We start from the raw sequence: 57,373 nt of genomic DNA, 5'->3' as shown, positions 1-57,373 counted from the left end.
AAAGCGTGGCCAAGATCCCCGACGGCGGAATGACGTACGAGCCGAAATGGGACGGCTTTCGGTCAATCATCTTCCGCGATGGCGACGAGGTGGAGATCGGCAGCCGGAACGAGAAGCCCATGACTCGCTACTTCCCCGAACTGGTGGACGCGTTCCGTGAGCAGCTGCCCGAGCGCTGCGTCGTGGACGGGGAGATCATCCTGGTGGGCGAAGGCGGCGACAGGCTCGACTTCGAGATGCTGCAGCAGCGCATCCATCCGGCGGCCAGCCGAGTCAAGCTCCTCTCGGTGCAGACTCCCGCCCGGTTCGTGGCCTTCGACCTGCTCGCCCTCGGCGACGACGATCTGACCTCGCGCCCCTTCGAGGAACGGCGGGCCGCGCTGGAGAAGGCGCTCTCCGCCGTCGTCAATCCCATCCATCTGACCCGGGCCACCACCGACCCGGTGGTGGCCGAGCGGTGGTTCGGAGAGTTCGAGGGGGCCGGGCTGGACGGCGTGGTGGCCAAGCCCTTGGACGGAAAGTATCAGCCGGACAAGCGGAGCATGTTCAAGATCAAGCACGAGCGCACTGCCGACTGCGTGGTCGCGGGCTACCGCGTGCATAAGAGCGGGCCGGGCCTGGTGGGCTCGCTGCTGCTGGGCCTGTACAACGACGGCGGAACCCTGGTGCACGTGGGCGTGGCCGGGGCGTTCAGCATGAAACGCCGCAAGGAACTGTTTGAGGAGCTGCAGCCGCTGATTGCCGATTCGGACGGCCATCCCTGGAACCGGGAACAGCACGAGGCCGGCGAGCGCACACCCCTGACCACGGAGGGCAGCCGCTGGAGCGGCGGCAAGGACCTGTCCTTCGTGCCGCTGCGCCCGGAAAGGGTGCTGGAGGTCAAATACGACCACATGGAGGGCGAGCGCTTCCGGCACACCGCGCAGTTTGTCCGCTGGCGGCCGGACCGCGATCCGGAGTCGTGCACCTACGGGCAACTGGACGAGCCGGTTTCCTACGACCTGAACGACGTGCTGTTGTAGCGCGCCGGGCCGGGACTCAGTCCCAGCGGCCCGCCGCCGTCGGCCAGGTACTCCGGCGACGAGCCGACGGCGGCCTGGTTTCTCAGCGCCAGCCGGCGGCCGGTGCCACGTGCTGCACGATGTTGCCCAGCATCTTCACGTTGTACTCCACGCCCAAGTAGTTCGGCACCGTCAGCAGCACCGTGTCCGCGGCCTGCACCGCTTGGTCCCGGGCCAACTCGGCGGCGATCTTGTCCGGATCCCCGATGTAGCTCCTGCCGAACCGCGAGCGCGTACCATCGAGCATGCCGACCTGGTCGTGCTGGTCGGCCTGGCCGCGGAGCCCGAAGTAGCGCTGGTCTTCGTCGTCGACAATCGGCATCACGCTGCGGCTGACCGACACCCGCGGAACATGCGCGTGGCCTGCCTTCTGCCACGCCTCGCGGAACAGGTGGATCTGCTCGGCCTGCAGCTGGTCGAAGGGCACGCCGGTGTCCTCGATCAGCAGGGTGGAGCTCATCAGGTTCATGCCCTGCTCCGCGGTCCACACGGCGGTGGCGCGGGAGCCCGCACCCCACCAGATCCGCTCCGGCAGCCCCGGGGACGTGGGCTCCACGGGAAGCATGCCGGCATGCCTGCCCTGGAGGTGGTTCGGGTCGGCGGGGACCATGCCCGCACCCGTGATGGCCCGGCGGAACACCGCGGTATGGCGCCGGGCCATGTCCGCATCGGTCTCGCCCTCGGCCGGCCGGTACCCGAAGGCCGCCGCACCGTTCAGCGCCGGCTCGGGTGACCCGCGGCTGATCCCCAGTTGCAGCCGCCCGCCGCTGATCAGGTCCGTGGCCGCCGCCTCTTCGGCCATGTAGAGCGGGTTTTCATAGCGCATGTCGATTACGCCGGTGCCGATCTCGATCCGGCTGGTCCTCGCGGCGATCGCTGCCAGCAGCGGAAACGGCGAGGATTGCTGGCGCGCGAAGTGGTGCACGCGGAAATACGCGCCGTCCACCCCAACTTCCTCGGCCGCAACGGCGAGCTCGATGCTCTGCAGCAGCCCTTCAGCGGCGGTGGGAACCGGCGAGCCGACGGCGGGGCTCCAATGGCCGAAGGACAGGAAACCGATGCGCTTCATATCCGCCACAACCCCGCCGTTGGCACTTCAATTCCCTAGCTCCCGTGCGGAACCACCACGGCTCGGCCGCTGAGCTCGCCGGCCTGCAGCTTGCGGTAGGCCTCCAGCGCATCGTCCATGCTGTAGCGCTCGATCTCGGGAACGATCTGTCCAGCCTTGTACATGTCCACCACTTCGTGCAGGTCCTCGATGGTGCCCCAGTAGGTGTTCGTGATGACGGACTCGTACGGGTTGGTGAAGAAGCTCCACTCCAGCGTGCCGCCGGCGATCCCCACCACCGTCAACCTGGACAGCCGGGCCATGGAAGCGGCGGCGGTCTTGACGGTCGGGCCCACGCCCACGAAGTCGAACGCGGCATCGACGCCCCGGCCGCCGGTGATGTCACGGATCCGCTCGGCCTGCCCCTCGCCGCCGGAAACGGTCACGGCGCCGGCCTCTTCGGCCTTGCGCATCGCTTCTTCCTTCATGTCGGTGGCGATGACGGTGGCGCCGGTCAGCGCCCTGAGGATCTGCACGGCGATCTGGCCCAGGCCGCCCAGCCCGATGACCAACGCGTACTTGCCGCCGCCGGCCAGGTGCGGCAGCGACTGCTTGATGGCGTGGTACGGAGTCAGCGCAGCGTCGGCCAGCGGCGCCGCGGCCACCGGATCGGCGTCGCCGAGCGGCACCAGGTTCCTGGCCGGCACGCTGACGTACTCGGCCATCCCGCCGTCGCGCCCCAGCCCCACACCGAGGTAGGGCATCTTGGCCGCGTTCTCGCAGTACGTGTCCTGGCCGCGCGAACACGCCTTGCAGTGCCCGCAACCAATCGGCCCGTACACCAGATAGGCATCGCCGACGTTGAAGCCTTCCACGCCCTCCCCGAGCTCTTCGACCCACCCGGAGTTTTCGTGGCCGAGCGTAAACGGCGGCGGCACCGCCCCCGGGCCGCCGGCCTCGAAGTCGTTGTAGATGGCGACATCGGAGTGGCAGGCTCCGGCGCCGGCGACCTTAAGCAGCACCTCCCCGGCCCGCGGCTTCGGCCGCTCCACGTCCTTGATGGTGGGAAAAGTCTTGAAGTCCTCGAACACTACAGCGCGCATGATTCACTCCTGCCGGTTGACTCTGCGATAGCTACACACGCCACCCTACGCACCGCGGAAAATGGTCAGCAAGCTGTCTATCGAGTTGTCACGTTTCACCAGTCTGTGTAGCGTAGGCCACGAGGCCACCTCGAGGGGCGCACCAGCGGCCCTGGCCCGATTCCAAAGGAGGCAACTGATGCAAACCGTGGAAGAAACCATTGATGTAGCCGTTCCGGTCCGCACAGCGTACGACCAGTGGACGCAGTTCGAATCCTTTCCGAACTTCATGTCCGGCGTTGAGTCCGTGACCCAGCTGACCGACACGACCAACCACTGGAAGACCAAGGTCGGCGGCGTGGAGCGCGAGTTCGACACCGAGATCGTGGAGCAGCAGCCGGACGAGCGCATCGCCTGGCGCAGCGTCGACGGCAAGTCCCACGCCGGCGTCGTCACGTTCAGCCGGCTGGGCGCCGACAGCACCAAGGTCTCGGTGCGCTTCGAGTGGGATCCCGAAACCTTCACCGAGAAGGTCGGCGCCGCCCTGAATATCGACGACAAGCAAGTGAAGTCGGACATGCGCAAGTTCAAGGAGTTCATCGAAACCCGCGGCGCCGAAACCGGCGCCTGGCGCGGAGAAGTGAACGACAGCGGCCCCATCGGCACGCAGCTCTAAACTTCCAAAACCACAAGCACGACGGCGGTGGGCCGGCTCTCGGAGCCGGCCCACCGCCGTCGTTTGCTCGCCCACCTGACAGCGCTGTCGCAGCAGCCGGCCCTTCCAAGCCAACAAATTTTTCCGGATTCTCCCCCATTTTCTGGTTATCCGGTTTACTCTAGGCCGCAGGGGATTAATTGAGTGGCGATGGGGGCCAATCATGCGGAAAAATCAGGAACGGCCGGAAGCCAATCCAGTAGCCGACATGGAGCGGATGGGACCTAAGCCCGTCCATGGGTCCGGGGACAGCACGGGGATGCCGAATCTGGCAGCGGCCCAGATACCCGGCCCCGGAACAGGGCACATTGTGGCCGGCGAGGATCGGCGTCTTCCGGATGATGCTGCCGATCCGCTGGAAAAGGAAGGCCACCTAAGCCGGCCGCGCCGCACCCGCGGCTGGCTTCCCTGGAGCCGTGGAACCGGCCGCCACCGCCTCGCTTGATCAGCGCTCGCACCACCATCAGCATCCGCGTCCAGCGAAGGAGCCCGCCATGGCCCGTCCCGTGCACTTTGAGATCCAGGCAGAAGACCTGGAACGAGCCAAAAACTTCTACGCGACCGTGTTCGGCTGGACGTTCGAGGACTATTCACAGGTCACCGGCACTCCCTACTACGGCGTCGTGACCGGCCCGGAGGACCAGCCCGGCATCAACGGCGGCCTCATGCAGCGCCCCGCCCCGACCCCGGACAGCGGCCAGGGCACCAACGCCTGGGTGGTCACCATGGAAGTGGACGACTACGACGCCACCGAACGGAAGATCCTGGCGGCCGGCGGCCAAACCGCCCTGCCGAAGTACGCACTGCCGGGAATGGCGTGGCAGGGCTACTACTTGGACACCGAAAACAACACCATCGGCATCCATCAGCCCGACGAACAGGCCGGGATGTCGTAACAACTTCAAGCGGCGGCGGACAGCCACCGTCCATCTCCGGCGGCGATCGTCTTAGGACAGCACGTCCTTGGTGGTGAAGCGGCCGTAGGCGAGGGCGCAGGAAACGGCGATGTAGGCGCCCTGCAGGACGGCGTTGGCTCCGAAGGCGTCCCAGGAGATGGGCTGGCGCAGCAGGTCGGCGAAGCTCAGCCAGTGGTGGGTGAACAGCCACGGGTGCAGCCACTCCAGCTGCGGCAGCGCGCCGACAATCTGGGTGACGACGGCCAGCACTGCCGTCGCCGCCATGGCGCCGACGGGGACCTCGGTGAGAGTGGAGATAAAGAGCCCGATGGCCGCCAGCCCGGCCAGCGACACGGCAACGTAGGCGGCCACCAGCAGCAGCCGAGCCAGAGACTCGCCGACGCCGATCGTGTCGCCGGACAGCAGGGTCACCGGTCCGACGCCGAAGAGCAGGCCGCCGATCAGCGCGCCGGTGACCGCGATGGCGAGCGCCGCCGCCATGCAGAAGGCCACGGCCGCACCGTATTTGACGGCCAGCAGCCGCAGCCGGCCGGCCGGGGCGCTGAGCAGGTAGCGCAGCGTGCCGTGGCCCGCCTCGCCGGCGATCGTGTCCCCGGAAACGACGCTGACGGTCAGCGGCAGGAACAACGGGATGGACACCACCAGCCCGGTCAGCGCCACGAACAACCCGTTGTCCGTGATCCGGTTGAGGAACGGTGGACCGCCGCCGGGCCCTCCCTCGTCCGCGGCGAACCGGACCACCACCGCGATGAGCGTCGGTACGGCGGCCAGGGCCAGCAGCATGGCCCACGTCCGGCCGCGTCGGAACAGCACGCTGAGCTCGGAACCGAAGAAGGCCCATCCGGCGGACTTCCCGTTTTCCCGTCCCTGGGCCGAAGCGGCCGCCGAGGCGCCGGGATTTTCCTCGTCGGCGGCCTCGACTTCCACGATTTCCGGCCCCGGCCGGCGGTCGCCACCCCTGCTCGGCCGCTGCTCACTGGACAACGTCGAATCCCTCCCCCGTCAGCTCCACGTACCGGTCCTCGAGGCTGCTTGCCTCCACGGCGAACCCGCGGATCCGGACGCCGTCCGCCACGAGGGCGGCGGCGATGTGCTCAGGCAACAGACCGCGTTGGTTCATCGGGGCGTTCACGTGTCCGTCGAGTGCGGTGCTCGGGACCTCGGGTTCCAGGCCCAATCGGCGCAGCACGCCGCGGGCGGCTTCGATGTCTGGGGTCTGGACGCTCACGTGGGTGAGCCCCGCCCGGCGCACCTCGTCCAAGGCCCCCTGCGCCACCAGCCGGCCGGCGCGCATGACGGCCGCGTGCGTGCAGATCTGCTCCACCTCGGAGAGCAGGTGGCTGGAGACGAATACCGTGGTGCCCTCCCCCGCCAGCGAACGGACCAGGCTGCGGACTTCGCGGGTGCCCTGCGGGTCGAGCCCGTTGGTGGGCTCGTCCAGCACCAGGAGCTGGCGAGGCATCATCAGGGCGTTGGCGATGCCCAGCCGCTGCTTCATGCCCAGCGAGTAGGCGCGCACCTTCTTGTCCGCGGCATGGGTCAGGCCGACCCGCTCCAGCGCTCTGTGGATCCTCGCCCGCCGAGTCTCTGACGGGGCATGGCGGTCCGCGGTGTCCAGCCGGTGCAGGTTCGCGGCGCCGGACAGGAAGGGGTAGAACGCCGGGCCTTCGAGCAGGGCTCCGACCCGCGGAAGCACGTCCCGCAAAGACCCGGGCATGTCCTGCCCGAAGATCCGGACGCTCCCGCTGGTTGCTGCGGCCAGCCCGAGCATCACCCGGATGGTGGTGGTTTTCCCCGAGCCGTTGGGGCCCAGGAAGCCGAAGACGGAGCCGTGCGGGACGGCCAGGTCCAGGGAGTCGACGGCGGTTTGCCGGCCGAAGCGTTTGGTCAGTCCGGAGGTCTCGATGACCAGCGCGGCAGGGTTGCCGCTGCCGCTCACCGGGCCTCCGCGGCTGCCTGCAACGACTCGAACGGGACCGACCCGGCCAGAACGCGGCCGTCGTCGGTCAGGTACACGTTGACCAGGGCGGTAGAGATCAGCCGGCCGCCGTCCACCGCTTCGGTGGCTTGGGCGAGCAACGGCGAGTCCTCCCAGCCCTCCGGAAGGGCTCCCGCGGGGGCTTCCGCCACGGTCTCCCAGCCGGTGCCGTGCAGGGTGACGTCATCCCTCAGCGCGGCACCGCCGCCGCCGTGCCGTCCATGGCGGCCGGACGGTGACTGCTCTCCGTGCCGCGGCACGGCCTTTTCGGTGACGCTGGCACCGGCCGGCGGGGTGAACTCGAACAGGCCCTGGTCCGGGGTCTCGAGGCTTAGCTTGCTGAAGCCCAGCTGGAACGCCGGATCCTGCTGTCCCCGCGCGTTGACCCGGAGGCTGAGTGGCAGGCCGGTCTCGGCGTCGACGGCGACCGTCACGGATCCCACCAGCGTGTCCGCGGTGTTCGGCTCCACCAGCAGCTGATAGGCGCTGCGGCCGGCGACCTCGGTGTCGGCGCCGACGGACACCTTCGTTTCCGGGCCGATCTTGGCCAGCAGGTGATCGGCGAGCTGTTCGGGGGTGTAGGCGCCGCCCGGATGGTGCGCACCGCCGTCGTGATTCTTTCCGCCGTCCGCACAGGAGGGCAGCGTGAGGTGGACCGCCTCGTTCTCCTTGGAGCTGTAGACCCAGGCCTCGGTGCCGTTACGGATCACGTCGCTCTCCGCAAAGCGGTCGAAGAGCTGCAGCCGGGCCTGGTCCGGCCCGTCCAGGTAGACGCGCGCGGTGCGGGAACCGGTCAGCAGTTCCAGCGCCTCGGCCACCTGTCCGCCCTCGTCCGCGGGCAGGTCCTCGGGGAGTTCCGGCAAGCCCAGCGCGGAGTCCTGTTCCAGCGTGCCGGAGAGTTCCCGGACGTCGCTGTCCGCCACGAATTCCAGCAGCTGCTGCGGGGTCTTGTCCGGCAGATCGGTTGCGGCGTTGGCCTGCAGGGAACCGGTGAGCACTCCGCCGGCAATGACTGCGGGCACGACGGCGGCGGGCAGCCAGCGCTTCCACGTCCGGTCCATGGCACATCACCTTTTCTGCTGCAGGACTCGCTTCCCAGCGTACGCTTCCCGCCTCGCCGGGTCACCAGTCACAGCAAAGCCGGCCGGATGCCGGTCTGAACACCGCCTCCCACACCGGCCCCGCGCCGGCCGGAGTTCCAGAGCGGCCGATAGTCGACACAGGCCCGTCGCGGAAGGCCGCTCTGGCACAGCTCGGCCGCCCTGGAGGACTGCGGCCGTCGCCGATGTCCAGCGACTGCTCCTGTTGCTCGGCACCGCGGTCCGACCGGCCGTGGCACCGGCCCCACACCGGCCCGCACACACGCCGGGGATCATGCTTGTCAGGCCCCTGTTGCCGTGTTGTAGTTGACTCACGCAATGACATGGACGCACCGCAGCGTCCCGGCGAACCCGGCTTGGCTGCGGCAATCCAGGCGCCGGTCCGCACCCAGGCCGGTAGCCGGAGGGGTGAGTGGCGATGGTTGTGCAACGGTTGTTGCCGACGGAGGAAGCGCAGGAACTGATCGAGCTGGTCCGCGACATGGCGGACCGCGAGCTGCTGCCGCAGGCGGCCGAGGCCGAGGCCGCCGAACGCTTCCCGCGCGAGGTTTTCCGGATGCTGGGGGAAACCGGGCTCCTCAGCCTGCCGTACCCGGAGGAGTTTGGCGGCGGCGGCCAGCCGGCCGAGGTCTACCTGCAGGTCCTGGAGGAACTCGGCGCGGCGTGGGGCAGCGTGGCGGTGGGCGTCAGCGTCCATGCCCTCTCCTGCTTCCCGCTGGTGCATTTCGGCAGCGATGCGCAGCGCAAGACCTGGCTGCCGGACATGCTCTCGGGCGACACGCTGGGTGCCTATTGCCTCTCCGAGTCGCACGCGGGCTCCAACCCGGCGGCGATGCGCACCCGCGCCGTCCGGAAGGGCGATGGCTACGTGATCCGCGGTGCGAAGGCCTGGACCACGCACGCCGGCGAGGCCGATTTCTACACTGTCATGGCCAGGACGTCCGACGATCCCCGGCACGGGATCTCCTGCTTCCTGGTTCCGGCCGACGCCGAAGGACTGAGCGCGGCGCCGCCCGAGCACAAGATGGGGCTGACGGCCTCGACCACGGCGACGATGAACTTCGACGACGTATACGTTCCGGCCAACCGCCTGATCGGCGAGGAAGGCCAGGGCCTGGCGATCGCCTTCGCCGCGCTGGACTCGGGCAGGCTGGGCATTGCGGCGGTGGCCGCCGGGCTGGCCCAGGCCGCGCTGGACCTAGCCGCCTCCTACGCCAACGAGCGCGAGGCCTTCGGCAAGCGGCTGATCGAGCACGAGGGGCTGGCCTTCCTGATCGCCGACATGGCGGTGGAGGTGGAAACCGCGCGCGCCATGTACCTGGCGGCGGCGCGGCTGAAGGACGCCGGCCTTCCCTACGGCCGGGAGGCCTCGATCGCCAAGCTGGTGGCCACCGACAACGCGATGAGCGTGACGACGAACGCCGTGCAGGTGCTGGGCGGGGCAGGCTACACCCGGGACTTCCCGGCCGAGCGGTATATGCGCGAGGCCAAGGTCATGCAGATCTTCGAGGGCACCAACCAGATTCAGCGGCTGCTCATCTCCCGCCACTTCATCCGCTGACTGAAACCGGCCGGACAAGACCCGCTGACGGCAGCAGTCCGCCCGGCTGTGTGCGGCACGCGCCGGACCATGCCGAACCGCCGGGGCGCGACGCGTCCGGCGCCAGGTCGAGCCGCCGGGGCGGTCCGCCCGGTCGGGGCGGAACGCGCCGGACCGTGCCGAACCGCGCGTCCGGCGCCCAACCCAGCCGGCACTGTCCGGCCGTTACCTTCGGTGCTTGGTCCGCGCGGTGGCCGGCGCGGTCCACGGGTCCTCCGGCCACGGGTGCTTCGGGTAGCGGCCGCGCATCTCGGCGCGGACCTGCGCGTAGGGACCGGACCAGAAAGACGCCAGGTCATCGGTGACGGCCAGCGGCCTGCCCGCGGGCGAGAGCAGGTGGAACAGCACGGGGACCCGACCGCCCACCAGCCGGGGCGTGTCCGCCCAACCGAAGCACTCCTGCAGTTTGACCGCCACTACCGGGCGCTCTCCCCCGTCCCGTTCCGGGTAGTCGATCCGCACCCGTGAGCCGCTGGGAACCTCCAGCCGCTCCGGCACGAGCTCATCGAACCTCGCCGCTTCCGGCCAGGGCAGCAGCCGGCGCAGCGGCTCGGCCAGGTCCACTGCGGCGGCCGGCTTCCCGCCGGCCAGTGCCTCCAGTTCCGGCGCCAGCCAATCGGCCAGCCGCCCCAGCAAGGCTGCGTCCGCGACGTCCGGCCAGGGCGCGCCCAGCTCGCGGTGCAGCAGGGCCAGCCGGCGGCGCAGCCCCTTGGCTGCCTCCGACCAGCCAAGGATGCCGAGCCCGCGCTCTCCCAGGGCCCGGGCTACCGCCTCCCGGCCCTCGTCCCGCGACGGCCTGACCGGTGCCGAGGAGAGCACGATGGCGCCAAGCCTGCGTTCCCGGCGGGCCGCGAGTTTGCCTGACTCGAAGCGAGCCTCCACCCGGTCGGTCATCAAATGCCGTGCCGCCGCTGCCGCCGTTTCGCCCGCCAACGGGGCGGCGGCGCGGATCACCGCCCCCGTGCCTGCCGCGTCGCGGCCCTGCGCGCGGGACACCTCGGCCACGGCCAGCCACTCGTGCCCGGCCAAGGCACTGCCGGACGGAAGCCCGGCCCGGGTTCCGGACGCCAGCAGGTAGGTTTGCCCGGGACCGGGCACGCGGCGGGCGACCCGTTCGGGGAAGGCCAGCGCCACCACGAAGCCGGCATGCTCCGCCGGGAGCACCTCACCGGTGGAAGGCACGACGGCGGTGGCCTCCTGCCGTGCGATGCCCTCCAGCCGCTGCGCCTCCTCCCGCCAGCGCCGGGCGGCGGGGTCGGCGCGGCCGGCCGAACGCAGCCGGGACAGCAGCACCGTGAGGTCGGCCCCGGGTGCCCGTTCCTCGCCGGAGACCAAGGCGACCACTTCGGCGGCCACCGGCCGGCCCACCACCGCCGCACCATCCAGCAGTGCCCGGCCCAGCCGGGGGTCGGCCGGAACCCGGGAGAGGACACGCCCCACATCGGTGGCCCGCCCGCCGTCGTCAATGGCGCCCAGCTCATGCAGGGTGCGGACGGCATCCGCCATGGCCGGCGCCGGCGGCGCGTCCGGAAGCCGCAGCCCCTCGCCACCCGGGGCACCCCAGCAGGCCAGCACCAGGGCGGCACCCGTGAGGTCGGCGACGGCGATCTCCGGGGTCGGATGGGTGGGCGCGGCGCCAAAGGTTTTCGGCTCGTAGCAGCGCACCACGGTGCCCGGCCCCTGGCGGGCTGCGCGGCCGGCGCGCTGGTCGGCGGAAGCGCGCGAGGCCGACACCGTCACCAAACCGGACATGCCGCGGGCGGCGTCCCGGCGGGGTTCGCGCGACAGCCCGGAGTCGACGACCAACCGCACGCCCGGCACGGTGAGCGAGGACTCGGCCAGCGAGGTGGAGACGATGATGCGCGGCGGCCCGCCGGGTTCCCGGCCGGAAACGGCGCGGTCCTGCGTGGCCGGATCCGCCTGCCCGTGCAACTCCAGCACCTCGGTGCCGGTGCCGCCACCGCCCGTGCCGCCGCGGACCCTGTCCCGGATCGCCGCGGCCACCTGCTGCACTTCCCAGGCTCCCGGCACGAAGACCAGGGCGTCCACCGAGGAGTCGGCCGCGAGCGCCTCGGCGTGCGCGGCCGCCGCGGTGAACGCGACGTGGTCCAGGAAACCGCGGGCCACTCCCCGCCCGTCCAGCCGCGGCACCGAGGCGGGAGCCCACCGCACGTCCAGGGGATGCAGCGCCGAAGGGCAGTCGACCACCGGGGCCGGCCCTTCGCCGTCGTCCGCGCCGATCAAGGCGGCGAAGCGCGGCGCGTCCAGGGTGGCCGACATCGCCACCAACGTGAGATCCCCGCGCAGCTGGCGGACCTCGCCGAGCATGCCGACCAGCAGGTCGGTCTCCAGGCCGCGCTCATGCACTTCATCCAAAATCACCGCGTCCGTCCCGTCCAGGCCGGGATCGGTGAGCAGCCTGCGCAGCAGGATTCCCGGCGTGACGAATTCGATCAGCGTCTGCGGGCCCGCCCGGCGTTCCCCGCGCACCGTATAGCCGACGCGTTCGCCCAGCCGGCTCCCATCCAGCGCGGCCAGGCGCCTGGCGGCGGAACGGGCGGCGACCCGGCGGGGCTGGGTGACCACGATGCGCGGACGGCCGCCAGCCGCTGCAGCGGCCACGAGGTTGGCGACCAGCGGCGGAACCAGGGTGGTCTTGCCCGTGCCCGGCGGGGCCTGCACGACGGCGGTGCCCGCCCGGGTGCCGGCGGTTGCGGGTTCCTCGTCCCCAGGGCTGCCCGTCAGGGCTGCGGCCAGGTGATCCAGTGACTCGGCGAAGACCAGGCCTTCGCCCATCGCGGCCAGGTCGAAAAGGACGTGGCGGTGCGCGGGTTCCTGCGGGATTGGCTGGCTCACCCTTCCATTGTGCCGGTGCCTGTCGTGCCCTCCGGCATCGCCGCCTCTCCCCGTCGGCAGGCGGCCGTCCCGCCGTCGTTGTTCGCGCTTCCAGACCCCGGCGAATCTCCCTTGGCAGCGCCGACGAACTGTGCCACGTTGGAGGTGGAATGGCGAACAATCCTTTTTGAAGGGACGTGGTTCAGACGCCGAAGACGACGAAGAGCGGCAAGCCGAAGCAGAGCGAATTGCCCAGCACGCTGCAGCGGTCGGGCAAGAAGGCCCAGGAGACGTTCGCGGAAGCCCATGATTCCGCCGCCGAAACGTACGGCGACGAGGAGCGTGCCCACCGCGTGGCCTACAGCGCGCTCAAGCACACGCACGAGAAGGTGGGCGACCACTGGGAACCGAAGGAAAAGAAGGGCCCCTCCGACCCGCAGGCCGAGGGCGGCGCCGGCACCTCCCGGGAAACCAAGGGCGGGGTGGACGCAAACGCCTCCAAGCAGCACCTCTACGATCTGGCCAAGAAGCTCGACGTCCCCGGCCGATCGAAAATGGACAAGTCGGAGCTCGTCGATGCGCTGCGCAAGGCCAACGACCGGGAGACCAGGAAGGCCCGGTAGCTGCCGAGGACCCCGCTTCTGCCGCCGGCATGCCGGCCGAGGTGATCACCGCCGCCGGACTCCGGGTGATGGGTGCGGGCGCCCGCCCCTGGCCCCCAAGGCACGGCTGCACCACGGGCTTGGCCGGAAACAACGGGGCTTCAGCCGCTCCTATTAGGCTGGGCACATGGACCTGGAGAGCGCGGCACGGGAGCTGTACGCGCTGCTGCCCGGCGAATTCACCGCCGCCCGCAACGCTCGGGCCAAGGAGGCAGCCCAGGACGGCCACAAGGAACTCGCCCGGCAAATCAAAGCGCTGGCAAAACCGTCGACCGCGGCCTGGCTGGTCAATCTCCTGAGCCGGCAGCGGAGCGCTGACATCGCGGGAATCGTGGAACTGGGCCACGCCATGAGCGAAGCCCAGGAACAGCTCGATCCGCAACTACTGCGCCGACTGGGTGACCAGCGCCGGGAACTGTTGGCCGCCGTGGCGGCGGAGGGCCGGAAGCTGGCCGATGAGCTCGGGCAAAAGGTGAGCGCCGCGGCGGTCGCCGAGGCGGAACAGACGCTGCATGCGGCGATGGCGGATGCCGGTGCGGCGGCGGCCGTAACCAGCGGCCTGCTGACCGAGTCGCTGTCGTCGAACGGGATCGACCCGGTGGACCTGGACGGCCGGGTGGCCCTGCCCGGGGCAGGCGCTCCCCCGGATGCTGGTGCCGAGCCGGTGCCACGCCTCCAGCCGAAGCGGTCCTCGCGGGACGAACTCGCCGAGCGCCGGGCCGCCAAGGCCGAACGGGCTGCCAAGCAGGAAGCCGAAGAGGCCGAGCGGCGGCGCCGGCAGGCGAGGGCGGCGCTGGACAAGGCGGAGCAGCGCAAGGAAGACGCCGAAGCATCGGAACAGAAGGTGCTGGACAAGCTTGATCAACTGCAGAACCGACGGGACGAACTCGTGGGCGAGCTCGCCGAACTGAAGCGGCGCATCGAGGACCTGGAACGCGAGGTCGCCTCCACCGATCGCAAGATGGAGGCTGCCGAGGAAGACCTGGTGTCCGCGGCCAAGACCGCGGATCGGACGCGCAAGGCTGCCGCAGCGGCACGGCGGGAGTTGGCCGAGCAGGAATAGTCTTCTCGCGGCAGCCGCCGCAGGGCAGCAAGTCAGCGGGGCAGCGAGACGCGAGGGAACATGTAGCCTAGGTCTCAAGTCCGGCCCGGGCGGAATGCCCGGACCGGCCGGAGCCGACAGGGGGCAACATGTGGCGCATTGATGCGGCCAGGACCGCACTGCTGATGATCGACATGCAGAACGATTTCGTGCTGGAAGGCGCGCCGATGGAAGTGCCGATGGCACGCCACCGGCTGCCGGAAATGGTGACCGCCGCCGCGGCATGCCGGCAGGCGGGCATCCCGGTCATCTACACCCGCCACGTGCTGCTGGATACATTCGACGTTTCGCCGTTGGAGACCACCTACAACCAGCGGCTGCGGGCGGCCGGGATGCGCCGCGGAACCAGCGGAGTTGAGATCGTCGAGGAACTCAAGCCCGAAGCCGCCGACTACGTGCTGGACAAGCACCGCTACGACGCGTTCCACAACACGCAACTGAAGAGTGTCCTGTCGACCATCCGGGGCTTGAACACGATAGACACGGTGATCATCGCCGGCACGCTAACCGAGGTGTGCTGCGAATCGACCGCGCGCAGTGCCTTCATGAACGACTACAAGGTGGCGTTCCTCTCGGACGCCACCGGAGGCCGGTCGGAGGCTGCCCAGGCCGCCACCCTGGACGCTATCGGCACCTTCTTCGGCCGGGTGATGAGCGCCGCCGACATGGAAGCGGAACTCGGAACGACGGCGTAGGTGCAGCCCGGGGACTTTTCCGTGGTTGTGAAACGTTCGACTAGATGACACGTCAACATAGCCGGCAAGACCGTTAGGAGCATGGCAATGAAGATCAATGCGCTGGTAGTCGAAGAAAAGGATGCCCCGTTTGTCCCCGAGCAGCTGGAGCTGGACGAGCCCGGGCCCGGCGAAGTGCTGGTCAAGGTGGCCGCCGTCGGCCTCTGCCATACGGACTTGATCACCCAGGCCGGAGACATGCCGCTGCCGCTGCCCGGCGTGCTGGGCCATGAAGGCTCCGGCGTCGTGGAGGCCGTCGGGGACGGCGTGACCAATGTCGCCGTGGGCGACCACGTCATCATGGGTTGGGCTTACTGCGGCGAATGCAAGAACTGCCTGCGCGGCGAGCACCGCTACTGCCTGCGTTTGGGCGAGGCGCTGGTGAGTGGTGCCCGGTTCAAGGGTCCCGACGCCGGCAAGTCCGCCTACACCCGGGCCGACGGAGGCAAGGTGTCCGGCCACTTCTTCGGCCAGTCGTCCTTCGCCGACTACTCGCTCGCACTGGCGTCGTCGCTGGTGAAGGTGGACAAGGACATCCCGCTGGAACTGCTCGGGCCGCTGGCCTGCGGCATCACGACCGGTGCCGGCGCCGTGTTCAACACGGCCAAGCCCGAACCCGGCCAGTCGCTGGTCGTGTATGGAGCCGGCGCCGTGGGCCTGGCCGCGATCATGGCCGCGAAGAACACGCCCGCGGCCACGATCATCGCCATCGACCTGCACGATTCGCGGCTGGAGCTGGCGCGCGAACTCGGTGCCACCCACACCATCAATTCCGGCAACACCAACGCCCTCGAGGAGATCCAGCGCATCTGCGGCGGCCCGGCCGACTACGTGCTCGAATGCACCGGCAACATCAAGGTGGTTGAAGAAGCCGCGGACGCCGTGGGCATGCTTGGCACGCTGATCCTGATTGGCGGGGCGCCGGCGCAGGCGCGGTTCTCGGTGGACCACCTGCGCACGCTCTGGGGCAAGCGGATCATCGGCACCCTCGGCGGTTCCAGCACCTCCGCCCAGCTGATTCCCGGACTGATCGCCCTGTTCAAGGCCGGACGGTTCCCCTTCGACAAGCTGGTGAAGTACTACGGGTTCGACCAGATCGACACGGCCATCGCCGATTCCACCGCCGGCGGGACCATCAAGGCCGTCTTGAAAGCCGCCGACTGAAAACCCTTCCCTGCCCGGCCGCCCCGCTGCGGCCCGCACAACCATGCAATCAACCCTGAAAGGACGGGATATGTCCCTGCTTGATGCCTCCCTGTGGGAGGGCAAGATCCATGTCAATGGCTGGCGCGACGGCGGTGCCGGCACCGCCGCTTCGGTGGAGCCCGCCACCGGCGACACTTTGGGTCGCTACGGGCTGGCCTCGGTCGAGGACGTGAAGGAAGCGGCAGCAGTAGCTGCCGCTGCCCAAAAGGACTGGGCCGCCCGCAAACCGGAAGAACGCGCCGCCGTGCTGCGCCGCGCCGGCGCGCTGTGGGAGGAACACGCCGAGGAAATCCAGTCCTGGATTGTGCGCGAATCCGGCGGCATCGGCCCCAAGGCCGGCCTGGAAACCCACATCGCCGCCAACGAATGCTACGAAGCCGCAGCGCTGCCCTCGCTGCCGGCCGGCGACGTGCTGACCTCCAACGAGGACCGCTGGTCCTTCGCCCGCCGCCGCCCCGTAGGCGTCGTGTCCGTGATCGCGCCGTTCAACTTCCCGCTGATCCTCTCCATCCGCGCCGTCGCCCCCGCCCTCGCCCTGGGCAACGCGGTGCTGCTCAAACCCGACCCCCGCACCGCCGTCTGCGGCGGAGTCAGCCTGATGCGCGTCTTCGAAGAAGCCGGCCTGCCCGCCGGGCTGCTGTCCCTGCTCCCCGGCGGCGCCGACATCGGCGCGGCAGTGGTCGAAGCCCCCGAAGTCCGGGTCATCTCCTTCACCGGCTCCACCGCCGCCGGCCGGAAGATCGGCGAATCCGCCGCCCGGAACCTCAAGCGCGCGCACCTGGAACTCGGGGGCAACAACGCCATGATCGTGCTGCCCGGAGCGGACCTGGCCAAGGCCGCGTCCGCCGCCGCGTTCGGCTCGTTCATGCACCAGGGCCAGATCTGCATGACCACCGGCCGGCACATCGTCCACGAGGACATCTACGAGGACTACGTCGCCGCGCTGGCCGAGAAGGCGAAGAACCTGCCGGTCGGCGACCCCAAGACCGGCACCGTCGCGCTCGGCCCGATCATCGACGAGCACCAGCTCAAGCGCATCGACTCGATCGTGCAGGACGCGGTCGCCGCCGGCGCCCGGCTGGCCGCCGGCGGCACCAACGACGGCCCGTTCTACTCCCCCACCGTGCTCGCCGACCTCGACCCGGAGAACACCGCGTGGAAGGACGAGATCTTCGGCCCGGTCGCCCCGGTGATGAAGTTCTCCACCGTGGACGAAGCCGTGGAACTGGCCAACGCCAACGAGTACGGGCTCTCCCTGTCCATCCTCGGCGACGTGGGCCTGGCCATGCAGATCGCCGACCGCGTCGATTCCGGCAAGGTCCACATCAACGAACAAACCGTCTCCGACGAGGCGAACTCCCCGTTCGGCGGCACGAAGAACTCCGGCAACGGCTCCCGCATCGGCGGCCACCAAGCCAACATGGACTCCTTCACCGAGACCCAATGGCTCACCGTCCGCTCGGACATCGCGCAGTACCCGTTCTGATCCCCTCCTGAGTCCCGCGACGGCGGCGGCCGGCAACCAGCCGCCGCCCGCCGTCGCGTGGTTAACTCCCGGGTTCACTGAAGGCGTAGCGGCAGCCGGATTAAACCGGGCCATTCTGCGGTTCCATAGTGAGCAAGCAAAGCTCCCGGAGGTGGGCCGTGAACACAATCCCGGAACCGCATGCCGACCCGCAGGCGGCGCACGCCGCCCAGGACCCGCTGGACTCGTATTCGGCGTCCGTGGTGCGCATAGCGGAGACCGTCACGCCGCACGTGGCGGGCATTCAGATGGACGTGCGACGCCGGGACAGGAGCTTCCCGTCCGGCGGCTCGGCCGTGGTGTTCACCGAGGACGGCTACCTGCTCACCAACGCGCACGTCGTGGCGAACTCCGACGGCGGCCATGCGGCCTTCGCGGACGGGTCACGCACGGACGTTGACGTGGTCGGCGCGGATCCGCTCTCCGACCTCGCCGTTCTGCGCGGCCGGCTCACGGTGCCGCGCCCGGTCGAGCTGGGCGATGCGTCCAAACTGCGCGTAGGCCAACTGGTCGTCGCCGTCGGCAGCCCGCTGGGCCTCTCCGGCTCGGTGACGGCCGGGGTGGTCAGCGCGCTGGGCCGCTCCATCCCCGTGGCCGCGGGCAGGAACCGGAGGGTGATTGAGGACGTCATCCAGACGGACGCCGCACTGAACCCGGGCAGTTCCGGCGGCGCCCTGGCCGACGCCTCCGGACGGGTGGTCGGGATCAACACGGCCGTCGCCGGGATCGGGCTCGGCCTGGCCGTGCCGATCAACGCCACGACCCGCCGGATCATCTCCGCGCTGCTGGCCGACGGGCGCGTGAGGCGCGCCTACCTCGGCCTGGTGAGTACGCCGCTGCCGTTGTCCCCGCGGGAGATCATGCGGACCGGCGAGCGGAACGCGCTGCGGGTGGTCGAGGTGCTGCCCGGCTCCCCCGCCGAGCAGGCCGGACTGCGGCCGGGCGACCTCGTGATCCGGGCCGCCGGGCAGCCGGTGGCCAGTGCGCAGAGCCTGCAGCGGCTGCTTTTCGCGGATGCCATCGGCGTGGAGTTCCCGCTGGCCGTGCTGCGCGGCGGGTCCGTGGTGGAGCTGGCCGCCTGGCCGGTGGAAATGTCAGCCGGTTGAATCGCGAGCCGCGGCCTTTGGCCCGCCGTGCGCGGCGCCCGTGCCTCGGATGCGGAATTGCAGGTGGCCGGGACACCGCCGTCGTCGTTGTGTCTGAACGGTCCAAGTCCTACCGTTGGAGGAAGCACGCCTAACCAGCCGGCCCCCACTTCGGCCGGCGGACCAGGAGGGCAACCATGGCGATCACGGACGGCCTCGCCGGCTCACTCGAGCGGGAGCTGGGCTGGCAGCGGGACCTGTACAAGGACCTGCACCGGAACCCCGAGCTCAGCATGGAAGAACACAACACCGCCGACCTGATCGCGCGGGAGCTAACCGGCTTCGGCTACGAGGTCCAGCGGATCGGCGGGACGGGCGTCGTCGGGGTCCTCACCAACGGTTCCGGCAGCACGGTGCTGGCACGGGCGGACATCGATGCGCTGCCGGTCGCCGAGGCCACCGGCCTGGACTACGCCGCAGAAACCACCGCGAAGCTTCCCGGAGGCGGGACCACCGGCGTCATGCACGCCTGCGGCCACGACATGCACATCGTGTCCCTGCTGGGTGCGGCAAAGCTGATGGCCGGACACAGGGACCGCTGGGCGGGCACCTACGTGGCGCTCTTCCAGCCGGGAGAGGAGACTGCCGCCGGAGCCCGGGCAATGGTCGACGACGGCCTGGCCGCCAGGATTCCTACACCGGACGTCGCCTTCGCCCAGCATGTGATGCCCACCGAGGCCGGGAAGATCGGCACCACGGCCGGCCCCATCCTCTCGGCCGGCGACTCCCTGAAAATTACGGTCTACGGGCGCGGCGCCCACGGCTCCATGCCGCACAACTCCGTGGACCCCGTGGTGCTGGCCGCATCGATCGTGCTGCGGCTGCAGACCATCGTTTCCCGCGAGACCAAGCCGGGCGAATTCGCGGTGGTGACTGTCGGCGCCTCCAACGCGGGCACCAAATCCAACATCATCCCGGACCGTGCCGAACTGCTGCTGAACCTGCGCACGTACGACCTGGGCCTGCGGGAACGGATCATGGCATCGATCGAACGGATTGTCCGCGGCGAGTGTGCGGCCGCCGGATCGCCCCGCGACCCTGAGTTCGAGTACTACGACCAGTTCCCGTTGACCAGCAACGACGCCGAAACGACCGAGCGCATCACGGCCGCCTTCAGCCGGCATTTTGGGGACGATCAGGTCTACCGTGCCGAACCCGTCACGGCCTCCGAGGACTTCAGCCGGATTCCGGATGCCCTCGGGGTGCCCTACACCTATTGGACGGTCGGCTCCGTTCCGGCCGACGTCTACCGGGAAGCCGTGGAGAACGGCACTGTCTCCGAAGACATTCCGGCCAACCACTCACCGTTCTTCGCTCCCGCCATCGACCCGACGCTCTCCGTCGCCACCCAGGCGCAGGCCGTTGCAGCTCTGGAGTACCTGGCACAGTAAGGCAATGTAAGGGGTCGTTTGCCATGACCGAATCCACCACGACCACAGTCCGCACGGACTGGAAACCTACCGACAAGTGGCTGCTGGGCATCGTCCTGGCCGTCATCAATTTCTGGCTCTTCGCGCAGACTTTGCTCAACGTCATCCCGGGGATCCGGGACCAGCTTGGGGTCGAACAGACGCTGGCCAACCTGGCCGTCTCCATCACGTCGCTGTTTTCCGGGATATTCATCGTCGTCGCGGGCGGACTCGCCGACCGGATCGGCCGGGCCAAGATCATGTACGCCGGGATCAACCTCAGCATTCTCGGTTCCCTGCTCATCGCGCTGACACCGGAAAACCTCGGCGGCCTCACCGACTTCATGCTGCTGGGCGGCCGCGCGATCCAAGGCCTGTCCGCCGCGTGCATCATGCCTTCGACCATGGCGCTGATCAAGAGCTACTACGAGGGGAAGGACCGGCAGCGGGCACTCTCCTATTGGTCCATCGGCTCATGGGGCGGCTCGGGCTTCTGCGCCCTGTTCGGCGGCCTGATGGCCACCTCCTTCCTGGGCTGGCGGTCCATCTTCTGGATCTCGATCGTCCTGTCGGTGCTGGCGCTGTTCCTGCTCCGGGGCACGCCCGAGTCGCGGGCGGCAGCTGATCCGGAGGCCGCCGGGCACCGCTTCGACTGGGGCGGGCTGGCCTGCTTCATCGTCATGCTGGTGGCCATCAACGTGTACATCTCCCAGGGGCCGGCCATCGGCTGGTTCAGTTGGCCGGGGGTCGCGCTGGTGGCCGCTTTCGTGGTGTTCGGCCTGCTGTTCCTGCAGATCGAAAGCCGCCGCCACTTTGCGTTCGTGGACCTGAAGCTGTTCAGGAACGGCACCTTCACCGGCGCGACGCTGTCCAACTTCCTGCTCAACGGAGCCGCGGGCACGCTGATCGTTTCGCTGGGACTGGTGCAGGTGGCCGCCGGGTTGAGCTCGCTGCAATCGGGCCTGCTGACGCTCGGCTACCTGATCGCCATCCTCGCCACCATCCGGGTGGGCGAGAAGCTGCTGCAGCGCTTCGGCCCGAAGAAGCCGATGCTGTGGGGCAGCATGATCACTGGCGTCGGCATCCTGCTGTGCTCCACCACGTTCCTGCACATCGAAGAGTACATAGTGCTCACCGTCATCGGGTTCACCCTGTTCGGCGTCGGCCTGGGGTTCTACGCCACCCCGTCCACCGACGCCGCCCTGTCCAACGTCCCGGACGCCCAGGTGGGTGCGGCGTCCGGCATCTACAAGATGGCGTCCTCGCTGGGCAATGCCATCGGCGTGGCCATCTCCGCGGCACTGTATGTGGCCGCACAGGCGGTGAACCCGGAACTCATCCAGTCCTGGGGCCTGTTCATCGGCCGCCAGGACAACGTGGCGCTGCGCTTCGGCGGGGCGGTCGGGCTGTTGTTTAACGTCTTCATGGTCGTGGTCGCCATCGCCTCGATTATCGTCACGGTCCCCGCCACCAGGAGCAAGGAGGAGGAAGAGGCCCGGCCGGACGTGGTCCCGCCGCCGGCCTTCGGCAACTAGGCATCGTTGACCCCACCGGCGTCGCGGAGTATAAATGGCCGTTCAAGGCGCCGGTCCCAAACCTTCCAGCGGAGGCACTGCCATGTCGGTCCATGCATCCAGCGGTTCAGACATCCCCGGCTACGAGTACGGCACGGTGGCGCATTCACCGGTCACGTTGGCCGAGCTCGATGAGCTCAAGGCCAGCGCCATGTTTGGCGACGAGGACGCCACCCTGCTGCACCGGGCCGGCGAGATCCTTGACGGCCAGGTGGAGGACGTGCTCGACGTCTGGTACGGATTCGTCGGCGGCCAACCCCAGCTGGTCGCGCACTTCTCCCGGCCCGACGGCCCGCCCATTGAGGACTACCTGAATGCGGTCCGCCGCCGGTTTGGCCAGTGGATCAGGGATACCTGTACCAAGCCCTACGACCAGGAGTGGCTGGACTACCAAAACGAAATCGCCCTGCGGCACACCCCCGAACACAAGAACGAAACCGACCACGTGGGGTCCACTCAGGTCGTCCCGTTGCGCCACCTCATCGCGCTGATCGGGCCGGTGGTCACCACGATGCGGCCGTTCCTGGCCAGCGGCGGGGATCCCGTGGAGAAGGTCGACGCCATGATGCAGGCATGGCTGAAGGCAGTGGTCCTGCAGATCGCGCTCTGGTCCCGGCCCTACACGCTGCCGGGCGAGTGGTGACGGCGACCGGCGGAAGGATCAACGCCAGGGCAACTCCGGTTCTGCCCCGGCCGATACCCAGCCCCAGCGAAATGGTGATGCAGGGCGCCTGAAATTTCAGCGGCGCCTCGATCACCGACATGCCGACAATCAGGCCCAGTGGGCCGGCAGCACCAGCCGCGCCGCCATGCGCAGGCAAACCGTGTTGTGTCTCCCAGTCCACGCTCCGTCCTACGTTTCCGCGGGAGCGGCACGGCCAACCGCGACACGCTCCTCAAGATTTGCTAAGGGATGTTTGCTCACGACGGATTGCTATCGACACGGACCCGTGGTGTCCATACACTCCAAACTCTAGTAACTTACTAGTGTTTCGGGGGAAAGGCACTCACATGCGCAATTTGTTTCTCATGGCCATCGTCGGCCTCCTCGCCCAGATGGTCGACGGCTCGCTCGGCATGGGATACGGCGTGACCTCGTCCAGCCTCATGATTGCCGTGGGCATCGCTCCCGCTGCGGCCAGCGCAGCAGTCCACCTCTCCGAGGTCGGCACGGCGCTGATCTCCGGCTTCGCCCACCACAAGTTCGGCAACGTCGACTGGCGCATCGTCGGGATCATGGCGGTCCCGGGGGGCATCGGCGCCTTCATGGGAGCCAACTTCCTGGTCAGCCTGCCGGCCGACGTCGCCAAGCCGTGGGTTGCCCTGCTGCTTTTCCTGCTCGGCGCCTACGTCCTGTTCCGGTTCCTGATCCTGTCCGGCCGCCGGCCGCAGTTCAAGGGCCAGGTCAAGGCCGTCGTCCTGATGCCGCTTGGCCTCGTCGCCGGCACGATGGACGCCATCGGCGGCGGCGGCTGGGGGCCGATCGGCACCACCTCGCTGCTGTCCACCGGCAAGATCGAACCCCGCAAGGTCATCGGCTCGATCTCCGCCACCGAGTTCATCGTTGCGGTCAGTGCCTCGCTGGGCTTCCTGCTCGCGCTCGGACGGGAGGGCATTAACTTCGCCTGGGTTCTGGCCCTGCTCGCCGGCGGCGTCATCGCGGCCCCCGTCTCGGCGTGGCTGGTTCGGCACCTGGCCGCGGCGGTCCTCGGCGTAGCAGCCGGAAGCCTCATCATCCTGACCAACGCCAAGACCATGATGGAGACGTGGGGCGGGGCGGAAAAGAACTCCGCCCCGGTGTGGCTCACGCTGGCAGTCCTGGCGGTCGCGGCCGGCCTGTTGATCACGCAGGCCGTCCGCAGGGAGTTGCGCCTACGCCGCGAGGAGGAGCCCGAGCTGGAGCTCGCCGGCGCCTGAGACAATGGGCGGGTGCACATCACCGCCAAATCCGACTACGCCCTGCGCGCGCTGATCGTCATCGCCCGGTCGTCCGAAGCGCAGACCGGGACGCTGGCGGCCGAGGCCATAGCGGCCGCCCAGGACATCCCGCACAACTACTTGCTGTCGATTCTCGCCGACCTGCGGCGCAGCGGCATTGTGCGCAGCCGCCGCGGCCAGGGCGGCGGTTGGCACCTGGCCCGCACCGCGGTGGAGATCACCGTCGCCGACATCATCCGCGCGGTCGACGGGCCGCTGGTGAGCGTGCACGGGGTGCGGCCCGAAGCGGTTCAATACGAGGACCCGGCAGCGGTTCTCCAGCCGGTCTGGATTGCCGCGCGCAGCAGCCTGCGCGAAGTTCTGGAGTCGGTTACCCTGGACCAGCTTGCCTCCGGTCAGCTGCCCGCAGAAGTCACCGGGCGCAGTTCGCGCGACGATGCGTGGGAGCCCAGGTAGACATGCCTCATCGCCTTGCCTTCCCGCGGCGGGGCGACGATCAGTGGCCGGCTTGAGCCGGGCCCGGCGAAGGCGGCCGCCCTCTAGCCTGCCCGCCCTGTTCCCCCGGTGCCGGCCGACGCAGCCTTCGACGGCACCCTGCCGTTGACGCGGTAGCGCGGGTTCCTGCGCCGGCCGCCGGCCGCGGGCGGGTCTTCGATGTTCCTGGGCCCGTTGATCATGACGGCGCCGACCAGCATGACCACGATGCAGGCGCCCAGCATGGCGAACGAAGCGGTCCAGGAGCCGGTGGCCTCGTGCACCACGCCGAACAGCAGCGGGGCGACGCCCGCGCCGGCGTAGCCGATGCCCTGGCTGAAGCCGGACAGGACCGCCGAGCCGTGCGTGGTGCGCGAGCGAAGGTTCACCATCAGCAGCGCGGTGGCGAAGGTGCCCTGGCCCAGCCCGGAGAGGGTCATCCACCACCAGGTGCCGCTCTCCGGCGAGAGCAGCAGGCCCAGATGCCCGCCCACCCAGCAGGCGGTGAACACCAAAATGGCGGCGATGGGGTGCCTCAGCCGCGGCACGATCAATGGCACGAGCAGGCTGGCGGGCAGCCCGAGGATGGCGAAGTACGCCAGCGCCGACCCCGCCGTCGCGGCGTCGATGCCGTGTTCGGTCAGGTACGGCGGCAGCCACGCGAAGTACACATACGTCTGCGCGGAGTTGCCGGCCAGGAAGATGGCCAGGCCCCAGGCCACCGGTGAACGCCACGGATTCAGCTTCACCGGCCCCGCCGCGGCTTCGCGGGCGCGAACGGCAGGCCCGTCGCCGCGGACCGGTCCGGGCGGGCCCTCGTCCGCACGGGGTCCAGGCGAGGCCGCCGCAGCCCGCCCGCCGGCGTCGTCCATTCGGCGCTTGCGGCGGTCCCGTGCCGCCTGCACCGCCCACGGGATGAGCACCACGGCGCTGACCGAGGCCCAGAGCGCGATCGATGTCCGCCAGCCCGCGGCGTCCGCCACCGGGACCGCCAGTTGCGGGCTCATCGCGGTGCTGACCGCCAGCAGGGTCACATAGCCCGCGGTCACCACGCCCACCCGGTCCGGGAAGTATTTCCGGACCAGCGGCGGCAGCACGACGTTGCCGATTCCGTACCCCGCCATCACCACCGCGCTCAGGGAAAGAAACGGCCACACGCCGTCGACGGCGGCGCGGCCTAACTGGCCGGCGACCGCCAGCAGCACGGCGGCCACCAGCACCTTTTCCAGCCCGAGCCAGCGGATCAGCGCCGGGGTGCCCAGGCCGGCGGCGGCGAACACCAGCGGCGGCAGCATCGCCAACACGCCGATGCTGGTGGCGTCGAAGCCGAGTTCGGGGCCAAGCTGGCCCAGCAGCGGACCGACGGCGGAGACCGCGGCGCGCAGGCTCAGCGCCATCAGCAGGATGCCCAGCAGCGCGCCGATCCGCCCGGTCCACGGCCTGCGGAGGAAGTAGTTCACCCGCCTACCCTAGCCGCGGCCCGCCCGCTTACCCGGCCGGATACGGTTCGCGGCGCAACAGTCGGGCCAGATGAACGGCATTGCGCGCCGCGGTGGCCGTCGTTGCCACGGTCACGTCCGGGGTTTCCGGCAAATCCTGGAAGTCGGTACCGTGCATCGCCTCCCCCACCCAATACGTGGACCCCTGCGCCGGCAGGCTGAACCCGATATCGCCCAGGCCCTGGTACAGCTCGGCGGTCACGTGATGGGCGCCGTCCTCATTGCCGACGACGGCCACCAGCGCGACTTTGTTGAACATGCTGGGCCGGCCCTGCTCGTCGGTTTCGGACAGCTCCGCGTCCAGGCGTTCGAGCACGAGTTGCGCCTGGCTCGCCGCGTGGCCCAGCCAAATCGGTGTCGCCAGCACCAGGATGTCGGCGGCCAGGACTTTGGCGCGGATGGATGGCCAGGCGTCGCCGTTGCCCATGTCGGTCTGCACGCCAGGTTTGACGTCGTGGTCCACAACCCGCAAGAGGTTACACGTGACGCCGTGTCCCGATAATTGCGTGAGCACCTGCCGGGCCAGCAGTTCGCTGCTCGACGGCTTAGGCGACGGTGTCAGGGTGCAGACCAGTGCCAGTGCGTTAAGTTTTGTATCCTCCATAGCGCCATTCTGCGGCTTCGGGCAGTTAATGGACAGGCCGCCGGCCGCACCACCGGCCGTCGACGATCTTCCAAAACCCGTTCCGGGCCGCCACTTGTCCGCTCCCCCTGTAACTAACTTCCGGGCCGCGACAGGCGCCGCCGTAAGATGGTGCTGGCGCCCTTCCCGTGCGGCGCCGCGGACTGCCGAACGCCCGCCCCGGGCGGCTGCGGCCTGCGAAGAACTAGGAAGTGGTGCCAAGGATGCTTGACCCGTCAACGATCGAGTCCATCGCCGACGAGCTGGTGGAGGCCGGCCGGACACGGACGCCGGTGAAACGGCTGACCGCCCGCTACCCGGAGATGACCATTGAGGACTCCTACAAGGTGCAGAACCTGTGGCGCGAGCGCAGCGAGGCGGCCGGCCGTACGCTGGCGGGCCGGAAGATCGGCCTGACGTCCAAGGCCATGCAGTACGCCACCGGCATCAGCGAGCCGGACTACGGGATCATCTTCGATGACATGATCCTGGAGAACGGCTGCACGGTGAAGTGGGACCAGTACACCCACCCGCGCATCGAAGTGGAACTGGCCTTCGTGCTCAACCGCGACGTCAAGGGCCCCAACGCCACCATTTTCGACGTTTTGAACGCCACCGAGTACGTGGTTCCCGCGCTCGAGATCCTGGACTCGCGGATCGAGATGGAGGGCCGCACCATCGTTGACACCATCTCCGACAACGCCGCCATGGGCGCCATGGTGATCGGCGGCAACCCGGTCCGCCCGCAGGACGTGGACCTGCGCTGGATCTCCGCCATCCTGTACAAGAACCAGACCGTGGAGGAGACCGGCGTCGCCGCCGGCGTGCTCAACCACCCGGCCGCCGGCGTCTACTGGCTGGCCAACAAGATTGCCCCGCACGGCGACCACCTCAAGGCCGGCGAAACCATCCTCGCCGGGTCCTTCACCCGACCCATGTGGGTACACAAGGGGGACACCGTCTTCGCCGACTACGGGCAGTTGGGAGCCATCACGTGCCGTTTCGAGTAGAGCCCGACCCGTCCTTCAAGGACGCCCTGTCCACCGCCGACCGGCCGCTGGCCGGCATCTGGGTCTGCTCCGGCTCGCCCCTGGTGGCCGAACTCTGCGCCGGAGCCGGCTTCGACTGGATCTTCATCGACGCCGAACACTCCCCCAACGGGCTGGAGTCTGTGCTGGCGCAGTTGCAGGCCGTGCGCGGCTACCCCGGCATTCCCGTGGTCCGCCCGCCCGTCAACGACACCGTGCTGATCAAGCAGTACCTGGACCTGGGCGCGCAGTCACTGATCATTCCGATGGTGCACACGGCCGAACAGGCCCGCGCCGCCGTCGCGGCCACCCGCTACCCGCCGGCCGGCGTGCGCGGCGTCGGTTCCGCGCTGGCCCGCTCGGCCCGCTGGAACCGCATCCCGGACTACCTCACCCGCGCGGAGGAGACGCTCACGCTCATCGTCCAGATCGAGTCCGCCGAGGCCGTGGAGAACGCCGCCGAGATCGCCGCGGTGGACGGCGTGGACGGCGTGTTCATCGGCCCGTCCGACCTGGCCGCCTCGATGGGCGTAATTGGCCAGCAGGAGCACCCGGACGTGGTCGGCGGCGTGGAGAAGGCGCTGAAGGCCGCCAAGGCGGCCGGCAAGTTCGTGGGAGTCAACGCCTTCGCCGAAGCCTCCGCCCGCCGCTACATGGAGTGGGGCGCCGATTTCGTCGGCGTCGGCGCCGACGTGGCGCTGCTGGCCCGCGGCTCCGAAGCCCTCGCGGCCAAGTACATCCCCTCCGACGGGAACGGCACGGCCGGCACCCCGGCCAGCTACTGATCCTCCGCAGAACGACGGCGGCGCTTGGGCGGGTTTCACAGCCCACCTAAAGCGCCGCCGTCCTACGCGGCGAGGTGCAGCAACTGCTGGTTGGGGAAGCGTCCTTCGGCTAAAAATGCTAAGACTTGACCATGGCTGCTTCATTCAAGGTTGGGGATAGAGTGCGCTGGAATTCAGAGGCCGGCGAAATCCACGGCAGAGTCACCAAGATCCACACCAAGGACTTTGAATTCCGGGGCCGCACGAGGCGCTGCTCCGAGGATGAGCCACAGTACGAAGTCCAGAGCGACAAGACGGACCACTTGGCTGTCCACAAGGGCTCGGCGCTGCGCAAAACGGACTAACCGGCGACGCCGCCAAAGGCTCTCAGGGCTGGGACTCCACGGCCGTTTGAGGCTCCACAGAAGTTCGAGGAAACAAGACGTGGCAACTGTCTCCAGCAATCTTTCCGGCCGGCAAGCAACCGTTCGGGCGCTGGCGCGGATTGCCCACACGCACGGGGGCGTCGGGCTGATCGACCACCCGCTGCGGGCGCCGACAGCGGACGAGGTGGAACTGCGGGTCAGCCTCTGCGGGCTGTGCGGCTCGGACGTTATCGTCTACCGTGCCGACGCGGCAGCGGCGCCTGTTCCGCTGGGCATGGTGCTCGGGCACGAGTCGGTCGGCACGGTGGTCCGCACCGGGCTGCTGGTTCCCGAATGGCTCGCGCCGGGCACCCGGGTAGTGCCCATTTCCACCGTGGGCTGCGGCCACTGCGAGGCGTGCCGGGCGGACCAGCCGCATCTTTGCGCCGAGCGCTCCGGTCTGGGGCTGACCCAGCATGGCCAAGCCACTTCACGGGCTCTCGTTCCGTGGCGCAATCTGGTGCCGGTGCCGGAGTCGGTTCCGGACACCACGGCAGTTCTAGCAGAGCCCGCGTCCATCGCCTGGCGCGCGGTCTCTACTGTCGCCCGCATCCAGCCCGGCGAGCGCGTGGCAGTTTCGACCACCCGCAGCATCGGCCTGCTCGCCGGCCTGATGGCGCAGCGCGCCGGCGCCGAGGTGACGATGATTGGCCGTGAAGGTCTCGGCCACGCGGCTCGGGTTGAGTTGGCCCAAGGCCTTGGCTTGGGCAGCACCACCGAGCAGCAACCCAACACCTACGATGTGTGGATTGAAGCGACCGGTGCTGGTATCAACCTGGCACGTGCCGTTCAGGAACTGCGGCCCTTGGGCCGCCTGGTCATGGTGGCGATGTACGCCACCGGGACCGCCCCTGCGCCCGTGGTCCGGACCAGCAAGAACCTTGTGGTCCTGAACAGCTTCATCTCCACACGGCCGGATTTCGAGGAGGCCCTGGCGTTCCTTGCCACCAGTCCGGATTTGGGCGAGCGCCTCATTACGACCTACCCCATGGGCCGGGCCGTCGAAGCGCTGCGGCTGACAGCCGAAGCCAGCACCGACGCCGTCGGGCGGCCGCTGGTCAAAGCGGTCCTCATCCCCGATGCCTGAGCGGGCTCTCTCGACATGTGACTAAACAGTCACCTATTATGGGCGCATGGATGCCGTGTTCAAGGCCCTGGCGGATCCCACCCGGCGCGGGCTGCTGGACGAACTGTTCCGCGAGGACGGGCAGACCCTCACCGCACTCGAAGCGCGGTTCGGCATCACGCGCTTCGGCGTCATGAAGCACCTGAAGCAACTGGAAGAGGCCGGCCTGGTGGTGACCCGCCGCCGCGGCCGGGAGAAACTGCACTTCCTGAATCCGGTGCCCATCCGGCTCATCCACGACCGCTGGGTGAGCAAGTATGCACAACCATGGGCCGCTGCCCTCAGCGACCTCAAATCCCGATTGGAAAGTCCCATGGAGAAAATCTTCGAGATCTATATCCGCACCACCCCGGAACAGCTCTGGGAAGCCATCACGGACAGCGAGACCAGAAGCAAGTACCAGTTCGGCAACCGGATCGAGACGGACTGGACGCCAGGGTCCGGGTACGCGGTGACCAACCCGCGGGCCGATGCGCCGCTGAGCGAAGGCGAGAACCTGGAAGTCGATCCACCGCGCCGGCTGGTCCAGACGATGCGCGCACTGTGGGGCGAGGACGTCGCGGCCGAAGGCACGTCCCGGGTGACGTGGGAGATCGAACAGGTGGAGGACTCCTGCCGCCTCACCGTGACGCACGATCAGCTGCGCGAGGGGGCCAACGAGCAGGTGTACGGCGGCTGGCCGATGGTCCTGTCCGGCCTCAAGACGTGGCTGGAGACCGGCGAGAAACTCACCACACCCGGCTCGCTGATGTACACCTGATACCGGCCAGAGAGCACTTCGGACATCAGAGCGCCCCGGAAGTTCTGGCTGGCCGGCGCTCTCACCCCCTAGTCCCATCAAAGAATCAGCAGGCGCCCTTTCACGACTGGAAAGGGCGCCTGCTGAATAGTCAGTCCGGAGTCAGTGTCCGGGAGCGGGATCGGAGCGGAATCAGGAGAGCTTGGACGCCACCAGCGAGGTCAGGTCCACCAGGCGGTTGGAGTAGCCCCATTCGTTGTCGTACCAGCCCACGACCTTGACCTGGTTGCCCATGACCTTGGTGAGGCCGGAGTCGAAGATGGCCGAGGCCGGGTCGGTGACAATATCCGAGGAGACGATGGGGTCCTCGGTGTAGGTCAGGATGCCGGCCAGGCGGGGATCCGCGGCTGCCGCCTTGAACGCGTCGTTGACTTCCTCCACCGTTACCTCGCGGCCGACCGTGACGGTGAGGTCCGTGGCGGAACCGGTGGGCACCGGCACGCGGATGGCGAAGCCGTCCAGCCGGCCCTTGAGCTCGGGCAGCACCTGCCCGATCGCCTTCGCTGCCCCGGTCGAGGTGGGAACCATGTTGATCGCGGCGGCCCGGGCCCGGCGCAGGTCGCGGTGCGGCCCGTCCTGCAGATTCTGATCCGCGGTGTAGGCGTGGATGGTGGTCATTAGGCCCTGCTCGATCCCGAAGTTCTCGTGCAGCACCTTCGCCAGCGGGGCCAGGCAGTTGGTGGTGCAGGAGGCGTTGGAGACGAGGTGGTGGGCGCCGTCGTCGTACTCGCCGTCGTTGACGCCCATTACAACGCTGAGCACATCGCCCTTCGCGGGAGCGGAAATGAGGACCTTGCGGGCGCCGGCGACCAAATGCTTTTCGGCATCCGTGGAGCTGGTGAAGCGCCCGGTGGACTCGATCACGATGTCTACGCCGAGCTCGCGCCAAGGGAGGTTTCCGGGGTCGCGCTCGGCCAGCACCTTGATGGTCCGTCCGTCGACCACTAGGTCGCCGTCGGCGACCTTGACGTCCGCGCCCAGCCGGCCGACCACGGAGTCGTACTTGAGCAGGTGCGCCAGGGTTTCCGGCGAGCCGAGGTCATTGATCGCCACGATCTCGAGGTCTGCACCGATCTTGCCCTGCGCCATGGCCGCCCGGAAGTAGTTGCGGCCAATGCGCCCGAAACCGTTGATGCCAATCCGTACTGCCATGGGAACTCCTTTTATTTAGCCTCTAAATTTATGTTCCATTATTATTATCCTGATACTGCCGGACGAGGTCAAGGGGATCGATGTGAGCACCACCGCCACCACTCCGCAGGTCCTGCGGCTTACCAACCTGAAAGCCGTCCTGTCGGTGATGCGCGAGAACGGCGCAGTGACCGGGAGCGACCTGATCGAGGCGACCGGGCTGACGCGTGCCACGGTCATCGCGGTCTGCGACGACCTGGTGTCCCGGGGCTGGGCCCGCGAGGTGGCCGGCGAACGCGTGCTCGGCACGGCGAAGGGCAGGCCGGCCCGGCGGTTCCAGTTCAACCCCGGGGCGGGCTGCGTGCTGGGACTGGACGTCGGCATGGCCACCGCCACCGTGCTGGTGGCGGACCTGAACGGCCTGGTGCTGGCCCGCATCTCAGAGCGGTTCGAGAAGCCGCCGGCTCCGGCGGACTCGCGCCGCTCCACGATTAAGCGGGCAGTAGCCGCCGCCCTGGCCGAGGCCGGACTGCCGCCGGAATCGGTGCTGGCGACGGCCATCGGGGTGTCCACCGTCGTCGATCGCCACGGCAACGTGGCACCCGGACATGAACTCTCCGAGCACTTCGACATTGGCCTGCAGACCGAGGTCTTTGCCCGCTACGGCTGGCCGGTGCTGCTGGAGAACGACGCGAACCTGGCGGCCCTGGCGGAGCGCTGGAGCGGCGCCGGCAAGGGCGTCGATGACTTGGCCGTCATGCTGGCCGGCGAGCGGCTGGGCACCGGCCTGATCGAATCGGGCCGGCTGCTGCACGGCTGCAACGGCGGCGCCGGCGAAGTGGGCACCCTGGAACTGGTGGACGGGGTGGGCAGCCAGGACGGCATCGCGCGGCTGGCCCGCTACTGGGGCAACGAGGCCCTGGCCTCCGGCAGGCCCACCTTGATCCGCGAACTGGTGGGGCCGGGCACCACGCGCGTGTCGGCGCGTTTCGTCTTCGAGGCCGCGGCCCGGGGAGACGCGCTGGCGCAGGAAATCCTGGAGCGCATCGGCCAACGGATGGCCCGCGTGGTCGCGATACTGGGCACCTTCCTCAACCCGGAACTCGTGGTGATCGGCGGTGCGGTGGCCGCCTCGGCGTCGGCCCTGCTGCCCACCATCAACCGGGAACTCCCCAAGCTCACCGCGACGCCGCCGCGGGTGGCGGTCTCCGGGTTCGGCGATGCGATTGTGGCCACCGGAGCCGTGCGGCTGGCCCTGGACTACGTGGAGGAGCACGCCATGGAACTTGTCCCGGCCGGCATGGCGGCGAGCTAGGCGCGATTCGTAGGAGACTTTCCCCGAAGCTCGCGACGGCCTCCCGCGTGCCGCCGCCGCCGGTCAGGTGAGGACGTTCATTGGCGCCCCGTCGAGGTAGGCCAGGATGTCCTCGAGCATCTGCGTGTACCCCAGCCTGTGGGCCTCCTCGGTGACGAAGCCGACGTGCGGGCTGAGGATCAGGTTAGGCACGTCGAGCAGCGGGCTGTCCTGCGGCAGCGGCTCCACGTCGTAGACGTCGAGCGCGGCGCCGGCGATCCGCCGTCCCGCCAGCGCAGCCACCAAGGCGTCCTCGTCCACCAGCGGTCCGCGCGAGGTGTTGACCAGCCGGCCCCCGGAACCCAGGAGGTCCAGCTCGGCGGCGCCGACAATCCCGCGGGTGGACTCCGCCAGCCTCAGGTGGACGCTGACGATGTCCGAGCGCCGGAACAGATCCTGCTTGGACACCCACTCCGCCCCGTGGCCGGCGGCGCGTTCCCGGGTCAGGTGCGGGCTCCACGCCAGAACGTCCATTCCGAACGCCTGCGCGTAGCGGGCCATCAGCTGCCCCAGCCTGCCCAGGCCCAGCAGCCCGAGGGTGGACCCGGCCAGGTCGACCCCCATCCGGGCCTGCCAGATCCCGGCCCGCACGTCCCGGTCGTTCTGCGGGATTTCCCGGGCCACAGCCATCACCAGCGCCCAGGCCAGCTCGGACGGAGCCTGCGTCGTTTTCTGTGTCCCGCACACGGTCACCCCGCGGGCGCGCGCGGCGTCCAGGTCGATCGATGCGTTGTGCATGCCGGTAGTGGTCACCAGCTCCAGGCCGGGCAGCAGGTCCATCAGCTCGGCGGTGATGGGTGTCCGCTCGCGCATGGTGACCACCACCTGCGACCCTTCCAAGCGCGCGGCGAGAACGCCGACGTCGTCACAATGGTCCGTGAAACGCTCGACGGCGATGCCCGCCGGCAACTGCTCCCACGGGGCGCTGCCCAGTGCGACGTCCTGGTAGTCATCGAGGATGGCGATCTTCACGATGCCAGCGTATCCGCCCGGGGCCCGGGAGAGCCGGGGAGCCCCGGCTTGGCGGGCGCGGTGCCGGGTGCTTTGAGCTGCGCAGCCGGGCAAGCTCCGGATCAGCGCAGTTACGCGCAGGGCGTTAACGCAGCAGGCAGGGCCCGGAGCGGATCCGGGCCCTGCCTTTGGGTGTCGCTTGGGTTAGTTGGCCGGCAGCACGAAGGCCGAGTCAACCGTGATGGTGACCTTGTCGCCCACCAGCACGCCGCCGGCTTCCAGGGCGGCGTTCCAGGTGATGCCGAATTCCTTGCGGGAGATCTGCGTGGTGGCAGAGAAGCCGGCGCGGGTGGCGCCGAACGGGTCAACCGCCATGCCGCCGAATTCGACATCGAAGACCACCGGCTTGGTGGTGTCCTTGATGGTCAGCTCGCCGGCCAGCCGGAACTCTTCGGGAGTGCCTTCGACGCTGGTGGCCTTGAAGGTCATCTCCGGGTACTGCTCCACGTTGAAGAAGTCTTCGCCCTTGACGTGGGCGTCGCGGTTGTCATCGTTGGAGTCGAACGAGGCGGTCTTCACGACGGCTTCGACGGAGGAAGTGGCCAGGCTGTCGCCGACCACGAGGGTGGCGTCGGCGTCGGTGAATTGGCCGCGCACCTTGCTGATGCCGGCGTGGCGGACGGAGAAGCCGACCTCGGTGTGGGACTGGTCGAGATTCCAGGTTCCGGGGGTGAGCTGTACGGCCATTTAGTGCCTCCTGGTTGAAGTTAGGATGTGAAGCCCGGGTGAACTTCATGCTTATGCATCTACCGTAGCAGCTGATAGTTGAAGAGTCAACTAATGGCCGGTGAACGGCAGGCAACATTGCTTCGCCCGGCGCGGGAGGCCGCCCTGCCAACACCCACGGTGGTTGTCCTGCGCCCTGCTTCGGGTAGATGATCGGAGCAGGGCACGATGCCACCCGTTCGGAGACATCCGGCCCGTCATCGAGCGAAGGACACGGCATGGCAGCACCGCCAGCCACGAAGGCCACGCTGACCGGGTGGTCGCCGGCCATGCTGGCGGGCGTCGCGTCCGCGGCCGCGCTCTTTGGCACGGCTGAACTGGCGGCAGCTTTTTTCGGCCCGGCCGCCTCCCCCTTCGGCTCGGTGGGCGCCGCCGTCGTGGAACTCTCCCCGACCTGGCTGACCGAATTCGCCATTTCGACTTTCGGGACGGCGGACAAACTCGTGCTGTTCATTGCGATGGTGATCGTTGCGGTGCTGATCGCCGCCGCGGCCGGCCTGCTCGCAGCCCGGCGCTGGACCGCCGGCGCGCTGGTGGTGGTGATGCTCGCGGCGGGCATGGCGGCCTGCGTGCTCACCCGCGCCGGGGCTGTGCCGGCCGATGCCATTCCGACGGCGCTGGGAACCGCGGCTGGCCTGCTCTGCCTGCGTCGGCTGATCAGGCTCCTGCCCCGGCCCGCGCCCTTGTCCGTGGGCGACGCGGCCATCATGCCGGAGGTTCCGGACCGCCGCCGCTTCCTGGCGAACGCCGCGGCGATGGCGGGTGTCGCCGTCGTCATGGGGATCGCGGCCGGCGCAGTTTCGGCGGCGCGGAACAGCGCACGGCAGGTGCGCCAGGCATTGGGGCTGCCGGTCCCCGCGCGGCCTGCCGGGCCATTGCCGGAGGATGTGCAGGCACCGGTGGACGGGGTGATTCCCTTCGTAACCCCCAACGAGGAGTTCTATCGCATCGACACTGCGCTCATCGTCCCGTCGGTAGATCCGGGGCAATGGCAGCTGCGCGTTCACGGACTGGTTGAGGAAGAGTTCAGCATTAACTTCCAGGAGTTGCTAAAGGCCGACCTTGTGGAGAGCTACACCACGCTGACCTGCGTTTCGAATCAGGTGGGCGGGAACCTGGCCGGCAACGCCCGCTGGCTGGGGTATCCGCTGCGCGACTTGCTGGCGCGTGCGCGCCCCCTGCCGGAAGCGGACATGGTCCTGTCCACCAGCGTCGACGGCTTCACTGCTTCGACCCCCTTGGAAGTGCTCACCGACGGGAGGGACGCGCTGCTGGCGGTCGGGATGAACGGGGAGCCCCTGCCACTGCAGCACGGTTTCCCCGTGCGGATGGTGGTGCCGGGGTTGTACGGATACGTGTCCGCGACCAAGTGGGTGGTTGACCTGGAGCTCACGCGGTTTGCGGACAAGGCCGCCTACTGGACCACCCGCGGCTGGTCGGACCGCGGTCCGATCAAGACGGCCTCGAGAATCGAGGTGCCGCGGCCCGGAGCCCGCCTGCCCGCCGGGACGCTGGCCTTTGGGGGAACGGCCTGGGCCCAGCACCGGGGCCTGTCAAAGGTCCAGGTGCAGTTGGACGACGGCGACTGGGTGGACGCCCAACTGGCGGCGGAGGCTTCCGTGGACACCTGGCGCCAGTGGTACTCGGTGCAGGACGACGTTCCGGCCGGGCCGCACCGGCTCCGGGTGCGCGCCTGGGAGGCCGACGGAACGCTGCAGACCGAGGCGGCGGCACCGCCTGCTCCGGATGGCGCCACCGGCTGGCACAGCGTTGATTTCACCGTTGCTTAACCGCCGGGTCATCTTCGTCACAGGACCCGCGCCCGATGCCCGGGATTCCGCCGCCGGTCTGCAGGAGGCGCCCAGCTTCGGTTGCTATGCTCAATAGCCGCCTCCCGTCGCCGTAGGCGGCTGCCCGTTCCCACGGCGGCACCGCCGTCGTTCCCCGGCGCACCGATTTCCTACCGTTCACCTTCCCTTCCCTCCAGGAGACCCGCACCCCGATGACCAGCCCGGCAGTATCCGATCAGCACAAGGACCTCATGGACCGCAGGTACGACTCTGGCGTCGCCGACATTAACCGTCTCTGCGACGAACTGCGGGACCTGAAGCCGGGTACCGAGGTCCCTTACGTGGATCCGATCCACGACGCCGATGAATGCCGGATCGTCTCGCTCTACTCGAACATCGGGCACGCCTCGGACACGGGTTTCATCTGGCCGGGAGACCAGGAGGCAACGACGCGGATGCTCGGGCTGCAGTGGCAGCTCGGCCTGCGGCCCCAATACGTGATGCCGTGGAACGTGCATCCGTGGTTCACCCCGGGCGAGGCCAACGGCAAGCTCACCCCCGACCAGATCAACGCCGGCCTCAAGCCGCTGCTGAAGATGCTGACGCTGGTGCCGCGTGCCTCGGTGCTCGTGGCACACGGAACCGAAGCCCAGCGGCTCGCCGGCTTGCTGCTGAAGACCGAGAACCCGCTGCTCTGGCGGCGCGGCTTCAAGACCTACAAGGTTCGGGCGCTCAGCGGCCGGGCCTTCGCGGGTTCGCCTGCCCGCCAGCAGGAATGGCTGGACGCGATGCACGAAGCCTATGCCGACGCCATGGCGCGCACCGGATTGGGCCGGCCCGCCAAGTAGCACTGGGACCCGGCTCGCCGGACCGCGGGCGCCCGGCCGTCCATCCCTCCCATCCGGCTAAACAATCCCTCTCCCGCCATGGCGGCTGCGCCTTCCCGCGGCTAGCCTGAGCCTGGACGGGAGGAACAGCCATGCCGTTGTGGATGACCGCGTTTTCCGTAGGGGCGATGGGCGGTGCCGCGCTGGTGCTCGGCTGTGCCGTCGCTTGGAAATGGGCCATTCCCGTCAAGGTTGTCTCGACGGTCATGGCCTTCGGCGCCGGCGTCCTTATTTCGGCGCTCGCCTTCGAACTGGTCGACGAAGCGGTAACGACCGGCGGGATCGGCGCGACCATCGGAGGTTTCCTCGTCGGCGCTTGTCTCTTCGTGGCGACGAACGCCCTGCTGGCCAGAAAAGGGGCCAGGCACCGCAAACGGTCCGGCAATCAGCAGCCCGCCGAAGGAGATACCCCGGGCAGCGGCCTGGCGATCGCCGCCGGCGCCCTGCTGGACGGTATCCCTGAATCCCTCGTGCTGGGCCTCGGCCTCGTCGCCGGGGGGACAGTCAGCCCCGCAATGTTGGGAGCTGTGTTCATTTCCAACATCCCCGAAGGGCTCTCCAGCAGCGCCGGCATGAAGAAGGCCGGGCGGGGCGCGGGCTATGTTTTTGGCGTGTGGGGCACCATCGCCGTGCTCTCCGGAGCCAGCGCACTGGTCGGTTACCTTGCGCTGCAAGACGCACCGGAAGAGCTCGTGGCGTTCATCAACGCGCTGGCGGCGGGCGCCATCCTGGCCATGGTCGCCGACACCATGATCCCCGAGGCCTTCGAAGAGCATCACATCCTCACCGGCCTCACGGCAGCGCTCGGGTTCGTCACGGCCCTGAGCCTCGATGCGCTGTAACCCGGCCCCTGCGGCCATCCCCCGGCCACGCTGAAACCAGGACCAATCACGGTGAGAATCAGCAGGCCCGCCATTGCGGGGAACCGGATGCGGAATCCACAAAATTTTCTCGTTCCCGGTCAATGACGGATCTATACTGTGGGAGCGCCCTGCGACAGGGCCCCGGGCAACGGGGCCCGCCCGGCCGGGGCGACAGGAGAAAATCGGTGCGCTGGTCGCTCGAACATACGGTCCCGGCTATTGTCCCGAGGCCGGCTCCCCCGCCGCCGCTTCGCCGCGCGCTTAGCCGCTGGCTGTTGATGGACAAAGTTCCGCCGGTGGGCCGCGAAAGCGCAGCGCGCGGGACGCCCCATCCCTGGTGGAAGGTCGTGTGCCTGACCGGCGTTGACTACTTCTCCACGCTCTCTTACCTGCCCGGAATTGCCCTGATCGCTGCGGGACCGCTGTCGCCGCTGGCAACGCTGCTCATTGTGGGGCTCACCTTGCTGGGAATGCTCCCGCTCTACCGGCGCGTGGCGGCGGAGAGCCCGCACGGCGAAGGCTCGGTGGCCATGCTCGACCGGCTCCTGCCGTTTTGGAAGGGGAAGGTTGTTATCCTCGTCCTGCTCGGTTTCGTTGCCACATCGTGGATCATCACCATCACACTCTCGGCCGCCGACGCAACGGTGCATTTGCTCGAGAATCCCTACTCTCCCGGCTTCTTGCAGGGCCACCCGGTTCCAGTCACCGTCGTGCTGCTGTTGGTCCTCGGGGGCATCTTCCTGATCGGATTCGGCGAGGCTGTAGCCATTGCCGTGCCCCTGGTGACCGCGTTTGTGATCCTGAATGCGGCCGTCATCATGGCCGGCCTGTCGCTCATCTCGCAGGACCCCGGCCGCATCAGCGACTGGGCGCAGGCCATGGCCGTTGCCAGCCCCGGCCCCGGCAACCTGGCCTTGGCCCTGCTGCTGGCATTTCCTCTGCTGATCCTGGGCCTGTCTGGATTCGAGACCGGCGTGAGCATGATGCCGCTCGTGGCGTCCGAGGGGCACACTCCCGCACAACGCCTCGCCTCACGGGTCCGCAATACCCGCAAGATGCTGACGTGTGCTGCGGCTGTTATGAGCGGTTTCCTGATGGGCAGCAGCTTCGTGACGGCCGTCCTCATCCCGCCCGAGGCCTACGCCGCCGGCGGCCCCGCGGATGGCCGGGCCCTCTCCTATCTTGCGCACGCACTGCTCGGCGAGGGGTTCGGCACGATCTATGACGCGGCAACGGTTCTGATCCTGTGGTTCGCGGGAGCCTCGGCGATGGCCGGGCTGATCAACATCGTCCCGCGTTACCTGCCGCGCTTCGGAATGGCCCCCGAATGGACCAGTGCGATCCGGCCCGTCGTCCTGGTCTACACCGGGGTCAGCATCCTGCTCACCGTGGGTTTCGGGGCGGATGTCAACGCGCAGGCCGGAGCCTACGCCACAGGCATCCTGGCCATGATGGTGTCAGCGGCCGTCGCTGTCGCCGTCACGACTGCACGCCGCCACAAACGCCGCACCGCTGCCGGGTACGGCGCCCTCAGTTTGGTGCTGCTCTACGCACTGCTGGCCAACGTCCTGGAAAAACCCGAGGGCATCGGCATCTGCGGGCTGTTCATCGTCGGCATGGTCGGCGTCTCGCTCGTCTCCCGCGTCGCCCGCACCATAGAACTCCGCGCCGAACGTATCGAATTCGACCAGACTGCCCGGCGGTTCATCAGCGATTCCTTGGACAACGACGGCTCGCTGAACATCATCGCCAAGCGCCGGCCCGGCAACCACGACGATTACAGTGCCAAGGAAGACGCGCAGCGGCACATGAATCCGGTCCCGGGGACGGCGGACGTCCTGTTCCTCGAAATCGACATCGTGGACCCTTCGGCCTTCGCCAAGGTGCTTCGCGTCCGCGGCATCGACGTCGGCGGGTACCGGGTGCTTCGTGCGGAAAGCCCCGCGGCCCCGAATGCTATTGCCGCCATCCTCCTGGCCGTGCGGGACGCAACGGGTGTTCGCCCCCATGCCTATTTCGAATGGTCTGAAGGCAATCCGCTCGGCCACCTCTTCCGCTATCTGCTCCTGGGAGAGGGAGACACGGCTCCCGTAGTGCGCGAAATCATCAGGCAGAATGAGCCTGACCCTGCCCACCGGCCCGGGATCCATGTGGGCGGATAGCGGCGGCGGAAGCCCGCCCTGACCGCTGAGATGCCGCACGCCGCCGTCGTCGTGGGCACGGCGGCCGGAGGGCGGTCACGCCCGGGCACGAGCATTGCGGTCGCTTTGGGTGGCGGCTAGATTATCTCCATGTCTCAGGAACCAGGGATGGGGGCGCCTGGAGCTCAGGGAACCGGGGGAATGTCCGGCGAACCGGAACGTCCCGCGCCACCGCGTCCGCAGATGTCCGACCTCACGCCGCCTCCGATCATCGGGACTTTGGTGCCGCCGCCTGCTGTCAAGAGGGTCCGCGCCTTGTGGATCCTCAGTTTTGTTTCGGGAGTGATTGCGGGGATCTTCGCGTATTTCGCGCAGGAGGAGATCCTCAAGCACCTGCGCGGGCTCATCGACGGTTTGGAGCAGGGCGCCGACAAGGAGACCGTGGAAGCGCTCGCGGTCGTGGTTTTCTGGGGAACCCTGGGCGTGCTGGCGCTCGTAATGCTGATCGAGGCCGTGCTGCTGCGGGCCCTTATGCGCCGGCATGGCAAAGTGCGCTTCGTGCTGCTCGCCATGCTGTTCGTCCACGGGGCGGTGACCCTGCTGGCCGACGAATTCCTGGCCGCTCCCGGCGATCAGGAATTGGGCATCAGGATCATGCTGGTTCTGCAGCTGGTGCTAGCCGGCGCGGCGGTAATCGCCAGCGTCCTGAGCGGGGCCAACCAATGGTTCCGTGCCGAGCACCAGGGGCGGCGAGGCAGGCCGCCTGCCTGAAGCAGGCTGCATTCCGGCCAATAGTTCCTCGCAGCTGCGAATGACGGTCTGGCAGACCTCGGCGACGGCACGGCCGCGCAGCGGGTCGCCGGCCACGGCGTGCCAACGTCTCAGGCACGCCACGGCGTGCTCCCGCAGGACCTCGCCCGGGGCGTCACGCGGAAGCCCCAGGCGTTCGGGCGCCGAGACGCCTTCGCCGCCGATCATCCGTTCAGCTTCGGCGGCCAACTCCGGCTCCAACGGCAGCCCGGTGGTGCGGGCGGCCGCCAGCAGACGCAGTTCACGGAAGGCGTGGGCGCTGGCGAGCAGCCGTTCCAAGCCGGCCGCGACTCCCGCGGCGCCCGGGCGGGGGTGGTCGTTCAGCAGCTTTTCGACGCCGACCAGGGCCGTCCGGGCTTTCAACTGTCCGGCCCGGGCTTGGAACTGCCCGGTCATCACGGCCAGCAATTCGTCCAGCCCGCTGCGGCGGGCCAGTTCGTGGGCCAGCGCGGTCGGCTCCGAGATGCCTCCACGGAGCAGCGCGGCTGCCAGCCGGAGCCCGAAGAGCCCGAACCTGTCCAGCAACTTGGCCCGCGCTTCCGGCGTGGCGGACAGCGGGCCTCCCGGACGGACGAAGCGGTCGGCGGACAGCAGGAGCAGCTCCCGTTCCCGCCTGTCCAAGGAAGCGAGCTCGGCGAGGACGGCGTATTCCGCCTGCCGCAGGCTGCGCGCCGACTGGGCCAGCAGGCCGGCGATCGGCACTACCCCGAGGGCCAGTGAACGCAACGCGCCGTCACGGCGGTACCGCGCAGCGATGTCCCGGGCGGAGAGCATGGCGTCGATCCGGCCGGACCCAACCTCGTCCGCACGGGACAATACCGCCATTGCGTTGACGGTACCGCTCTGGCCGGCCGCGGTATCACGGAAGGACTCCAAGAAACCCAGGTCGGACGCGTGCAGGTGCCGCAGCAGGTAGATGATCGCGTCGGCTTCCGAGGGCGCGTCGGCCGGCGTCAGGAAATCGGTGGAGCGGGCCGACACGTCCCGGGAGAGCGAGGCAATGCCCGGCGTGTCGATCAACGTCACGTCCCGCAGGGTTCGGGACGGCCAGTCCACCACGAGCCTGTCGACGTCCTCTGCCTGGACCCCGCCGAGCTCGAACACCAACCGGCCGTCGGTGCGCTTGGTCGGCAGGTCCCGGGGCGCTCCAGAACGCGGGTGCATGGTAATCCGCGGAGTGTCGCCGAAGCGGTACCAGGTGACCACCCGGGTGCACTCTCCCGTGTCGGTCGGGGCAATCTCTTCGCCGATAATGGCGTTGAGCAGCGTTGACTTGCCCGCTTTGACCATGCCCGCAATGGCGATCCGCAGCGGCTCGTCGAGGCGGCGGGCATACTCCTCCAACACCTGACGCACGGCCGGTTCGTCGCGGTAGGCTGCAATCGCTTCCTGGACCAGCGCGCGGGCCGCTTCGACGTCCGCTCCGGCTGCCGCGGTATTCATGCCTGTCCAGCCACTTGCGGTGCAGCGTCCAGCGCCAACGCCTGCTTGCGCAGCGACTCCACGAGTGCAAGGGACGCCTTGAGCTCCTTGATCCGCAGGTCGCGTTCCTGGTGGAACCGGCTTGCCGCCTTCTGTGCCGCCAGTACCGAATCCGCCAGCGAGCGATGGTGCTCTTCGGCCAGTTCGGTGAAGTGGTCGCGGGTGGCCCGCTGGACGATCCTGAGCCGGTCCTTGAGCTGCTTGCCCACCTGGAACACGACCTCATCGACTTGTTTCCGGACCAGGGCCTTGGCCTCCGATTGGCGGCGCTTCAACCGGGCTTCCTTGTCTTCGCGGTAGGCCTTGCCTCCCAGCAGCAGGCCGGCGCCGACCGAGATCGGGTTGATCAGCGCCATGCCCGCGATCCCGGTGAGGAGGCCGAACATCAACACACCGCCGTACGAACCCCGCATGCCGATCAGTATTTTCTGGACCGTTCCAAGGCGTCCTGCATCCAGATCCGGGATTTCCTCGACCGGGTCGAGCACGTTCTCAGTGGAATCGACCTGCAGCAACGGGAGGGTCACGTCGTCCTGGTTGAAGTGCTCGGCGACCTTTTCCGCCAGCCACAACGACCTTTCGTTCGTCCACACGAAGGTGTCGGACACGGCCGCGGCCACACGCTGTTCCAGCCAGTGCACAAACTGTTCCCACTGCGGACCGGGATCCCCGGCATCAATGGACTGCTCGGCGTCCCGCAAAATGCTGCGCAGCCGGTCTCGCAAGTCGTATTCCATATCGGCGATGAGATCGCTCATGCCGTCATTGAGCGTGACCTGCCAGCGGGAAGAACGACGGCGGAGCTCGTCGGCGCGTTCCTTGGCCGTTTCCAGCTCGGCCAGCATCTCCGGGGTGCCGTCCGGATTCTCCAGCGCGCTCAGTTCGGACTTCAGCGACAGCCGCAGATGGTCCATGGCGGAAATCAGGTCCTGCGCCACGGACCGCCGCTGGAGCCGCTCGGTCTGGTCCAGGATCTTTTGCCGGAGGTAGGCCACCAGCTCCGGAAATCCCGATTCGGCGTTCAGTTCGCTGTCACGCATTTCGGCCGCCCGGAGGCGAAGTTCCGAGGAGACCGGAATCAGCGGCACGTCTGCCCCGATCCGCTTCAAATGGCCCCTGTCCAGTTCGGCCACGCGGCGCCATTGCGGGTACAAATCCGTCTTGGACAGGACGCCGGCCACATTGGGGCAAATCCGTTGCGCCTGCCGCAGGAACCGGATCTCCGGTTCGGTGAACTCCTGGGATGCGTCCGAGACCAACAGCACGGCGTCCGCCGTCGGCAATGCCGTCAGCGTGGTGAGGGTATGGGCCGAGTCCAATCCCCCGACCCCCGGCGAGTCCACCAAGGCGAGTCCGCCGTGCAGGACCTTCCGGGGCAGGGAGACTTCCGCGGCTGCCAGCCGGCGCTCGTTGCCCGGATTCCCCCGTTCCGAGACGTGCTCGGCGAGCTCGTCCAAGGCGACCGGGCGACGCTCCAGTTCAACGTCCCCGTCGCCGGAGTCGGCGCGTTCCTTCGGAACCAGGATCACGGCTGAGGCAGGCTCCCCGTGCTTGACCACCGTCGGCACCGAGGTGGCGACGTCGTCGTCGATGGGACAAACCGGCGCATTTACCAGGGCGTTAATGAGCTGGCTTTTGCCCTGCTTGAATTCGCCGACGACGATCACCCGGGTGGTCGGATCCTGCAATCGCTTGCGGGTCTGTTCCAGGCGCCGCTGCAAGTCTGCGCGCTCACCCTTCTTGGCCAATTCCTGGCCCTGATCCACCAGCTTGACGAGCTCGACCACCGTATCCCCTTTTGACTTCCGGCCCCGCGGCCGGACCGTGACACTGTCCAGCAGGAGGTCCCCCGGCCTCCTGCTGGACAGCTGATCTGTCGTGATTCAGTTATCGGGTCGGTTAGAAGTCGACCTCTTCGGCAACAACGCTGTCTTCGATGTCCACTTCGTTGTCCGCGACGATGACGGAGTCGTTGACGGAGTTGTCGGTGAACTCGGCGTTGATGTCGTCCACCTGCACGTCCGTGTTCGTGGAGCTGTCGTTGAACGAATCCTCGACCTCGACCTCGTTGAACGAATCCTCGACCTCGACCTCGTTGAAGGAATCCTCCACGTTGATATCGGTGGTGGAATTGTCCTCGTTGAACGAGTCCTCGACCTCGATCTCGGTGGTATTGCCGTTGTACGAGTCCTCGATCTCCACGTTGGTGGAGTTGTCGGTCGAGTAATCCTTCGAATGGTCGGAGTTGTCGTTGAAGGAGTCTTCCACCTCGACGTCCAGGTCGACATCCGTGTTGTAGGAGTCCTCGTTGTAAGAGTCCTCGTTGTAGGAATCCTCATTGTAGGAATCCTCGACGTTGAAGGAGTCCTCGACGGAGATGTCGGTATCCCCGACGGTCACATCGCCCTCAATGTCACCGGTTGTCACGGTGGTGGAGTTGTCGGTCGAGTAATCCTTCGAGTAGTCGTTGGAGTTATCCGTCGAGTTATCCACGGTGGCGTCCCCGCCAGCCGCAACAGAGTCGTCGCCCGAGGCGATCACGGCGTCGTTGTCGAACCACTGATTCACGTCGCCGTCGGCCCAGATGTTTTGGTTGACGGACTGGTCCGTGATGGTGTCCCGATCGTCGATCGTAGAGGTGTACGAGTAGTTGTTTACGATGTGCGTCAGTTGCTGCACAGCGTGGGCGTGGTCATCATGGTCGTTGCCCCTGCCGCCGCCGTGACCGTGGTCATCGTCGTCATGGCCGCCACCCCCGTGGCCGCCTCCGCCGTGGCCCCCGCCACCGTGGCCGCCGCCGCCCCAGCCACCGCCATTGTTGCCGGAGTTGTCGCTGGACCAGTCGCCGGTGTCGCCGCCGGAGTGGTTTCCGCCGGTGTTGTACTCGCGGTCGAAGGACGAGCTGGCATCCACGGGAGCGTAGTCGAGGATGACCGGCATGATGGCGTCCACATCATCGGAGCACACGTCGCCCAGGCCGGCCTCGGCGAGGGCGGCCTCCGGGTCTGCCTGGAATTCGGCGGCTGCGCGCGGATCACGGAGCAGATTCATGATGAATTCGAGAAGAGAGCTTGCGAGCGTAGGCATTATGTGAATCCCCATTCTTATTCCTACTGGATCTGGCCAAAATTATGGATGGTGGCCCGCCGAGCTGAGTTGCTTGGCTTGGTTCAAAGCTACGGCCGGGCTGCTGTCGCCCGCATCGGGGCTTCCTCCCCCGCCGCCCGCCCCCTCCAGGGGGATCGCGGTGGACGGGGACTAGGTAGGGAGGGGCCCAAGGCCCGGAAATCCGCGAAATTACTGCGGGGAACTGTCTTCGCCGAGCGCAAGCCGCAACTGGGTCAGGAGTTCGGCGCGGTTCGAAGCTCCTAGCCGCCGTCGAATACGCGCTATGTGGTGCTCGGCGGTACGCGGCGAAATGAAAATCGCGGCCCCGATCTCCCGGTACGTCTTGCCCTCCAGTACCAACCGGGCGACTTCGCGCTCCCGCTCACTCAAGACGGCGCTTTCCTGTCCCAGTGCTGCTCCGGCGGGGACCGCTGCCTGCCCGCCGGGCTCGGTGACGGTGACGTCGGCAGGCGCGTCCATGGTCCCGCGCGTGCCGGGATGCAGGTCTCTGGCGCAAGCCAAGAGGCGGCTCATGTCCTTGCGCTCGTCCGCGTGCGCTGCCGCGTGCCCGGCGAGGCGCGCCCCGTCCCAGGTGAGGCCGACGGTTGCGAGCGCCCGGGCGGACTCCTCCACCAGCTTCGGATCGATCCTGCCGGCCAGCACCGTTACCCACGCCCGGCCGGCCGCCGCGAGCACGCCCGCCAGTCGGTACGTCCCCGAGGCCCGGACCAGCGCCGAGGCATGCGGGGCGAGCTCGCTGGGGCTGTCCGCCAAAAGGGCCGCCTGGACCGCATACCAATGCAGCGAGGTAGACCACAGCGCCGGTTCGCCCAATCTGCCCAGCAGCGCCCAAGCCTCCGTCAAATGCGGCTGCAGCCTCGCGGAATCACGCAGGCGGGCAGCGGCTACTGCCAGTTCGCCGAGCGGCAAAAGGCTGTAGAGATCGACGGCGACGTGCAGCAGCCGGCCCCGCGCCCGGTCCCAGGCGCGCACCAAGGCAGCGGTGTCATCGGTTCGCCGCGCCAGCCCGACCTGCAGGGCGTCCAGCAACAATTCGTCGCGCGGGGTGGGACGGATTCCGCTGGCGGTCGCCTCTGCGATGGCAGCCCCGGCGCTGTCCGGGTGGTCCTGCAGCATGGCGACCCAGGCCCGCAGGAGCAGCAGCCTCAAGCGGGCGGCCGGGCCTCCCTGGCGGCCGCGCAGAGCGTCGTCGAGGACGGCTGCCGCTACGGGGAGCTCACCGCTGTGCAGGGCCACCAAGGCCGCGAGGGCTGCAGGGCTGTCCGGCAGCGGAATGGCGGCGCCGGAGGCCGTGAGCATGTCGGAAGCCCGCACCAGGGCCGGCAGCGCCTGCTCGGTGTGCTCGCCGATCGACGCGACGATGCCTTGTCCCATCAACGAGACGGCCACGTTCGTCAGGGTTGGCGAGTTGTCGGCGTGGTTGCCGGCAAGCAGGCTTCGAGCCTGGTCGGGGTCACCCGTACCGATCATGACGACGGCGGCCAGAGCCCTGGACGCCTCCGTGGCGGGTGATCCGAGCCACCGGTAGACCTGGGCGCTGCGCGCCAGCATGCCCCGCTGCGCCCACAGCGACGCCGCCACGTCCGCTCCGCGGAGCCTGTCCGGTGCCTCCGGCTGAGCCAGGAGACGGTCAAGGATGCGGCCGGCTGCTTCGAGGTCTCCGGAGGCCAGTGCCGCCTGGGCCCGGCGCGCCGCCGTTGCCGTTTCATCGGCGCCGGCTGCCGCCGCTTCACCGTACAGTGTCGCGGCCACCCCGGGCTCGGAAGCCAGGGCGCCGTCGCCGGCGTCTTCAAGGACGCGGGCCACGCGTGCATCCTGGAGTCCGCCCCGAACCAGTCCGCGGGCCACGTCCACGGGCGCCGGTGCGGTGTTGTTGGCTAAACAGTCGGCCAGGGCCCGCTGAAAGGCCCGGACGTGGTGCTGCGGGGTGACATGAAGCAGGACGTTGCGCATGAGCGGAGCAAGGTTTCCCTCGGGCAGCACCAACCCTGCGGCCGTGGCCTGCGACATCAGCGGCCCGATTCCGCCGGGCAGCTCCCGCAGTCCGGAAGGCAGCGGCCCGGCTGGATCGAAACCGACGGCCAGGGCCAGCAGCAGCTCCCGGAGATTGGGTTCCAGCCGTTCGAGCTCGTGGCCCACATGGTTGACCAACCCGCCGAACTTCACCGGATCTGACGGTATTGGGCGGGCATCGTCGATCGCTTCCAACACATGCTGGACCAGCCAAGGCAGGCCCCCGGTCAGCCGGAAGACCTGATCAAGGACGGGAGCAGGAAGCCGGTCAGAGCGGACAGCTGCTGCGTGCCGGGCAATATCGTTACGGGTCCAGGGCCCCAACAACACCGGCCGCCGGTGCGCCTCCAACACCGCCGTCAGCCGCTGCAACGCCGGCAACTTCGGCCAAGACCGGTAGGCGACCACGAGGTTCACGTTCTGCCCGTCGGCCAACCGATGGACGCGCTCCAGTTCGGCGTCGTCCAACTGGTGGGCGTCGTCGATCAGTACCGTGGTTCCTTCGTCCACAGGGTCTTTCCCCAGTGCGTGCCTGCCCGAGCTGACGGGGACGCCTGCTTCCTCACAGGCCGCCGCCAAGTTTTCCAGCAGCAGGCTCTTGCCCGATCCTCCCGGACCGGACACGGTAGCCAGTAAACGCGACGCGGGTTCCGTCGCGGCTTCCGTCAGCAGTTGCGCGGCATCCCGGTTCACTAGACGGCGCGCCGCCGGCTGCGCCGGTGTCGCACCTGTCATGCCGGCCCCGGAGCAGGCGCATCGGTGGGGTCACCCGACGGTGCCGGCGGCTGCGGCGGGTCCACCCAGGCTGGCGCGGTCGGCGGAGGATCGACAACCACCGTCTCTGACGGTGTTGATGAGGGCTCCGGCGCGGGCTCCGGGGCAGGTTCCGGCGCAGGGTCGGGGGCCGGAGGCGGCAGCACCGGATCCGGTTCCGGTGTCGTTGTCGGCACAGCCGGAACACTCGGTTCCGGCTCGGGGGCGGGAGGTTGGGGAGTGGTGCCTGGCTGTGGAGCCGCGGGCGGCACGGGGGTTCCCGTCGGTCCCGGGGCAGGAGTGTTGGTGCCGTTGTCCGGCTTCGATCCGGGGCCCTGCCCGGAATCGCCGGCCGGCGTAGACACGCCTCCCGGGCGAGTCGACGGTTGGCCGTTCGGCGTCGTCGTCGCCCGGTCCTGCGCGTAGGTCACCTGGTCCTGCGCGAAGCCCGCAGTGCCGCCATAGCCCGGCGAGCCTTCCGGGCTCGGAGCCGCTGCGCCGGAGGACGTTGCAGCTGAGTTCTCCCAAAAGACCACGGGACTCATGCCAGGCTGCGCCGGTTCAGCCGCCATCACGGAATTGGCCGGCCCGGCCCCTTCGCTTTCCTCCGGAGCTCCCCCGGGTACGTGGCCGTTCCGCTCCGCGGCGCTGCCTTGGGCGACGCCCGGTTGGGAACCGAACAGGCCGAATTCGTGAGGGCTCTGGGCGGCGGTTGCCGTCAACGCCGTGAGGGCCGCGACCGCCACTGTTACGGCAGCGGCGCGCATAGCCAGCACGGGTTTCCGTGCGGTGCCGGCGCCTTCCACCGCGGACGCGGCGTGGGCGTGGAAGTGTGGTTGCGGAAAGGCGCGGCCTTCGGCCGCGACGGCTTCCGGCACCGGCCGGGGCTCCGGATCCGCAGCGTGTTCGGATGGCACCGCGAGCCTGTTTCGGGCCGCGAAGTACGCGGCCCCCAGGCTGATGGCGGCCTTCGGGTCCGCATCCACCGCGAGAGGACGGTTCAGTTCGGCGGACAGCAATTGGGCAACCAAGGGGATGCGGGACGAGCCGCCGGTCAAGAGGACGGCGGTGAGGTCCTCGGCAGCCACTTGCGCTGTGTCGAGGGCCCGGCGCAGGGATTGGAGCGTGTCCCGCACCAGCTCCTCGATCATGCCCTCAAACTCGGACCGCACCAGGCGGACGCCTGTCTGCAGCTCCGGCAGCAACACAGGGATCGTTGCCTCGGAATCGGCCGAAAGCGCTTCTTTGGCTTCCACGCATTCCCGCCGGATACGGTCCAGCGCCACGCGTGCTTGCGTCGAAGTGGGATCCACCGCGCTCAGCCCGCCGTCCAGGCTGGCGACGACGTGCGCGAAGACGACGTCGTCGACATCAGCTCCACCCACCCGCTCCAAACCTTCCGGTTTGCCCAGCAGCGTGAATGAGGCTGCGTCACCCTTGTGCAGGACTGCCGCGTCGAAGGTACCGCCGCCGAAGTCATAGACGGCGACCAGGCTCCCCGTGCCCACGCGGTTTTGGGAGGCGTAATGGAGCGCGGCTGCTTCCGGCTCGCTCAACAACATGACGTCGGCGAGCCCTACGCCGGCCAAGGCGTCACGGATCAGTCCGGTCTTGTAGTCACCCCAGCTGGCCGGATGCGACACCACTACGGCTTCCGGAGCTTCGCCTTCACGTTCCTGGGCGCGGTCTACGACCCACCGGACCACGGCGGCGAAAATGTCCTCAGGTGCGACAAACAGGTCTCCGACCATCATCGGCACCGAGTCGCCGATCCGCCGCTTGAATTCTCGAACCACCCGGTCAGGGGACGTCGTGCCCCGCCGTTCGGCTGCCTCTCCGACCAGAACTGCGCCGTCTTCGCCTACATAGATCACCGACGGCACGGCCGCCGCACGTGAACCCAAGTGGACAGCCTGCGGCTGCTGAGGCTTTCGGTCTCCGCTCCCGTATCGCGCTGTCGCTGCTGCCGTGAAACTTGTGCCGACATCGACACTCAGTACATAAGCCATGAATCCCCTCAGGTACGTCCAGCAAGGAACGTCCCCCACCGCTTCTTTATACTGTCTCCAGAGTCATGCTCTGATTCCCCCTAGGCGGGCGGTATCCATCCGCCCGTGTCCCCATGAAGCCGCTGCTAAATGACGCCCTCAGCCGCCGCCAACCGCAGTTCCCCACACTTGGATCCGGCGTCCTTCAGAAAGCCGTTCCGTTACATTCAGCCTAGGAGGGGTGACGTGCTTAGACAAGGGAATGGATCCCCCGTTTAACAGGCATGAGCAACACGAAATTTGGTGAATGGTTTAGTCCTTCGACGGCCTATTTCCTCGATTTTGCAGCTCCCTGGTGATACATATGCGAAGTCGCGTACCTTGCCTCGCCTAGTCCCTGAATGGGTAGACCGTGAAGCGATCACGGCCGGTGCATACAATGATTTCCTGTCCATCCGACCCCGGAGCACCATGAAAAATAAATACGGCGAATCCGGTTCCTTACGGACTTATGGCGTGTTTTTGCGCGGCATCAACGTTGGAGGCGTCCGGATTGCCATGAAGGACTTGCAGCGGGTCCTCACCGAAGCCGGTTTCGGGCAGGTGGAGACCGTCCTCGCCTCGGGCAACGTCGTGCTGCGCGCGGAGACCCAAGACCCCGGCGTGGTCAAGCAAAGAGTCGAAGCGAGCTTGCGGACGGCTTTCGGCTACGACGCCTGGGTCATCGTCAAGACTCCCAGCGAGCTGGCCGCCATCGTCGAGGGCTACCCGTTCACCCCGGCCGACGACGGCGTTCCCCGGCACGCTTACGCGGTGCTCACCACGGGTGAGGATGTTGTGGAACAACTGCTCGAGGACTGCCCGGAACTTTCGCCCGAAGAACGGGCGTCTCCGGGGGGCGACGTCCTGTACTGGGAGGTGCCCAAAGGCAACACTTTGGAGTCCAAACTGTCCAAGCAAATGGCCAAAACGATGTACAAGCCGGTGACGACCACCAGGAACCTCAACACGTTGCACAAGATGCTGGCCAGGTTCCGCACGGAGGGCTGAGGCGGCCCCTGCTACCGGGGGAGGAGTGGAACCGCCCGAACTCATCCTCCCGGCGGATAGCCGCGGCGCCGGTGCGATTCTAGACTCGTGTTTGTTGCGGCCTTGTTATGGCCGGCGGCCGGTCACGGCCAAGGAAGGGGGATCCTATGCTGTTCGACTCGGTCACGTGGATATCGGCTGCCGTCTGTGCCGGTCCATTTGCCCTCTTCCTGGCGGTCGGAGCGCTGGTCAGCATCGGGCGGAGCAAACGGCAGCGGTCGGCGAAAGCCGGCTGGTCCCTGCTGGTGCTCGCGGTGCCCATCCTTGGCCCCCTGGCGTGGTTCCGGACGGCATCGCGCCGGGCCGCCGCTCATACGGCCCAGCCGGACACCCGGCCGGCGAAGCAGGCGACGGGGCCCCTTGTTCCCTAAAGGCCCGCCCGCGAAAACGGCCAGCGGTTCCGCGGGACGGATGGAACGTGTCCCGCCGGGTATCGGTCCATGCAGTATCCGTGTTGGACGCGCCTCCGCGAAGGTCCTTACTCTTCTGGCATGACCACCCGTACGGCCGTGCGCGCCGCTGCTCCCACACCCTCCGACGGCCGGCAGGTCCTTCAGGTTGGACCGGTGAACCCCGTTGTCACCGCCGCCTTGGCGGATGAGTTCGGCGCACTGTTGCTCCCGGACGGCCCGGAACGCGGCGATTTCCTGCTGCGGCACGCCCCCGGCATCCGCGTGGCGGTGTGCTCCGGCCGCCATGGTGTCGGCTCCGACCTGATGCGCCGGCTGCCGAACCTCGAAGCCATCGTAAACTTCGGCGCCGGCTACGACGCCACCGACGTCGAGCAGGCAAACGAACGCGGCATCCACGTCAGCAACACCCCGGATGCTCACCGATTGCGTGGCCGACACCGCGCTGGCCCTCTATCTGGATGTACTGCGCCGAACCAGCGCCGCCGACCGGTTCGTCCGCCTCGGCGGATGGGCCTCAACCACGTCCTACTCACTGACCACGCGGGCCTCCGGCAGAAAGGTCGGCATCCTCGGCCTGGGCCGGATCGGCCAGGCCATCGCCAAGCGGCTGGAAGCGTTTAACTGCGAGATCCACTACCACAGCCGCCGCGCCGTCGAAGACTCGGGCTACGCGTTCCACTCCTCCCCCGCCGAACTGGCCGAGGCCGTCGAGGTGCTCGTCATCGCGGCTGCCGGAGGACCGGAGACGGTGAACCTGGTCGACGCCGGGGTGCTGGCCAAGCTCGGCGCGGGAGGCTACCTGATCAACATCGCCAGCGGCACCATTGTGGACGAACATGCCCTGGTCTCCGCCTTGGCCGGAGGACGCCTGGCGGGCGCAGGGCTGGACGTCTTTGCCGACGAACCGCATGTGCCGGCCGAACTGATGGAGCTGGAGAACGTGGTCCTGTCACCGCACATCGGCAGCGGCACCCGTGAGACCCGCGCCGACATGGCCGCATTGACACTGGAGAACCTGCGCAGCTACCTGCGCGACGGCTCGTTGGTAACCCCGATCGGCTAACCCCGTGCCCGGCCCGGCGCCGGGAAATCCGCAGGTCGACGCGGGGTAAAACCGGGTTTGGCTCTGGCAAGCGTCGCCCTGGAGCAATACTTGTATAACAAGTGCGCGACTTGTACAATCAGTCACAGTAGCCATCCCCGCGTAAGGACCGCCATGCCCTACACCGCCGATGCCATCCGGCACGTCAAGCTCTCCACTGCCACGCTGCCGCTGGCCACGCCCATCTCTGACGCCAAGGTCTTTACCGGGCGCCAGAAGCCCATGACGGAAGTCGTCTTCCTCTTTGCCGAAATCACCACCGTGCAGGGACACGAGGGCCTGGGCTTCAGCTATTCGAAACGGGCCGGCGGCCCGGCGCAATACGCCCACGCGACGGAAGTCGCCGAGGCGATGCTCGGCGAGGACCCCAACGACATCGCCAAGCTCTACAACAAGCTGCTTTGGGCAGGCGCGTCGGTGGGCCGGTCCGGCGTCGCCACCCAGGCCCTGGCCGCGCTCGACATAGCGCTCTACGACCTCAAGGCCAAGCGGGCAGGGCTCCCGCTGGCCAAGTTCCTCGGCGCGCACCGGGACTCGGTCCGGACCTACAACACCTCCGGTGGCTTCCTCAACGCCTCCATCGACGAGGTCAAGGACCGCGCGAGCCGTTCCCTTGCCGACGGCATTGGCGGCATCAAGATCAAGGTCGGCCTGCCGGACTCGGCCGAGGACCTGCGCCGTGTCGCCGCGGTCCGCGACCACATCGGCGACGGCGTGCCGCTGATGGTGGACGCGAACCAGCAGTGGGACCGGGCCACCGCCCTCCGGATGGGCCGCCGCCTGGAGCAGTTCGACCTGGTCTGGATCGAGGAACCGTTGGATGCCTACGACGCCGAAGGCCATGCCGCGCTGGCCGCTGCCCTGGACACCCCGATTGCCACCGGCGAGATGCTGGCTTCGGTGGCCGAACACGAACGCCTGATCGCCGCCCGCGCGTGCGACATCATCCAGCCCGACGCTCCCCGGGTCGGCGGCATCACGCAGTTCCTGCGCCTGGCCACGCTGGCGGACCAGGCCGGGCTGGACCTCGCGCCGCACTTCGCGATGGAGATCCACCTCCACCTGGCCGCCGCCTACCCGCGCGAGCCCTGGGTGGAGCACTTCGACTGGCTGGACCCGCTGTTCAACGAGCGCCTCGAGACCCGCGACGGCCGGATGATCGTCCCGGACCGTCCGGGCCTCGGCTTCACCTTCAGCGAACAGGCGCGCGCCTGGACCACGGACAGCGTGGAGTTCGGCCGCGCCTAGCCTTATCCCATGACGACGACGGTGCCGCGCACCGTCGTCGTTCCCCTCTCACCCTGCCCTAGAGAAAACGGGAGCGATTGTTGAAACCGAACCTGACGGTCACCTTGGTTGACGACCTGCGTCGGCGCATTGTCGACGGCGATATCGCTCCCGGCGACAAGCTGCCCAGCGAGAACACGCTGATCGCAGAGCACGGCGTGAGCCGCACAGTGGTGCGCGAGGCCATCACCCGGCTGCAGGCGGAGGGACTTGTGCATACCCGGCGCGGCAGCGGGAGTTTCGCGCTGACGCCACCGGCGGAAGCGGAAGGCCCCCGCGGCCTCCGGCCCGTGCGGACTCTGGAGGACCGGAGGGCGCTGGTGGAGTTCCGCACCGGCGTGGAAAGCGAAGCCGCTGCCTTGGCCGCCGTCCGGCGAACCGACCAGCAGTTGGCGGCCCTGCGCGCCGCAAACGCTGACTTCTCTCGCTCCGGTTCCAACCCGGCCGCGGCCTTATCCCACGACTTCGAGTTTCACCGCACCGTCGCCGAGGCCAGCGGCAACCCCTACTTTCTGGATGCGATCGCGGCCCTCGGCCCGGCCATGATTGCCATGCCCCGCTACCGGCTGGAGGCCAGCGGATCCGAAGCCGAAACGTCCCGCCTCTCGGCCGTGGCGTCCGAACATGCGGCGGTGCTGGCCGCAGTGGAAGCCGGCGATGCACTGGCCGCGGCTGCCGCCATGCGCACCCACCTGGTCAATTCGCGGCTGCGGTTGGAGAGCGAATCCGGGCACTGATTACCCCGGGAACTGCACCCGCCGTAAGGTCACTGGGTCCGGATACGGAACCGGCAGCAGACCAAAGTCTGCTGCCGCTTCGCTGTTGCGGGGGTGAACCGGCTATGGCTACTCGGCTGCCTTGACGGCCAACACCGGCCGGTCTGCCTGCAACAGGATGCGCTGAGCGTGCGAACCCATGATGAATTTGCCCACCTGCGTGCGCTGGCGCAGACCGATGACAATGAGCGAGACCTCGCGTTCGCTGGCGAGCTCAAGGATCTCGTCGGCCAGGTCGTCGCGGTGGGTGGGGCGAAGCACTTCTGCGGCCACGCCCGCCTCATTGGCTGCCGACTTCAGGCGGAGGAGGTCGTTCTCCGATGCCACGGTTTTATCCACCAGCACCCCTTCACGGGTGGAGTTGACAATCAGCAGGTCTTCACCGCGGAGCTTGGCTTCCGCGATGGCGGCGGACACGGCTGCCTCTCCCACGGGGGTGGGTACATAGCCGACGAGGATGCTCATGCGTTCTCCTTGGTTTCGGTGCGAGCTTGGGTACGGGAGTTTTTCCGGCGCTCTATGGCGGACTTGACCATCGGCCAGACAGCGACCAGCACGAACAGAACTACCAGCGTGCCGGAGATCGGCCGGCCCATGAATCCGGCGACGTCTCCGTCGAGCACCAACAGCGAACGCCGCAGGCTGGACTCGAGCAGCGCACCGAGCACGAAGGCCAACACCAGCGGTCCAGGCTCGAATCCGAATTTTTTCATCAGGTACCCGACGGCGCCGAAGAGGACCACCAGCAGCACGTCGAACATCGAGTTGCGGATGGTGTAGGCGCCAAGCAAGGTGATCAGTGCGGTGATCGGAGCGAGGATGGCGGCGCGCACCCGCAGGATGCGGACGAACAAGCCGACCAGCGGGATGGACATGATCAGCAGCAGGATGTTGCCGATGTACATCGAGTTGACCACACCCCAGAACAGATCCGGGTTCTCGACAATGAGCTGCGGGCCCGGGGTTACGCCCTGAATGAGCAGCGCGCCGAAGATGATCGCCATGGTGGCATTGGCGGGAATGCCCAAGGTCAGCAGCGGAATAAAGGAGCTTGTCGCCGCGGCGTTGTTGGCGGTCTCCGGACCGGCAACACCCTCCACGGCGCCCTTGCCGAAGCGTTCCGGGTTCTTGGCGCGCTTCTTCTCCACGGCGTAGGCGGCGAGCGAGGAGATCGTGGCGCCGCCGCCAGGCAGGATGCCCAGGAAGAAGCCGAGCACAGAGCCGCGCCCGATAGCCCCGGCCGACTGCTTGAGGTCCTTCTTGGACGGCCAAACGTTTGCCACTGTTGCCGGCGCTTGGGCCGCGCGGTGGCGTTCTTCCAGGTTGTAGAGAATCTCGCCGACGCCGAACAAGCCCATGGCCACCGGGACAAAGTCGATGCCGTCGGCCAGACTCAGGTTGCCAAACGTGAAGCGTTCGGCACCGGTGAAAATGTCGCGGCCCACGGTGGCCAGCAGAAGTCCGAAGGCGGCGGCGATCAATGCCTTGATTTTGGCGCCGTTGCTGATCGTGGCGACCAGCAGGATGCCGACCATGGCCAAGGCTGCGTACTCGGGCGGGCCGAAGTCCAATGCGAAGCCTGCCACCAGCGGGGCGAGGAAGGTCAAACCGATGATGGCCACCGTGCCGCCGATGAAGGAGCCGATGGCGGCGATGCCCAGCGCCGTTCCGGCTTTGCCCTTCCTAGCGAGCTGGTAGCCGTCGAAGACGGTGACGACGGAGCTGGCTTCGCCCGGAAGTCGCAACAGCACCGAGGTGATAGTGCCGCCGTATTGTGCGCCGTAGAAGATGCCCGCCAACATGATGATGGCCGTGACGGGCTCGATCCCGTAGGTCAGCGGCAGCAGGATGGCGATGGTGGCTGCCGGACCGAGGCCAGGCAGTACGCCGATCAGCATGCCGATAACAACACCCAGCAGGCAGTACAGCAGGTTGGAGGGCTCTAGGACGACGCCGAAGCCGTCCATGACCGGTTGCAGGAAATCCATGCGAGAACCTTTGGATCAGTGGGCGAGGGTGGGGCGCGAGGGTCCCACGTTGGCGGCAAAGCCGACACCGTGGGAGTGCACAACCCGCTAGAACAGGTGGGGAATCGACGTTCCCAGGGCAAGGATGAAGATGGCGTAGAACGCGGCAACAATCAGCAGCGAGTAGATGATGGCGCCACGCCAGGATTCACCGCCGAGGAACTTCATCCAGACCAGGCAGAGGAGCAGTGCAGGGACCTCGAAGCCGATCAGCGGCATCAGCAACACCATGA

49 protein-coding genes and 2 pseudogenes (1 of these 51 cut by a window edge) are annotated in these 57,373 nt (G+C 68.2%); 32 read left to right on the top strand and 19 right to left on the bottom strand.

Going from position 1 to position 57,373, the window contains the following annotated elements:
- Window positions 1-1,022, top strand: partial view of an ATP-dependent DNA ligase gene (locus AC5RW2_RS11620; protein WP_494073936.1) — the 3' portion only. The gene continues 43 nt to the left of window position 1, outside the view; the window shows 1,022 of its 1,065 coding nt (coding positions 44-1,065); its start codon lies beyond the left edge, outside the window; its stop codon occupies window positions 1,020-1,022.
- Between the two features lie 82 nt (window positions 1,023-1,104).
- On the opposite strand, the gene AC5RW2_RS11615 is transcribed toward AC5RW2_RS11620, so the two are convergent.
- Together AC5RW2_RS11615 and AC5RW2_RS11610 are read right to left on the bottom strand one after the other, a co-directional pair.
- Window positions 1,105-2,130, bottom strand: a complete 1,026-nt coding sequence (locus AC5RW2_RS11615) for an LLM class flavin-dependent oxidoreductase (RefSeq protein WP_494074067.1) — start codon at window positions 2,128-2,130, stop codon at window positions 1,105-1,107.
- 35 nt (window positions 2,131-2,165) lie between these two features.
- Window positions 2,166-3,212 carry an NAD(P)-dependent alcohol dehydrogenase gene (locus tag AC5RW2_RS11610; RefSeq protein WP_494073935.1) on the bottom strand — a complete coding sequence of 349 codons (1,047 nt, stop codon included), beginning with the start codon at window positions 3,210-3,212 and terminating at the stop codon, window positions 2,166-2,168.
- Window positions 3,213-3,390: 178 nt separating this feature from the next.
- Here AC5RW2_RS11610 and AC5RW2_RS11605 point away from each other — a divergent pair, with 178 nt between their 5' ends.
- Window positions 3,391-3,867 (top strand): SRPBCC family protein, encoded by a 477-nt coding sequence (locus AC5RW2_RS11605; protein ID WP_494073934.1) that lies wholly within the window; start codon window positions 3,391-3,393, stop codon window positions 3,865-3,867.
- A 533-nt stretch (window positions 3,868-4,400) separates the two neighbouring features.
- Window positions 4,401-4,802: a VOC family protein gene (locus AC5RW2_RS11600; protein ID WP_494012971.1), complete on the top strand. Its 402-nt coding sequence runs from the start codon at window positions 4,401-4,403 to the stop codon at window positions 4,800-4,802.
- A 51-nt stretch (window positions 4,803-4,853) separates the two neighbouring features.
- On the opposite strand, the gene AC5RW2_RS11595 is transcribed toward AC5RW2_RS11600, so the two are convergent.
- From AC5RW2_RS11595 to AC5RW2_RS11585, 3 genes are read right to left on the bottom strand one after another with little or no spacing between them, the layout of a single operon-like run.
- Window positions 4,854-5,807, bottom strand: coding sequence for an ABC transporter permease (locus AC5RW2_RS11595; RefSeq protein ID WP_494073933.1), 954 nt, complete (start codon window positions 5,805-5,807; stop codon window positions 4,854-4,856).
- Entirely contained in the window at window positions 5,797-6,762 is a 966-nt protein-coding gene (locus AC5RW2_RS11590; protein ID WP_494073932.1) for an ABC transporter ATP-binding protein, read from the bottom strand. The genes AC5RW2_RS11595 and AC5RW2_RS11590 overlap by 11 nt, the downstream gene beginning before the upstream one ends.
- Window positions 6,759-7,862 carry a LolA family protein gene (locus AC5RW2_RS11585; protein ID WP_494073931.1) on the bottom strand — a complete coding sequence of 368 codons (1,104 nt, stop codon included), beginning with the start codon at window positions 7,860-7,862 and terminating at the stop codon, window positions 6,759-6,761. Before AC5RW2_RS11585 ends, AC5RW2_RS11590 begins: the two co-directional genes overlap by 4 nt.
- A gap of 457 nt (window positions 7,863-8,319) precedes the next feature.
- Between AC5RW2_RS11585 and AC5RW2_RS11580 the strand changes: the two genes are divergently transcribed.
- Window positions 8,320-9,462 (top strand): acyl-CoA dehydrogenase family protein, encoded by a 1,143-nt coding sequence (locus AC5RW2_RS11580; RefSeq protein ID WP_494074066.1) that lies wholly within the window; start codon window positions 8,320-8,322, stop codon window positions 9,460-9,462.
- 204 nt (window positions 9,463-9,666) lie between these two features.
- On the opposite strand, the gene hrpB is transcribed toward AC5RW2_RS11580, so the two are convergent.
- Entirely contained in the window at window positions 9,667-12,297 is a 2,631-nt protein-coding gene (hrpB, locus tag AC5RW2_RS11575) for an ATP-dependent helicase HrpB (protein ID WP_494074065.1), read from the bottom strand.
- 236 nt (window positions 12,298-12,533) lie between these two features.
- On the opposite strand from hrpB, the gene AC5RW2_RS11570 reads away from it, so the two are divergent.
- The 11 genes from AC5RW2_RS11570 (at window position 12,534) to AC5RW2_RS11520 (ending at window position 24,087) form a co-directional block, all read left to right on the top strand.
- Entirely contained in the window at window positions 12,534-12,959 is a 426-nt protein-coding gene (locus AC5RW2_RS11570) for a ChaB family protein (RefSeq protein WP_494073930.1), read from the top strand.
- Window positions 12,960-13,125: 166 nt separating this feature from the next.
- Entirely contained in the window at window positions 13,126-14,061 is a 936-nt protein-coding gene (locus AC5RW2_RS11565; RefSeq protein ID WP_494073929.1) for a transposase, read from the top strand.
- Window positions 14,062-14,189: 128 nt separating this feature from the next.
- The gene (locus tag AC5RW2_RS11560) at window positions 14,190-14,795 is read left to right on the top strand and encodes an isochorismatase family protein (protein ID WP_494073928.1); all 606 of its coding nucleotides are present in this window, start codon (window positions 14,190-14,192) and stop codon (window positions 14,793-14,795) included.
- 87 nt (window positions 14,796-14,882) lie between these two features.
- On the top strand, window positions 14,883-15,998 hold the full coding sequence (locus tag AC5RW2_RS11555) for an NAD(P)-dependent alcohol dehydrogenase (RefSeq protein ID WP_494073927.1): 1,116 nt from the start codon (window positions 14,883-14,885) through the stop codon (window positions 15,996-15,998).
- Between the two features lie 70 nt (window positions 15,999-16,068).
- Window positions 16,069-17,526, top strand: a complete 1,458-nt coding sequence (locus tag AC5RW2_RS11550) for a benzaldehyde dehydrogenase (protein WP_494073926.1) — start codon at window positions 16,069-16,071, stop codon at window positions 17,524-17,526.
- Between the two features lie 158 nt (window positions 17,527-17,684).
- Entirely contained in the window at window positions 17,685-18,671 is a 987-nt protein-coding gene (locus AC5RW2_RS11545) for a S1C family serine protease (RefSeq protein WP_494000834.1), read from the top strand.
- 176 nt (window positions 18,672-18,847) lie between these two features.
- Window positions 18,848-20,101, top strand: a complete 1,254-nt coding sequence (locus AC5RW2_RS11540) for an amidohydrolase (protein ID WP_494073925.1) — start codon at window positions 18,848-18,850, stop codon at window positions 20,099-20,101.
- Window positions 20,102-20,124: 23 nt separating this feature from the next.
- A complete protein-coding gene (locus AC5RW2_RS11535; protein WP_494073924.1) occupies window positions 20,125-21,654 on the top strand; it encodes an MFS transporter in 1,530 nt (509 codons plus the stop codon).
- An 82-nt stretch (window positions 21,655-21,736) separates the two neighbouring features.
- Complete coding sequence (locus tag AC5RW2_RS11530) at window positions 21,737-22,336, top strand: protoglobin domain-containing protein (protein ID WP_494025215.1); 600 nt, start codon at window positions 21,737-21,739, stop codon at window positions 22,334-22,336.
- Between the two features lie 368 nt (window positions 22,337-22,704).
- Window positions 22,705-23,610, top strand: coding sequence for a sulfite exporter TauE/SafE family protein (locus AC5RW2_RS11525; RefSeq protein WP_494073923.1), 906 nt, complete (start codon window positions 22,705-22,707; stop codon window positions 23,608-23,610).
- A gap of 12 nt (window positions 23,611-23,622) precedes the next feature.
- Window positions 23,623-24,087 (top strand): RrF2 family transcriptional regulator, encoded by a 465-nt coding sequence (locus tag AC5RW2_RS11520; protein ID WP_494013745.1) that lies wholly within the window; start codon window positions 23,623-23,625, stop codon window positions 24,085-24,087.
- A gap of 83 nt (window positions 24,088-24,170) precedes the next feature.
- On the opposite strand, the gene AC5RW2_RS11515 is transcribed toward AC5RW2_RS11520, so the two are convergent.
- Window positions 24,171-25,565: an MFS transporter gene (locus tag AC5RW2_RS11515; RefSeq protein ID WP_494025213.1), complete on the bottom strand. Its 1,395-nt coding sequence runs from the start codon at window positions 25,563-25,565 to the stop codon at window positions 24,171-24,173.
- A gap of 28 nt (window positions 25,566-25,593) precedes the next feature.
- Window positions 25,594-26,208 (bottom strand): flavodoxin family protein, encoded by a 615-nt coding sequence (locus AC5RW2_RS11510; RefSeq protein WP_494073922.1) that lies wholly within the window; start codon window positions 26,206-26,208, stop codon window positions 25,594-25,596.
- Window positions 26,209-26,450: 242 nt separating this feature from the next.
- On the opposite strand from AC5RW2_RS11510, the gene hpaH reads away from it, so the two are divergent.
- The 5 genes from hpaH to AC5RW2_RS11485 all read left to right on the top strand — a co-directional run bounded on the left by hpaH (window position 26,451) and on the right by AC5RW2_RS11485 (window position 30,329).
- Entirely contained in the window at window positions 26,451-27,236 is a 786-nt protein-coding gene (gene hpaH, locus AC5RW2_RS11505) for a 2-oxo-hept-4-ene-1,7-dioate hydratase (RefSeq protein WP_494073921.1), read from the top strand.
- The gene (locus AC5RW2_RS11500) at window positions 27,221-28,039 is read left to right on the top strand and encodes an HpcH/HpaI aldolase family protein (protein ID WP_494025212.1); all 819 of its coding nucleotides are present in this window, start codon (window positions 27,221-27,223) and stop codon (window positions 28,037-28,039) included. The genes hpaH and AC5RW2_RS11500 overlap by 16 nt, the downstream gene beginning before the upstream one ends.
- A 131-nt stretch (window positions 28,040-28,170) precedes the next feature.
- On the top strand, window positions 28,171-28,383 hold the full coding sequence (locus AC5RW2_RS11495; RefSeq protein WP_494000844.1) for a hypervirulence associated TUDOR domain-containing protein: 213 nt from the start codon (window positions 28,171-28,173) through the stop codon (window positions 28,381-28,383).
- Between the two features lie 79 nt (window positions 28,384-28,462).
- The gene (locus AC5RW2_RS11490) at window positions 28,463-29,530 is read left to right on the top strand and encodes an alcohol dehydrogenase catalytic domain-containing protein (RefSeq protein ID WP_494073920.1); all 1,068 of its coding nucleotides are present in this window, start codon (window positions 28,463-28,465) and stop codon (window positions 29,528-29,530) included.
- 46 nt (window positions 29,531-29,576) lie between these two features.
- Window positions 29,577-30,329, top strand: coding sequence for an ArsR/SmtB family transcription factor (locus AC5RW2_RS11485; RefSeq protein WP_494000846.1), 753 nt, complete (start codon window positions 29,577-29,579; stop codon window positions 30,327-30,329).
- 171 nt (window positions 30,330-30,500) lie between these two features.
- Here AC5RW2_RS11485 and gap read toward each other — a convergent pair whose 3' ends face one another.
- On the bottom strand, window positions 30,501-31,520 hold the full coding sequence (gene gap, locus AC5RW2_RS11480; RefSeq protein ID WP_494024229.1) for a type I glyceraldehyde-3-phosphate dehydrogenase: 1,020 nt from the start codon (window positions 31,518-31,520) through the stop codon (window positions 30,501-30,503).
- Window positions 31,521-31,602: 82 nt separating this feature from the next.
- On the opposite strand from gap, the gene AC5RW2_RS11475 reads away from it, so the two are divergent.
- On the top strand, window positions 31,603-32,814 hold the full coding sequence (locus AC5RW2_RS11475; RefSeq protein ID WP_494073919.1) for an ROK family protein: 1,212 nt from the start codon (window positions 31,603-31,605) through the stop codon (window positions 32,812-32,814).
- Between the two features lie 63 nt (window positions 32,815-32,877).
- On the opposite strand, the gene AC5RW2_RS11470 is transcribed toward AC5RW2_RS11475, so the two are convergent.
- Together AC5RW2_RS11470 and AC5RW2_RS11465 are read right to left on the bottom strand one after the other, a co-directional pair.
- Window positions 32,878-33,825, bottom strand: a complete 948-nt coding sequence (locus AC5RW2_RS11470; protein WP_494073918.1) for a D-2-hydroxyacid dehydrogenase family protein — start codon at window positions 33,823-33,825, stop codon at window positions 32,878-32,880.
- A gap of 183 nt (window positions 33,826-34,008) precedes the next feature.
- Entirely contained in the window at window positions 34,009-34,551 is a 543-nt protein-coding gene (locus AC5RW2_RS11465; protein WP_494000850.1) for a YceI family protein, read from the bottom strand.
- 257 nt (window positions 34,552-34,808) lie between these two features.
- Between AC5RW2_RS11465 and AC5RW2_RS11460 the strand changes: the two genes are divergently transcribed.
- The 5 genes from AC5RW2_RS11460 (at window position 34,809) to AC5RW2_RS11440 (ending at window position 41,042) form a co-directional block, all read left to right on the top strand.
- Complete coding sequence (locus AC5RW2_RS11460; protein ID WP_494024226.1) at window positions 34,809-36,380, top strand: molybdopterin-dependent oxidoreductase; 1,572 nt, start codon at window positions 34,809-34,811, stop codon at window positions 36,378-36,380.
- 212 nt (window positions 36,381-36,592) lie between these two features.
- Window positions 36,593-37,228 (top strand): uracil-DNA glycosylase family protein, encoded by a 636-nt coding sequence (locus AC5RW2_RS11455; RefSeq protein ID WP_494001311.1) that lies wholly within the window; start codon window positions 36,593-36,595, stop codon window positions 37,226-37,228.
- 131 nt (window positions 37,229-37,359) lie between these two features.
- Entirely contained in the window at window positions 37,360-38,109 is a 750-nt protein-coding gene (locus AC5RW2_RS11450; RefSeq protein WP_494073917.1) for a ZIP family metal transporter, read from the top strand.
- A 317-nt stretch (window positions 38,110-38,426) separates the two neighbouring features.
- Complete coding sequence (locus AC5RW2_RS11445; RefSeq protein WP_494073916.1) at window positions 38,427-40,292, top strand: APC family permease; 1,866 nt, start codon at window positions 38,427-38,429, stop codon at window positions 40,290-40,292.
- Between the two features lie 180 nt (window positions 40,293-40,472).
- Window positions 40,473-41,042, top strand: coding sequence for a hypothetical protein (locus AC5RW2_RS11440; RefSeq protein WP_494073915.1), 570 nt, complete (start codon window positions 40,473-40,475; stop codon window positions 41,040-41,042).
- Here AC5RW2_RS11440 and AC5RW2_RS11435 read toward each other — a convergent pair.
- The 5 genes from AC5RW2_RS11435 to AC5RW2_RS11415 form a co-directional block, all read right to left on the bottom strand.
- Window positions 40,947-42,524: a dynamin family protein gene (locus AC5RW2_RS11435; protein ID WP_494073914.1), complete on the bottom strand. Its 1,578-nt coding sequence runs from the start codon at window positions 42,522-42,524 to the stop codon at window positions 40,947-40,949. The genes AC5RW2_RS11440 and AC5RW2_RS11435 overlap by 96 nt on opposite strands.
- Window positions 42,521-44,350: a dynamin family protein gene (locus AC5RW2_RS11430; protein WP_494073913.1), complete on the bottom strand. Its 1,830-nt coding sequence runs from the start codon at window positions 44,348-44,350 to the stop codon at window positions 42,521-42,523. Before AC5RW2_RS11430 ends, AC5RW2_RS11435 begins: the two co-directional genes overlap by 4 nt.
- 112 nt (window positions 44,351-44,462) lie before the next feature.
- A complete protein-coding gene (locus AC5RW2_RS11425) occupies window positions 44,463-45,650 on the bottom strand; it encodes an IniB N-terminal domain-containing protein (protein WP_494013730.1) in 1,188 nt (395 codons plus the stop codon).
- 210 nt (window positions 45,651-45,860) lie between these two features.
- Window positions 45,861-48,329: a LuxR C-terminal-related transcriptional regulator gene (locus tag AC5RW2_RS11420; RefSeq protein ID WP_494073912.1), complete on the bottom strand. Its 2,469-nt coding sequence runs from the start codon at window positions 48,327-48,329 to the stop codon at window positions 45,861-45,863.
- Window positions 48,330-48,436: 107 nt separating this feature from the next.
- Window positions 48,437-50,362, bottom strand: coding sequence for an Hsp70 family protein (locus AC5RW2_RS11415; protein ID WP_494073911.1), 1,926 nt, complete (start codon window positions 50,360-50,362; stop codon window positions 48,437-48,439).
- 555 nt (window positions 50,363-50,917) lie between these two features.
- On the opposite strand from AC5RW2_RS11415, the gene AC5RW2_RS11410 reads away from it, so the two are divergent.
- From AC5RW2_RS11410 to AC5RW2_RS11385, 6 genes and pseudogenes are all read left to right on the top strand, one after another.
- Window positions 50,918-51,496, top strand: a complete 579-nt coding sequence (locus AC5RW2_RS11410) for a DUF1697 domain-containing protein (protein WP_494024218.1) — start codon at window positions 50,918-50,920, stop codon at window positions 51,494-51,496.
- Window positions 51,497-51,642: 146 nt separating this feature from the next.
- Window positions 51,643-51,906, top strand: a complete 264-nt coding sequence (locus tag AC5RW2_RS11405; protein WP_494024217.1) for a PLD nuclease N-terminal domain-containing protein — start codon at window positions 51,643-51,645, stop codon at window positions 51,904-51,906.
- Between the two features lie 69 nt (window positions 51,907-51,975).
- Window positions 51,976-52,308: pseudogene (locus AC5RW2_RS11400) on the top strand (hypothetical protein); the annotation flags it as partial.
- A gap of 52 nt (window positions 52,309-52,360) precedes the next feature.
- Complete coding sequence (locus AC5RW2_RS11395; RefSeq protein WP_494073910.1) at window positions 52,361-53,011, top strand: NAD(P)-dependent oxidoreductase; 651 nt, start codon at window positions 52,361-52,363, stop codon at window positions 53,009-53,011.
- A 153-nt stretch (window positions 53,012-53,164) separates the two neighbouring features.
- Window positions 53,165-54,298 (top strand): L-talarate/galactarate dehydratase, encoded by a 1,134-nt coding sequence (locus AC5RW2_RS11390; protein WP_494013725.1) that lies wholly within the window; start codon window positions 53,165-53,167, stop codon window positions 54,296-54,298.
- A gap of 80 nt (window positions 54,299-54,378) precedes the next feature.
- A complete protein-coding gene (locus AC5RW2_RS11385) occupies window positions 54,379-55,074 on the top strand; it encodes a FadR/GntR family transcriptional regulator (protein WP_494000864.1) in 696 nt (231 codons plus the stop codon).
- A 108-nt stretch (window positions 55,075-55,182) separates the two neighbouring features.
- Here AC5RW2_RS11385 and AC5RW2_RS11380 read toward each other — a convergent pair whose 3' ends face one another.
- From AC5RW2_RS11380 to AC5RW2_RS11370, 3 genes and pseudogenes are all read right to left on the bottom strand, one after another.
- Window positions 55,183-55,578, bottom strand: coding sequence for a universal stress protein (locus AC5RW2_RS11380; protein ID WP_494000865.1), 396 nt, complete (start codon window positions 55,576-55,578; stop codon window positions 55,183-55,185).
- The gene (locus AC5RW2_RS11375; protein ID WP_494000866.1) at window positions 55,575-57,101 is read right to left on the bottom strand and encodes a tripartite tricarboxylate transporter permease; all 1,527 of its coding nucleotides are present in this window, start codon (window positions 57,099-57,101) and stop codon (window positions 55,575-55,577) included. The genes AC5RW2_RS11380 and AC5RW2_RS11375 overlap by 4 nt, the downstream gene beginning before the upstream one ends.
- An 87-nt stretch (window positions 57,102-57,188) precedes the next feature.
- Window positions 57,189-57,373: pseudogene (locus tag AC5RW2_RS11370) on the bottom strand (tripartite tricarboxylate transporter TctB family protein); the annotation flags it as partial.

Source organism: Arthrobacter sp. B0316-1-20, assembly GCF_059091865.1.
This window is presented reverse-complemented; position numbering and strand designations above follow the sequence as displayed.

Excerpts from the sequence above, each read along its gene's own strand:
- AC5RW2_RS11395 (WP_494073910.1), top strand. The coding sequence starts at position 52,361 with ATGCTCACCGATTGCGTGGCCGACACCGCGCTGGCCCTCTATCTGGAT.
- AC5RW2_RS11435 (WP_494073914.1), bottom strand. The coding sequence starts at position 42,524 with ATGAATACCGCGGCAGCCGGAGCGGACGTCGAAGCGGCCCGCGCGCTG.
- hrpB (WP_494074065.1), bottom strand. The coding sequence starts at position 12,297 with ATGGGCGAAGGCCTGGTCTTCGCCGAGTCACTGGATCACCTGGCCGCA.
- AC5RW2_RS11535 (WP_494073924.1), top strand. The coding sequence starts at position 20,125 with ATGACCGAATCCACCACGACCACAGTCCGCACGGACTGGAAACCTACC.
- AC5RW2_RS11600 (WP_494012971.1), top strand. The coding sequence starts at position 4,401 with ATGGCCCGTCCCGTGCACTTTGAGATCCAGGCAGAAGACCTGGAACGA.
- AC5RW2_RS11555 (WP_494073927.1), top strand. The coding sequence starts at position 14,883 with ATGAAGATCAATGCGCTGGTAGTCGAAGAAAAGGATGCCCCGTTTGTC.
- AC5RW2_RS11440 (WP_494073915.1), top strand. The coding sequence starts at position 40,473 with ATGTCCGGCGAACCGGAACGTCCCGCGCCACCGCGTCCGCAGATGTCC.
- AC5RW2_RS11615 (WP_494074067.1), bottom strand. The coding sequence starts at position 2,130 with ATGAAGCGCATCGGTTTCCTGTCCTTCGGCCATTGGAGCCCCGCCGTC.
- AC5RW2_RS11605 (WP_494073934.1), top strand. The coding sequence starts at position 3,391 with ATGCAAACCGTGGAAGAAACCATTGATGTAGCCGTTCCGGTCCGCACA.
- AC5RW2_RS11610 (WP_494073935.1), bottom strand. The coding sequence starts at position 3,212 with ATGCGCGCTGTAGTGTTCGAGGACTTCAAGACTTTTCCCACCATCAAG.
- AC5RW2_RS11565 (WP_494073929.1), top strand. The coding sequence starts at position 13,126 with ATGGACCTGGAGAGCGCGGCACGGGAGCTGTACGCGCTGCTGCCCGGC.
- AC5RW2_RS11580 (WP_494074066.1), top strand. The coding sequence starts at position 8,320 with ATGGTTGTGCAACGGTTGTTGCCGACGGAGGAAGCGCAGGAACTGATC.
- AC5RW2_RS11510 (WP_494073922.1), bottom strand. The coding sequence starts at position 26,208 with ATGGAGGATACAAAACTTAACGCACTGGCACTGGTCTGCACCCTGACA.
- AC5RW2_RS11525 (WP_494073923.1), top strand. The coding sequence starts at position 22,705 with ATGCGCAATTTGTTTCTCATGGCCATCGTCGGCCTCCTCGCCCAGATG.
- AC5RW2_RS11375 (WP_494000866.1), bottom strand. The coding sequence starts at position 57,101 with ATGGATTTCCTGCAACCGGTCATGGACGGCTTCGGCGTCGTCCTAGAG.
- gap (WP_494024229.1), bottom strand. The coding sequence starts at position 31,520 with ATGGCAGTACGGATTGGCATCAACGGTTTCGGGCGCATTGGCCGCAAC.
- AC5RW2_RS11550 (WP_494073926.1), top strand. The coding sequence starts at position 16,069 with ATGTCCCTGCTTGATGCCTCCCTGTGGGAGGGCAAGATCCATGTCAAT.
- AC5RW2_RS11390 (WP_494013725.1), top strand. The coding sequence starts at position 53,165 with ATGCCCTACACCGCCGATGCCATCCGGCACGTCAAGCTCTCCACTGCC.
- AC5RW2_RS11410 (WP_494024218.1), top strand. The coding sequence starts at position 50,918 with ATGAAAAATAAATACGGCGAATCCGGTTCCTTACGGACTTATGGCGTG.
- AC5RW2_RS11380 (WP_494000865.1), bottom strand. The coding sequence starts at position 55,578 with ATGAGCATCCTCGTCGGCTATGTACCCACCCCCGTGGGAGAGGCAGCC.
- AC5RW2_RS11530 (WP_494025215.1), top strand. The coding sequence starts at position 21,737 with ATGTCGGTCCATGCATCCAGCGGTTCAGACATCCCCGGCTACGAGTAC.
- AC5RW2_RS11455 (WP_494001311.1), top strand. The coding sequence starts at position 36,593 with ATGACCAGCCCGGCAGTATCCGATCAGCACAAGGACCTCATGGACCGC.
- hpaH (WP_494073921.1), top strand. The coding sequence starts at position 26,451 with ATGCTTGACCCGTCAACGATCGAGTCCATCGCCGACGAGCTGGTGGAG.
- AC5RW2_RS11460 (WP_494024226.1), top strand. The coding sequence starts at position 34,809 with ATGGCAGCACCGCCAGCCACGAAGGCCACGCTGACCGGGTGGTCGCCG.
- AC5RW2_RS11405 (WP_494024217.1), top strand. The coding sequence starts at position 51,643 with ATGCTGTTCGACTCGGTCACGTGGATATCGGCTGCCGTCTGTGCCGGT.
- AC5RW2_RS11450 (WP_494073917.1), top strand. The coding sequence starts at position 37,360 with ATGCCGTTGTGGATGACCGCGTTTTCCGTAGGGGCGATGGGCGGTGCC.
- AC5RW2_RS11495 (WP_494000844.1), top strand. The coding sequence starts at position 28,171 with ATGGCTGCTTCATTCAAGGTTGGGGATAGAGTGCGCTGGAATTCAGAG.
- AC5RW2_RS11465 (WP_494000850.1), bottom strand. The coding sequence starts at position 34,551 with ATGGCCGTACAGCTCACCCCCGGAACCTGGAATCTCGACCAGTCCCAC.
- AC5RW2_RS11560 (WP_494073928.1), top strand. The coding sequence starts at position 14,190 with ATGTGGCGCATTGATGCGGCCAGGACCGCACTGCTGATGATCGACATG.
- AC5RW2_RS11585 (WP_494073931.1), bottom strand. The coding sequence starts at position 7,862 with ATGGACCGGACGTGGAAGCGCTGGCTGCCCGCCGCCGTCGTGCCCGCA.
- AC5RW2_RS11485 (WP_494000846.1), top strand. The coding sequence starts at position 29,577 with ATGGATGCCGTGTTCAAGGCCCTGGCGGATCCCACCCGGCGCGGGCTG.
- AC5RW2_RS11540 (WP_494073925.1), top strand. The coding sequence starts at position 18,848 with ATGGCGATCACGGACGGCCTCGCCGGCTCACTCGAGCGGGAGCTGGGC.
- AC5RW2_RS11425 (WP_494013730.1), bottom strand. The coding sequence starts at position 45,650 with ATGCCTACGCTCGCAAGCTCTCTTCTCGAATTCATCATGAATCTGCTC.